Annotated in this window: 26 protein-coding genes and 1 pseudogene; 11 read left to right on the forward strand and 16 right to left on the reverse strand. The window is 74.5% G+C overall.

Features of this window, described 5'->3' with window-relative positions; genetic code table 11:
* On the reverse strand, nucleotides 1–5,614 hold a 5,614-nt coding region (locus tag QSK20_RS30635; RefSeq protein ID WP_502889080.1), incomplete at its 3' end, for a type I polyketide synthase.
* 17 nt (nucleotides 5,615–5,631) lie between these two features.
* Nucleotides 5,632–11,157 (reverse strand): type I polyketide synthase, encoded by a 5,526-nt coding sequence (locus tag QSK20_RS30640; protein WP_285792102.1) that lies wholly within the window; start codon nucleotides 11,155–11,157, stop codon nucleotides 5,632–5,634.
* A 280-nt stretch (nucleotides 11,158–11,437) separates the two neighbouring features.
* Between QSK20_RS30640 and QSK20_RS30645 the strand changes: the two genes are divergently transcribed.
* Nucleotides 11,438–12,196 carry a thioesterase II family protein gene (locus QSK20_RS30645; protein WP_285792103.1) on the forward strand — a complete coding sequence of 253 codons (759 nt, stop codon included), beginning with the start codon at nucleotides 11,438–11,440 and terminating at the stop codon, nucleotides 12,194–12,196.
* Nucleotides 12,197–12,266: 70 nt separating this feature from the next.
* On the opposite strand, the gene QSK20_RS30650 is transcribed toward QSK20_RS30645, so the two are convergent.
* Genes QSK20_RS30650 through QSK20_RS30660 form a run of 3 tightly spaced genes read right to left on the reverse strand, consistent with a single transcriptional unit; the run spans nucleotide 12,267 to nucleotide 29,610 of the window.
* The gene (locus QSK20_RS30650) at nucleotides 12,267–13,154 is read right to left on the reverse strand and encodes an SAM-dependent methyltransferase (protein WP_285792104.1); all 888 of its coding nucleotides are present in this window, start codon (nucleotides 13,152–13,154) and stop codon (nucleotides 12,267–12,269) included.
* A 27-nt stretch (nucleotides 13,155–13,181) separates the two neighbouring features.
* On the reverse strand, nucleotides 13,182–14,771 hold the full coding sequence (gene mhpA / locus QSK20_RS30655; RefSeq protein WP_285792105.1) for a bifunctional 3-(3-hydroxy-phenyl)propionate/3-hydroxycinnamic acid hydroxylase MhpA: 1,590 nt from the start codon (nucleotides 14,769–14,771) through the stop codon (nucleotides 13,182–13,184).
* Between the two features lie 34 nt (nucleotides 14,772–14,805).
* Nucleotides 14,806–29,610: a type I polyketide synthase gene (locus QSK20_RS30660; protein ID WP_285792106.1), complete on the reverse strand. Its 14,805-nt coding sequence runs from the start codon at nucleotides 29,608–29,610 to the stop codon at nucleotides 14,806–14,808.
* Between the two features lie 189 nt (nucleotides 29,611–29,799).
* Here QSK20_RS30660 and QSK20_RS30665 point away from each other — a divergent pair, with 189 nt between their 5' ends.
* Complete coding sequence (locus QSK20_RS30665) at nucleotides 29,800–30,621, forward strand: hypothetical protein (RefSeq protein ID WP_285792107.1); 822 nt, start codon at nucleotides 29,800–29,802, stop codon at nucleotides 30,619–30,621.
* On the forward strand, nucleotides 30,618–31,649 hold the full coding sequence (locus QSK20_RS30670) for a 3-dehydroquinate synthase family protein (RefSeq protein WP_285792108.1): 1,032 nt from the start codon (nucleotides 30,618–30,620) through the stop codon (nucleotides 31,647–31,649). Before QSK20_RS30665 ends, QSK20_RS30670 begins: the two co-directional genes overlap by 4 nt.
* A gap of 145 nt (nucleotides 31,650–31,794) precedes the next feature.
* Here QSK20_RS30670 and QSK20_RS30675 read toward each other — a convergent pair whose 3' ends face one another.
* From QSK20_RS30675 to QSK20_RS30685, 3 genes are read right to left on the reverse strand one after another with little or no spacing between them, the layout of a single operon-like run.
* On the reverse strand, nucleotides 31,795–32,490 hold the full coding sequence (locus tag QSK20_RS30675) for an HAD-IA family hydrolase (protein WP_285792109.1): 696 nt from the start codon (nucleotides 32,488–32,490) through the stop codon (nucleotides 31,795–31,797).
* 31 nt (nucleotides 32,491–32,521) lie between these two features.
* On the reverse strand, nucleotides 32,522–33,646 hold the full coding sequence (locus tag QSK20_RS30680; protein WP_285792110.1) for a Gfo/Idh/MocA family protein: 1,125 nt from the start codon (nucleotides 33,644–33,646) through the stop codon (nucleotides 32,522–32,524).
* Nucleotides 33,643–34,806, reverse strand: a complete 1,164-nt coding sequence (locus QSK20_RS30685; RefSeq protein ID WP_285792111.1) for a DegT/DnrJ/EryC1/StrS family aminotransferase — start codon at nucleotides 34,804–34,806, stop codon at nucleotides 33,643–33,645. Before QSK20_RS30685 ends, QSK20_RS30680 begins: the two co-directional genes overlap by 4 nt.
* Before the next feature lie 571 nt (nucleotides 34,807–35,377).
* Here QSK20_RS30685 and QSK20_RS30690 point away from each other — a divergent pair.
* The 4 genes from QSK20_RS30690 to QSK20_RS30705 all read left to right on the forward strand — a co-directional run bounded on the left by QSK20_RS30690 (nucleotide 35,378) and on the right by QSK20_RS30705 (nucleotide 38,008).
* Nucleotides 35,378–35,809: a type II 3-dehydroquinate dehydratase gene (locus QSK20_RS30690; protein WP_285792112.1), complete on the forward strand. Its 432-nt coding sequence runs from the start codon at nucleotides 35,378–35,380 to the stop codon at nucleotides 35,807–35,809.
* A gap of 69 nt (nucleotides 35,810–35,878) precedes the next feature.
* Nucleotides 35,879–36,232 (forward strand): DoxX family protein, encoded by a 354-nt coding sequence (locus tag QSK20_RS30695; protein WP_285792113.1) that lies wholly within the window; start codon nucleotides 35,879–35,881, stop codon nucleotides 36,230–36,232.
* An 8-nt stretch (nucleotides 36,233–36,240) separates the two neighbouring features.
* Nucleotides 36,241–37,161 (forward strand): ROK family protein, encoded by a 921-nt coding sequence (locus tag QSK20_RS30700; protein ID WP_285792114.1) that lies wholly within the window; start codon nucleotides 36,241–36,243, stop codon nucleotides 37,159–37,161.
* A 25-nt stretch (nucleotides 37,162–37,186) separates the two neighbouring features.
* Nucleotides 37,187–38,008, forward strand: a complete 822-nt coding sequence (locus QSK20_RS30705; protein WP_285792115.1) for a shikimate dehydrogenase family protein — start codon at nucleotides 37,187–37,189, stop codon at nucleotides 38,006–38,008.
* Here QSK20_RS30705 and QSK20_RS30710 read toward each other — a convergent pair.
* From QSK20_RS30710 to QSK20_RS30740, 7 genes are all read right to left on the reverse strand, one after another.
* The gene (locus tag QSK20_RS30710) at nucleotides 38,005–38,691 is read right to left on the reverse strand and encodes a hypothetical protein (RefSeq protein WP_285792116.1); all 687 of its coding nucleotides are present in this window, start codon (nucleotides 38,689–38,691) and stop codon (nucleotides 38,005–38,007) included. The two genes, QSK20_RS30705 and QSK20_RS30710, sit on opposite strands and share 4 nt — an antisense overlap.
* Nucleotides 38,692–39,180: 489 nt before the next feature.
* A complete protein-coding gene (locus tag QSK20_RS30715) occupies nucleotides 39,181–39,624 on the reverse strand; it encodes a hemerythrin domain-containing protein (RefSeq protein WP_285792117.1) in 444 nt (147 codons plus the stop codon).
* Between the two features lie 211 nt (nucleotides 39,625–39,835).
* The gene (locus tag QSK20_RS30720) at nucleotides 39,836–40,330 is read right to left on the reverse strand and encodes an SRPBCC family protein (RefSeq protein ID WP_285792118.1); all 495 of its coding nucleotides are present in this window, start codon (nucleotides 40,328–40,330) and stop codon (nucleotides 39,836–39,838) included.
* Nucleotides 40,327–40,689, reverse strand: a complete 363-nt coding sequence (locus QSK20_RS30725; protein ID WP_285792119.1) for an ArsR/SmtB family transcription factor — start codon at nucleotides 40,687–40,689, stop codon at nucleotides 40,327–40,329. The genes QSK20_RS30720 and QSK20_RS30725 overlap by 4 nt, the downstream gene beginning before the upstream one ends.
* A 90-nt stretch (nucleotides 40,690–40,779) precedes the next feature.
* Entirely contained in the window at nucleotides 40,780–41,025 is a 246-nt protein-coding gene (locus tag QSK20_RS30730) for a hypothetical protein (RefSeq protein WP_285792120.1), read from the reverse strand.
* Nucleotides 41,026–41,301: 276 nt separating this feature from the next.
* Nucleotides 41,302–42,693, reverse strand: a complete 1,392-nt coding sequence (locus QSK20_RS30735) for a condensation domain-containing protein (RefSeq protein WP_285792121.1) — start codon at nucleotides 42,691–42,693, stop codon at nucleotides 41,302–41,304.
* A gap of 20 nt (nucleotides 42,694–42,713) precedes the next feature.
* The gene (locus QSK20_RS30740; RefSeq protein ID WP_285792122.1) at nucleotides 42,714–44,126 is read right to left on the reverse strand and encodes a condensation domain-containing protein; all 1,413 of its coding nucleotides are present in this window, start codon (nucleotides 44,124–44,126) and stop codon (nucleotides 42,714–42,716) included.
* A 263-nt stretch (nucleotides 44,127–44,389) separates the two neighbouring features.
* On the opposite strand from QSK20_RS30740, the gene QSK20_RS30745 reads away from it, so the two are divergent.
* Genes QSK20_RS30745 through QSK20_RS30760 form a run of 4 tightly spaced genes read left to right on the forward strand, consistent with a single transcriptional unit; the run spans nucleotide 44,390 to nucleotide 54,885 of the window.
* Nucleotides 44,390–49,939, forward strand: coding sequence for a non-ribosomal peptide synthetase/MFS transporter (locus QSK20_RS30745; RefSeq protein WP_285792123.1), 5,550 nt, complete (start codon nucleotides 44,390–44,392; stop codon nucleotides 49,937–49,939).
* A gap of 1 nt (nucleotide 49,940) precedes the next feature.
* A complete protein-coding gene (locus QSK20_RS30750) occupies nucleotides 49,941–51,455 on the forward strand; it encodes a class I adenylate-forming enzyme family protein (RefSeq protein ID WP_285792124.1) in 1,515 nt (504 codons plus the stop codon).
* 26 nt (nucleotides 51,456–51,481) lie between these two features.
* A complete protein-coding gene (locus tag QSK20_RS30755) occupies nucleotides 51,482–54,613 on the forward strand; it encodes a non-ribosomal peptide synthetase (protein WP_285792125.1) in 3,132 nt (1,043 codons plus the stop codon).
* Nucleotides 54,613–54,885, forward strand: a complete 273-nt coding sequence (locus tag QSK20_RS30760) for an acyl carrier protein (RefSeq protein ID WP_285792126.1) — start codon at nucleotides 54,613–54,615, stop codon at nucleotides 54,883–54,885. The genes QSK20_RS30755 and QSK20_RS30760 overlap by 1 nt, the downstream gene beginning before the upstream one ends.
* Nucleotides 54,886–54,965: 80 nt before the next feature.
* Here QSK20_RS30760 and QSK20_RS30765 read toward each other — a convergent pair.
* Nucleotides 54,966–56,327, reverse strand: a pseudogene (locus QSK20_RS30765) (amidase); the annotation flags it as partial.
* Nucleotides 56,328–56,460 lie beyond the last annotated feature (133 nt).

Below are 56,460 nucleotides of genomic sequence, written 5' to 3' on the forward strand. Positions count from 1 at the left end.
CGACATCAGCGACACCCAGGCGGGCGTTGGCGAGAGCCTGCCGGATCACCCGCTGCTGCGACGGACCATTCGGCGCAGTCAAACCGTTCGACGCACCATCCTGGTTCACCGCCGTACCCCGCACCACGGCGAGCACACGGTGACCGTTGCGGCGGGCGTCGGAGAGCCGCTCCACGAGGAGCACACCCACGCCCTCGCCCCAGCCCGTGCCGTCCGCCGAGTCCGCGAACGACCGGCACCGCCCGTCGGCGGAGAGCCCCCGCTGCCGGGAGAACTCCACGAAGGCACCGGGGGTGGACATCACGGTCACGCCCCCGGCGAGGGCCAGGTCGCACTCACCCGACCGCAACGACTGCACGGCCAGGTGCAACGCCACCAACGACGACGAACACGCCGTGTCCACGGTGACCGCCGGCCCCTCGAACCCGAACGAGTACGCCACCCGCCCCGACAGCACGCTGGCGGACGCGCCCGTGGCGCCGTACCCGGCGAGGTCTTCGCCGCCGTACCGGATGAGGTTGTCGAAGTCCTGCCCGTTCGTGCCGGCGAAGACGCCGACCCGGCTGCCGCGCAGGGTGAGCGGGTCGATCCGGGCGTCCTCGATCGCCGCCCAGGAGACCTCCAGCAGCAGCCGCTGCTGCGGGTCCATGGCGACCGCCTCACGGGGCGAGATGCCGAAGAAGTCCGCGTCGAACGCGCCCGCGTCGTCCAGGAACGCGCCCTGCGACACGTACGACTCCCCGTACAGCGTGGCCAGATCCCAGTGCCGGTTCGTGGGGAAGTCCGACATCGTGTCGACCCCGTCGGCGAGCAGCCGCCAGAACTCCTCCGGGGATGCGGCTCCGGCGGGGAACCGGCAGCCCAGGCCGACGATGACGATCGGGTCGTCGTCGACGGGGCGTACCGCCGGGTGTGCCGTCTCGGGCCGGGCGTGCCCGCCGAGCAGTTCGGTACGGACGTGGGCCGCGAGGGCGGTGGGGTTGGGATGGTCGAAGGCGAGGGTGGCGGGCAGGGTGAGGCCGGTCGCGGCGTCGAGCCGGTTACGCAGCTCGACGGCGGTGAGGGAGGTGAAGCCGAGATCCCGGAACGCGCGTTCGGCCGGCACCTGGTCGGCACTGCCGTGACCGAGCACGGCCGCCACCTCGGCGCGCACCAGCTCACGCAGGGCGTCGAGTTGTTCGGTTTCGGAGAGCCCGGCGAGGCGGTGCCGCAGGGCGCCGCCACCGGCGGCCCGGTCGGCGGTGGCGGCATCGGTGACCTGTGGTGCGGTCAGCAGGTCCCGGACCAGCGGATCGGGTCGACCTCCGACGGCGGTCGACGCCACCCGGTTCCAGTCGACGTCCGCGATCACCAGGTGGGTCTCGTCGTGGTCGACGGCCCGGGTGAGCGCGCGGACAGCCAGTGTGGGGTCCATCGCCGCGATGCCGTTGCGGGCCATCCGGCGTTCGAAGTCACCGGCGCTGACCCCGCCGTCGGCCCAGAGGCCCCAGCCGACGGAGATGGCGGGCAGTCCCTCGGCGCGGCGGCGTCGGGCGAGGGCGTCGAGCCAGGCGTTGCCGGGGGCGTAGTTGGCCTGCCCGGGGCCACCCATCGTGCCGGCCAGCGAGGAGAACAGGACGAACGCCGACAGCTCGTGCTCGCGGGTCAGCTCGTCGAGGTTACGGGCGGCGTCGACCTTGGCGCGCAGGGCGGTCGCCATCTGCGTGACGGTGAGGGCGTCGACCAGGGTGTCGTCGAGCACCGCCGCGGTGTGTACGACGGTGGTGAGCGGCAGGTGGGCGGGAATGGTGGAGAGCAGGTCGCGCAGCGCGTCCCGGTCGGCCGCGTCGCAGGCCGCGACGGTGACCCTGGTGCCGAGCGCGGTCAGTTCCTCGGCCAGGGACGCGGCGCCGGGGGCTGCCGGGCCACGCCGGCTGACGAGCAGGAGGTGGTCGACGCCGGCCGCCGCGAGGGCACGGGCGACGTGTCCGCCCAGCGCGCCCGTACCGCCGGTGACGAGGGCCGTGCCACGCGGGGTCCAGGTGCGGCCGGGCGTGACCGGCTGACCGGCGTGGACCAGTCGTCGGGCGTACGCGCCGGTGGCGCGGAGGGCGAGCTGGTCCTCGACGCGCTCGCCGTCGAGCAGCCGGCGCAGCAGCCGTACGCCACGCGCGTCCGCCTTTCCGGGCAGGTCGACGAGGCCACCCCAGCGGTGGGGGTGCTCGGCGCGCAGTACGCCACCGAAGCCCCAGAGCGCCGCCTGGTCGGGGTCGACGAGGTGGTCACGGGAGTCGACGGCGACCGCGCCCCGGGTGGCGATCCAGAGTCGGGCGGCGACTCCGGCGTCCCCGAGGGCCTGGGCGAGGGTGACCGTGGTGGCGAGACCGGCCGGCACGGAGGCGGAGTCGGGATGCGTTCCGGACGCGAGGCCGAGCAGCGAGAGGACGGTACCGGGCTGCCCTTCGGCGTACACCTCGGTCAGCTCCCGGGCGAGGCGCTCCCGGTCGGTCCCGGCGGCCACCGGCAGCACCCGTACGCCGGGCGCGGTGAGCGCCGTCGCCCACTCCCCGGCGGTTCCGTCCGGCTCGGCGGGCACGAGAAGGAGAAGATCGCCGGTCTCCTGGCGGGTGCTTTCGGGGAGCGGTTGCCAGCTGACCCGGTACTGCCAGGAGTCGAGGATCGACTCGGTCTCCTGGCGGCGTCGCCACGCCGAGAGGGCAGGGAGTACGGCACCGAGCGGGGCCTCGGGGTCGACGGCGAGGGTGGCGGCGAGCGTCTCGACGTCCTGGTTCTCGATGACCTGCCAGAACGCCTCGTCGCTCGGGACGTCGACGCCACCGTCGGTGTCACGCGTCCGGGTACTGGCGTTCAGCCAGTAGCGCCGGTGGTGGAAGGCGTAGGTGGGCAGGTCGATCGTGCGGGGCTGCTGCCCGTCCTGGGTGAACCAACCCGTCCAGTCCACCGCAGTCCCGGTGACATGCAGCCGGGCCAGCGCCGTGACCAACGCGGTCGTCTCCGACTGGTCCCGCCGCAACACCGGAACCAGATGCACCGTCCGATCGGCCGGCGTGTCCGCCGCCATCGCCGTGAGAACCGCGTCCGGACCGACCTCCAGGATCGTGGCCACACCCAGACCGTGCAACGTGGCCACCCCGTCACCGAACCGCACCGCCTCCCGGACATGCCGCACCCAGTACTCCGGGCCGGCGATCTCCACCGGATCCGCCACCACGCCGGTCACGTTCGACACGACCGGCACCCGGGGCGCAGACCAGCCCAGCCCGACGATCGCGGCCCGGAACCCGTCGAGCATCGGCTCCATCAACCGCGAATGGAACGCATGACTCACCGACAAGCGACGCGTCCGCCAACCCCGGACGGCACACAGCTCCGCCACCCGATCCAGCTCGGCCACCGGCCCCGACAGCACCACCGACGCCGGACCGTTCACCGCCGCCACGTCAACGCTGTCACCGGCCACCTCGCGGACCTCGGCCTCCGGGGCACCGACCGCCAGCATGCCTCCACCCGAGGGCAGGGCCTGCATCAGCGAACCCCGGGCCGCCACCAGAGCACACGCGTCCTCCAGCGACAGCACCCCGGACACGTACGCCGCGGTCACCTCACCGATCGAATGACCCGCCACATAGTCCGCCGTCACACCCCACGACGACAGCAACTCGAACAGCGCCACCTCCACCGCGAACAGACCCGCCTGCGTGAACACCGTCCGATCCAACAGACCCGCCAGCTCGGAGCCCGGCTCGGCGAACACCACCTCCCGCAACGGGTGGTCCAACCGACCCTCGAACCGGGCACACACCCGGTCGAACGTCTCCGCGAACACCGGAAACGCCCCGTACAACTCCCGACCCATCCCCGGCCGCTGCGCACCCTGGCCCGTGAACACCAACGCCCGACGACCGGACACCACCTCACCGGACACCAGACCAGGAGCCGACCCACCCCCGGCCAGGGCGGTCAACCCGGCAACCAGGTCCTCGCCGGTCCCGCCCAGCACCACCGCGCGGTGTTCCAACGCCGCCCGCGTGGTCGCCAGCGACCAGCCCACATCCACCGGCGACCGGTCGGCCTGCTCCCGGACGAACCCGGCCAGTCGGCCCGCCTGCCCGGCCAGGGCCTCCGCCGACCGCGCCGACACCAACCACGGCACCACCGGGAGGTGCACGCCGGCCCGCTCCTGCGCCGGATCGGCCTCCGCCTCGGGCTGCTCGATGATCACGTGCGCGTTCGTGCCGGAGATACCGAACGACGACACCGCCGCCCGGCGCGGCCGATCCACCACCGGCCACGGCCGAACCTCGGTCACCAACTCCACCGCACCCGCCGACCAGTCCACCTTCGACGACGGTGAATCCACGTGCAGGGTGGGCGGAACGATGCCGTGCCGCATCGCCTCGGCCATCTTGATCACACCTGCCACGCCGGCGGCGGCCTGCGTGTGCCCGAGGTTCGACTTGACCGAGCCCAGCAGCAGCGGCTCGTGTCCCTCACGGCCCTGTCCGTACGTGGCCAGCAACGCCTGCGCCTCGATCGGATCACCCAGCGTCGTCCCGGTGCCGTGCGCCTCCACCACGTCGACGTCAGCGACACCCAGGCGGGCGTTGGCGAGAGCCTGCCGGATCACCCGCTGCTGCGACGGGCCGTTCGGCGCAGTCAACCCGTTCGACGCGCCGTCCTGGTTCACCGCGGTGCCCCGCACCACGGCGAGCACACGGTGACCGTTGCGGCGGGCGTCGGAGAGCCGCTCCACGAGGAGCATCCCGACCCCCTCGGACCAGCCGGTCCCGTCGGCGCCCTCGGCGAACGACTTGCACCGCCCGTCGGGGGCGAGTCCACGCTGCCGGCTGAAGTCGACGAACGTCTCCAGCGTGGTCATCACGGTGACACCGCCGGCCAGGGCGAGGGTGCACTCACCGGACCGCAGGGACTGCACCGCCAGGTGCAGCGCCACCAGCGAGGACGAGCAGGCGGTGTCGACGGTGAGCGCCGGCCCCTCGAACCCGAAGGTGTAGGCCACCCGGCCGGAGAGCACGCTGCTGGCGGTGCCGCCGCCGATGAAGCCGTCCAGCGTCTCCGGGACCTCGTCGAGCCCGGCCGCGTAGTTGTGGTACATCATGCCGGCGAAGACGCCGACCCGGCTGCCGCGCAGGGAGAGCGGGTCGATCCGGGCGTCCTCGATCGCCTCCCAGGAGGCCTCCAGCATGAGCCGCTGCTGCGGGTCCATGGCCAGCGCCTCGTACGGGGAAATCTTGAAAAGCTCCGGGTCGAAGTCCCCGGCGTCGTGCAGGAACCCGCCCTCCCGGGCGTACGTGCTGCCCCGCCGTTCCCCCGTCGGGTCGTACGCCCGCTCGGTGTCCCAACCCCGGTCGACGGGGAAGCCGGTGACGCCGTCGGTGGCGGTGGCGACCAGTTCCCACAGTTGCTCGGGCGAACGGACGCCGCCCGGGTAACGGCAGCTCATCCCGACGATCGCGATGGGCTCGTGGTTCCTGGCGTCGACGGCCTTCAGGCGTTCGCTGGTCTCGTGGAGATCGGCGGTGACGCGCTTGAGGTACTCACGGAGCTTGGCTTCGTTGGCCATCGGGGATTCACCTGTCGCGTTGGTCGGCAAGCGGGGCGGTTCGACGGTCAGGAACGACCGAACCTGCTGTCGATGAAGTCGAAGAGTTCGTCGTCGCTGGCGTCGTCGAGGGACGGGGCGACGGAGCCGGTGTCGCCGGCCTCTCCCTCCCAGCGGGTGAGCAGCGCCCGGAGGCGCGCGGCGACCGCCGTACGGGTCTCCTCGTCGGCGGTCAGTTCGGCCAGGCTCTCCGCCGGGGTCGCGGAGAACGCCGCCTCCAGCCGGTCCAGTTCGTCGAGGAGCGTCGGCGCGGACGGACCGGGGCCGAGCTGCGCCATCAGGTGCGCGGTCAGCGCCTCCGGGGTGGGGTGGTCGAAGACCAGGGTGGCCGGCAGCGACACACCGGTCAGGGTGGTGAGCCGGTTGCGCAGTTCCACGGCGGTCAGCGAGTCGAAACCGAGTTCGGTGAACGACTGTCCGGGGCCGACGGCGGCCGACGAGGCGTACCCGAGCACCTCTGCCACCTGGCCGGTGACCAGTTCCTCCACCAACCGGCGGCGGTCCTCGTCGGAGGCCACCGCGAGCCGGTCGCGGAACCCGCCGGCCGGCGCGGACCCGGCGGCGCTGCGCCGCACGCGGACGCCGGCCAGCCCGCGCAGCGGTGCCGGCAGGTGGTCGACGGCGGTGAGGGCACGCAGCCCGGCGAGGTCGAGGCGGACAGGCAGCAGCAGCGGCTGCCGGCTACGCCGGCTGGCGTCGAAGAGGGTGAGTGCCTGCTCGGTGCCGAGTGGGACGATGCCCTGGCGGGCCATCCGTTCCCGGCCACCGGTGCCCAGGTCACGGGTCATTCCGCTGTCTTCCTCCCACATGCCCCAGGCCAGGGAGGTGGCGGCGAGCCCGGCGGCGTGCCGGTGGTGGGCGAGCCCGTCGAGGAAGGCGTTGGCCGCCGCGTAGTTGCCCTGGCCGGGGCCGCCGAGCGGGCCGGCGATCGAGGAGAAGAGCACGAACATCGGCAGGTCCAGGTGCCGGGTGAGGTCGTGTAGGTGCCAGGCGGCGTCGGCCTTGGGGCCGAGCACGGCGGCGGTCCGCTCCGGGGTCAACGCGGTGACCACCGCGTCGTCGAGGACCCCGGCAGCGTGCACCACCCCGGTGAGCGGGTGTTCGGCGGGGACGGTGGCGAGCAGCGCGGCGACCGCGTCCCGGTCGGCCACGTCGGCGGCGACGAGGCGGGCCTGCGCGCCGAGGTGGGCGAGGTCGGCGAGGAGGTCGGTCGCGCCGGGGGCGTCCTGGCCGCGCCGGCCGACGAGGAGCAGGTGCCGGACCTTGTGTGCGGTGACCAGGTGACGGGCGATGATGCCGCCGAGGGTGCCGGTGGCGCCGGTGACGAGCACCGTGCCGTCGGGCAGCAGGTCGGTGGTGCCGGTCGGGTCGGCGTCGGCCGGGGCGAGCCGGGGTACGAGCAACTGACCGTCGCGGAGGGCGAGTTGGGGTTCGTCGCTGGCCAGGGCGCGGCCGAGCAGGTCGGCGTCCACTCCGTCGTCGAGGTCGGCCAGCACGAACCGGCCGGGGTGTTCCAGTTGCGCCGTGCGCACCAGTCCCCAGAGGGCGGCGCCGGCCAGGTCGGTCACCGCACCGGCGGGACCGGCCGGGACCGCGCCCCGGGTGAGCACAACGAGCCGCCGGTCGGCGAACCGCTCGTCGGCCAGCCACTCCCGGAGGGCGGTCAGGATGCCGGCAAGCCGGCGGTGGGTCGCGCCGAGCGGGTCGCCCGGGTGGGTGTCCCCGACGGGGAGCAGCACCAGCCGGGGGTCGTGCCGACCGGCGTCGATGGCGTCGGCGAGCGCGGCGAGTCCGCCGGGCAGGGACGCGGCGGCGGGTCCGGCACCGTCGAGCGCCACGATCCCCGTCGCCGGCCGGGACGGCAGCGGAAGCGCGGACCAGCGCAGGTCGAAGAGGGGCAGCTCGGGCGCTCCGGCGGTGTCGAGCTGGCCGGCGCCGACGGGCCGGGAGAGCAGTGACCCGATCCGGGCGACGGGCGCACCGGTGCCGTCGGCGAGGGTCAGCGACACCGCCGAACCGGCGCGGGTGACGCGTACCCGCAGGTGGGTCGCGCCGACGGCGCTGAGCGCGACGCCGGACCAGGCGAACGGGAGGCGGGCCCCGGACGCGTCGGCGTCGGCGTCGTCGGTGAGTCCGACGACGTGCAACGCCGCGTCGAGCAGCGCCGGGTGGAGGGCGAACCCACCGGTGGCGGCACCGTCGGGCAGGGCGACCTCCGCGAAGACCGCATCGTCGGTACGCCACGCGGCGCGCAGCCCGCGGAAGGTGGGACCGTGGTCCACGCCGAGGCGGTGCAACTGCTCGTAGATCGGCTCGACCGGCACGACGGCCGCGCCGACCGGTGGCCACTCGGTGAGCGGTTCCGGCGCGTCGGGGCCGCCGGGGGCGAGGACACCCTCGGCGTGCCGGGTCCAGTCGCCGCGCGGGTCGTCGGCCGGGCGGGAGTGGATGGTGACCCGACGGCGACCGTGCTCGTCGGGAGCGGCGAGGTGGAGCTGCACCGTCCGGGCACCCTGCTCGGGCAGGACGATCGGGGCGGCGAGGGTCAGTTCCTCCAGCGTGTCGCAGGCGGCCTGAGCTCCGGCGTGCAGCGCCATCTCCACCAGGGCCGAGCCCGGCACGACCACCGAGCCCCACACCACGTGGTCGGCGAGCCACGGCCGGGTCTGCACGGAGAGACGGCCACCGTGGATGCGGACGTCGTCGGCCGCGGTGACCAGTTCAGCGTCGAGCAGGCCGTGCTCCGTGCCGCGTACGCCGAGTCCGGAGGCGTCGGCGCTGGACATCCGGGCGTTGAGCCAGTACCGCTCCCTCTGGAAGGCGTAGGTGGGCAGGTCGATCGTGCGGGGCTGCTGCCCGCGCTGGGTGAACCAGCCCGTCCAGTTCACCGCAGTGCCCGTCACGTGCAGCCGGGCCAACGCCGAGACCAACGCGGTCGTCTCCGACTGGTCCCGCCGCAACACCGGAACCAGATGCACCGTCCGATCGGCCGGCGTGTCCGCCGCCATCGCCGTCAGAACCGCGTCCGGACCGACCTCCAGGATCGTGGCCACACCCAGACCGTGCAGCGTGGCCACCCCGTCGGCGAACCGCACCGCCTCCCGGACGTGCCGCACCCAGTACTCCGGGCTGGTGATCTCGGACGGATCCGCCACCGCCCCGGTCAGGTTCGACACCACCGGAATCCGGGGCGCAGACCAGCCCAGCCCGACGATCGCGGCCCGGAACCCGTCGAGCATCGGCTCCATCAACCGCGAATGGAACGCATGACTCACCGACAGGCGACGCGTCCGCCAACCCCGGACGGCACACAGCTCCGCCACCCGATCCAGCTCGGCCACCGGCCCCGACAGCACCACCGACGCCGGACCGTTCACCGCCGCCACATCGACATCCTTGCCGGCCACCTCGCGGACCTCGGCCTCCGGGGCACCGACCGCCAACATGCCTCCACCCGAGGGCAGGGCCTGCATCAGCGAACCCCGGGCCGCCACCAGAGCACACGCGTCCTCCAGCGACAGCACCCCGGACACGTACGCCGCGGTCACCTCACCGATCGAATGACCCGCCACATAGTCCGCCGCCACACCCCACGAGGCGAGCAACTCGAACAACGCCACCTCGACCGCGAACAGACCCGCCTGCGTGAACACCGTCTGATCCAACAGACCCGCCAGCTCGGAGCCCGGCTCGGCGAACACCACCTCCCGCAACGGGTGGTCCAACCGACCCTCGAACCGGGCACACACCCGGTCGAACGTCTCCGCGAACACCGGAAACGCCCCGTACAACTCCCGACCCATCCCCGGCCGCTGCGCACCCTGACCCGTGAACACCAACGCCCGACGGCCGGGGGTCACCTGCCCCACCAGCAGCGCGCCGGGCCGCTCGGTGGCACCGTCGACGAGTGATTCCAGCCCGGCGGAGAGGTCGTCACCGGACGCGCCCAGCACCACCGCGCGATGTTCCAACGCCGCCCGCGTCGTCGCCAGGGACCAACCCACCTCCACCGGCGACAGGTCGGCCCGCTCCCGCACGAACCCGGCCAGCCGACCCGCCTGCCCGACCAGGGCCTCCGCCGACCGCGCCGACACCAACCACGGCACCACCGGCAGACCGATCCCGGCCGGCGCCGGCGCCGGATCGGCCTCCGCCTCGGGCTGCTCGATGATCACGTGCGCGTTCGTGCCGGAGATACCGAACGACGACACCGCCGCCCGACGCGGCCGATCCACCACCGGCCACGGCCGAACCTCGGTCACCAACTCCACCGCACCCGCCGACCAGTCCACCTTCGACGACGGTGAATCCACGTGCAGGGTGGGCGGCACGATGCCGTGCCGCATCGCCAGCACCATCTTGATCACACCCGCCACACCGGCGGCGGACTGCGTGTGCCCGAGGTTCGACTTGACCGACCCGAGCAACAACGGCTCGGTCCGGTCCTGTCCGTAGGTGGCGAGCAGGGCCTGCGCCTCGATCGGGTCACCCAGCGTCGTACCCGTACCGTGCGCCTCCACCACGTCCACGTCGGCAGGGGTGAGACGGGCACCGGTCAACGCCTGCCGGATGACCCGCTGCTGCGACGGGCCGTTCGGCGCGGTCAACCCGTTCGACGCGCCGTCCTGGTTGACCGCGGTGCCCCGCACCACGGCGAGGACGCGGTGACCGAGCCGCTGGGCGTCAGCGAGTCGCTCCACGAGGAGAATGCCGATGCCCTCGGCGAGGGAGGTGCCGTCGGCGGCGTCGGCGAAGGCCCGGCACCGGGCGGACGGGGAGAGGTTGTTCTGCCGGGTGAAGTCGACGAAGATCGCCGGGGTCGGTATGACGGTGACGCCTCCGGCCAGCGCCAGGTCGGACTCGCCGGAGCGCAGCGACTGCACGGCCAGGTGCAGGGCCACCAGCGACGACGAGCAGGCGGTGTCGACGGTGACCGCCGGGCCCTCGAATCCGAAGGTGTAGGCGACCCGGCCGGAGCTGATGCTGCCGGCGTTGCCGAGGCCGAGGTAGTCGACGACGCCGTCGGGAACGTCGGTGGCACCGGCCGCGTAGTCGCCGTGGGTGAGGCCGGCGAAGACGCCGACCCGGTCCCCCCGGTGCGCGGTCGGGTCGATCCCAGCCGACTCGAAGGCCTCCCAGGAGACCTCCAGCAGCAGTCGCTGCTGCGGGTCCATGGCCAGGGCCTCACGCGGGCTGATGCCGAAGAACCGGCTGTCGAAGTGGCCCGCGTCGTGGACGAAGCCACCCTCCCGGACGGAGGACGATCCGGGCCGCTCCCCCGTCGGGTCGTGGAGGGCGTCGAGGTCCCAGCCCCGGTCGGTGGGGAAGCCGCCGACTGCGTCGCCGGACGCGGCGACGAGATCCCACAGCGCCTCGGGCGTGGTGACGCCGCCGGGGAACCGGCACGCCATCCCGACGATGGCGATCGGCTGCCGGGCCTCGTCCTCGACGTCACGGAGCCGTTGCCGGGTCCGCCTCAGGTCGGTGGTGACCCGCTTCAGATACTCCCGGAGCTTCTCTTCGGTGTCCATCAACCTGACCCATCGCAGTGGCCGGCGGGGACCTGACGCAGCCGGCGGTGCGAATGCGCGAATTCTCAGGCCAGTTCGGTTCCACGTCCTTGAGTACACGTCACCCGAGAGCCACGGGTCCCCTCTGCGGGGAAGTTATGGCGTCGTATGAGCTGCGACAACCCCTAACCGGTACGGCCCGTCCGCTAGGGGTGGCCCGCCTCCGGTGGCGCGGTTAGCGTCCGGTGCAATGGCCGGGTGCCCGGATGTCCGGGCCCCATCGCTGGGGAAGGACCACGCGAGAATGACCGACCACGACAACGGCCTGTGGGTACGCCGGTTCCACCCGGCCCCGGCCGGTGCGCCCCGGCTGGTGTGCCTGCCGCACGCCGGCGGGTCCGCGAGCTTCTACTTCCCGGTCTCCCGGGCGCTGTCGCCGGCCGTGGAGGTCCTCAGCGTCCAGTACCCGGGCCGGCAGGACCGCCGCCAGGAGCCGTGCGTGGACAACCTCCCGGAGTTGGCCCGCCAGGTGTTCCGGGTGCTGCGGCCCTGGCTGGACCAGCCGCTGGCGATCTTCGGGCACAGCATGGGCGCGACCCTCGGCTTCGAGGTGGCGCGGCTGATGGAGGCCGAGACCGGCACGCCGGCCGCGCACCTGTTCCCGTCCGGGCGGCGGGCGCCGTCGTGTCACCGGGACGAGACGGTGCACCTGCTCGACGACGAGGGGCTGCTCGCCGACGTGAAGAAGCTGAGCGGTACGAACTCGGCGGTGCTCGGCGACCCGGACATGCTGCGTGCCGCGTTGCCGGCCATCCGCAACGACTACCGGGCGGCGGAGACGTACGAGTACACGCCGGGGCCGAAGCTGAGCTGCCCGGTGACGGTGTTCACCGGTGACGACGACCCGAAGACCACGGTCGACGAGGCCCGGGCGTGGCAGGAGCACACCACCGGGCCGTTCGACATGCACGTCTTCCCCGGTGGGCACTTCTTCCTGGCCCAGCACCAGCCGGCGATCCTGCGTACCCTCTCGGCGGCGCTGACCCGGACGGCGGTCGGCTGACCGCGCCGGCCCGACACGCGTCGCGGCCCTCACCCGCCGGGTTCGTCCGGATGGTGAGGGCCGCGTCGTGTCACGGCTTGTGGGCGACGGCGATGACGTAGTCGAGCAGGGCGATCTCCTTCTTGATCAGGTTCTCGTCGCGCCAGTGGTTGGCCATCCCCTTGACCGCGCTGCGGTCGGCGGCGGCCTGGAACGCCGGGTCGCTGGGGCGGGCGGCCTGGAACCGTCGCCAGCCCTCCCAGGTGCGGTCCGCGATCGACTGCACCTCGGCGTTGACGAACCCGGCCGAGGTGAGCTGCCCGGCGTAGACGGTCCGGTCGTGCCAGTTCTCGTCCGGGATGCTGAACTTGACGAAGCTGAGCGGGCCGGAGCTGATGGACATCCGGGGGGTCTCGTTGCTCAGCGGGATGATGTCGGCGGTGGCGAGGGTGCCACCGGGCTTGAGCACCCGGAACGCCTCGGCGAAGAAGGCGCTGCGCGGGTGGAAGTGGAAGGCCGACTCCAACGCCACGACCCGGTCGAAGGTGTTGTCCGGGAAGGGCAGTTCGGTGGCGGTGCCGAGCTGGAACTCGGCCTGCCCGGTCAGGCCCTCGCGGGCGGCGCGCTCGCGGGCGTGCGCGACGTGCCGGGGGGTGACGTTGATGCCGTGCACCTTGGCCACCCGGCGGTCGCGCAGCCAGGCGAAGTCCTGGTCGCCGTAGCCGAAGCCGACGTCGAGGACGGTGTCGTCGGGCTTGAATCCGGCCGCGTCGGCGAGCTTCGTGGCCAGCGCCTCGCCGGCCACGTCCAGGCTGGTGACGCCCTCCTCCCAGTAGCCGACGTTCATGTACCGCCCGGTGCGGGCGGCGAACTCCACGTCCGGGGACTGGATCTCGTAGAAGCGGCGGACCCGGGTCACCGGGTCCTTGGTGGTGATGGTGCGGATCACCCGGCCGAGGGTGCGGAGATTCTCGAACATGTCTGTTCCTTCAGCAGCAGGGAGCGGTCAGGGGTGCAGGGCGCGGGCGGCGACCTGCCGGCGCAGGTCGTCCACGAGGGCGGCCGGGCCGTCCGGCCCGGCCGCCACGCCGAAGACGTAGAAGTCGGGTCGGACCAGCACGGCGTCGGCGTTCGCGTCGGCCAGCCAGGCCAGGTGGACGCCGTCGAGGTCGACGACCTCGGTCGGTGCGGCGGCGTCGCCCGGCGGCGGGCCGGCGGGGTCGGCGGGTCGTACGGTGACCCGATGGGCGCCGAGGGTGTCGAGGAACGCGGTGGCGTCCGCGTCGAGCGTGGCCGGGTCACGGGTGAGCAGGACGAAGCCGGTGCCGACCACCTCGTCGAAGCGGCCGGTCCGGTCGCCGACGGTCACCCGGCCCTGCACGGCGGGCGCCCCCGCGTACGGGGCGGGGTTGCCGTCCGGGTCGCGGCGCAGCACCCCGTCGACGATCGCCTCCCGCAGCGAGCGGGCATGCCGCTGCTGGGTACGTCGACGCAGCGCGGCCAGCATCACCGAGTCCCGGCCGGCGGCCTTCTTCTGGTCGGTCTCGCAGATCACCGCGCCGGAATCCATGGACATCCGGATGGCGTGCTGCACGTGGGCCCGCCGCTCCACCTCGTAGCTGTCGAGCAGGGTGTCGTCGGCCACGCCCCGGTGCACCAGGTCCAGCTTCCAGGCGAGGTTGACCACGTCCCGGAAACCGGAGCTCATGCCCTGGCCGAGGAAGGGGGGCATGACGTGGGCGGCGTCGCCGGCCAGGAACACCCGCCCCGAGCGCCAGGTGTCGGCGTAGCAGGCCTGGGTGGTGTAGACACCGTACCGGTCCAGCCGGGCGGTCTCCGGGGTGATGTCGAACAGGCCGAGCAGCCGCCAGGCGCTGGCCTCGCTGCGGAACTCCTCCAGGGTCTCCCCCGGCACCCGCATGAACTCCCAGCGGCGGTGGTCGGGGCCGGCGGAGACGGCGGTGCGCGGGCGGGCCGGGTCGCAGATCTGGAGGTTGTTCGGCTTGAACTCGTGCGGCTCGTGCAGCACCACGTCGCAGACCAGCCAGTCGTAGCTGAAGCCCAGGTCGGTGACGGTCGCGCCGAGCCAGCGGCGGACGAAGCTGTTGGCGCCGTCGCAGCCGAGCACCCAGGAGGCGGTGAAGGTGTGCTCGGCGCCGGCGCCGTCCACGGCGGTCGCGTCGACCCGGTGGCCGTGGTCGGTCAGCCCGGTGACCTCCAGCCCCCGGTGCACCTGCACGCCGGGCAGAGCGCGGCCCCGCTCGGCGAGGCGGTCCTCCAGGCCCGGCTGGTAGAAGGAGACCGAGTCGGGCCAGCCGGCGGGGCCGTCCTCGGCGGCTTTGACGTGCAGCAGGGTCCGGCCGAAGCCGTTCTTCCAGGTGTACTCACCGGACAGCTCGGTGACGTCGTCGAGGCGGTCACCGAGGCCGCACGCGGCGAGGACACGGCTGGCCTCCCCGTCGTAGGAGACCGCCCGGGGCATGCTGTACGGGGTCTGCCACTTCTCGACCACCCGCACGGTGAGTCCGCGCTGGGCGAGCAGGATCGCCGCCACCTGGCCCACCGGGCCGTAGCCCACGATCAGTACGTCGGTCATCACCGTTTCCTCGTGGTCCGCTTCGGGCCGGCCATCACAGCCCGAGTTCCGTGTCGATCAGGCTGAAGATCTCGTCGTCGCTGGCCTGGTCGAGGTCCAGGTCGTGGTCGGCGGTGGAGGCCCCGCGCATGGTCCGCCACTTGGCGACCAGCACCTCGAGTCGGGCCGTGACCTGGGTGTGCAGGTCCGCCTCGACGGTCGTCTCGGCGAGGACGCGTTCCAGGTTCTCCAGTTCGGCGAGGATCGCCGGGGTGGCCTCGCCGCCGTCGGGGACGAGCCGGGAGCGCAGGAACGCGGCGAGCGCGGCCGGGTCCGGGTAGTCGAAGATCGCCGTGGCGGGCAGTCGTTCGCCGGTCGCCTCGGTCAGCCGGTTGCGCAGCTCCACGGCGGTCAGCGAGTCGAAGCCGATCTCGTTGAACGCCTGTTCCGGCCGGATCGCGTCCGGGCTGGCGTGACCGAGCACGGTGGCCGCCTCGGCACGGACCAGGTCGAGCAGGTACGCGGACTGCTCGGCCGCGGTGAGCGCGCGGAGCCGTCCGGCGAGGTCCGGGCCGCCCGTGCTCACCGTGGCACGGGACCGGGGCCGTTCCTGCCGGACGAGGCCACGCATCAGCGCCGGCACCACGGCCCGCCCGGCGAGGGCGGACACGTCGACCCGGGTGGGCACGAGGTGTTCCTCGGCGACGGCCAGGCCGGCGTCGAAGAGGGCCATGCCGAGGTCGGTGGGGATGGCGAGCTGACCGTCCCGGGCGGTGATCCGGGGGTCGGTACGGTTCAGCGCGCCGGTCATCGCGCTGGCCTGCTCCCACAGCCCCCAGGCGTACGACTGGGCGGGCAGGCCGGCTCCGCGCCGCCGCCGGGCCAGCGCGTCGAGGTACGCGTTGGCGGCGGCGTAGTTGCCCTGGCCGGGGACGCCGAACACGCCCGCGCCGGAGGAGAAGAGCACGAACCCGGCGAGGTCGAGATGGCGGGTCGCCTCGTCGAGGTGCCGGGCGGCGTCCACCTTGGGGCGGAAGACGGTGTCGATCCGGTCGGGGGTGAGCGCGGTGACCACCCCGTCGTCGAGCACCCCGGCGGCGTGCACCACGGCGGTGAGCGGGTGCGCGTCGGGCACCCCGGCGACGAGGCGGGCCACGTCGGCCCGGTCGGCGACGTCGGCGGCGACCACGGTGACCGTGGCGCCGAGGGCGGTCAGGTCGGCGGTGAGGTCCGGCACGCCGGGGGCGTCCGGGCCGCTGCGGCTGGCCAGCATCAGGTGCCGTACGCCGTGTCCGGCGACCAGGCGACGGGCGACCAGCCCGCCGAGCAGGCCGGTGCCGCCGGTGAGCAGCACGGTGCCGTCGGGGTCCCAGTCGGCGGGCATGGTGAGCACCACCTTGCCGACGTGCCGGGCCTGGCTGACGTACCGGAAGGCGTCGGGTGCCTGGCGAACGTCCCAGGCGTGCACCGGCAGTGGCCGGAGGGTGCCGTCGGCGAAGAGGTCCATCAGGGTGACCAGCATCCGCTGGATCTCGTCGGGTGCCGCGGTGGTCAGGTCGTACGCCTGGTAGGCGACGCCGGGGTGGTCGACGGCGACCTGGGCCGGGTCGCGCAGGTCGGTCTTGCCCATCTCCAGGAACCGTCCGCCGCGCGGCAGCAGCCGCAGCGACGCGTCGACGAACTCGCGGGCCAGCGCGTCGAGCACCACGTCGACGCCGCGTCCGCCGGTGGCGGCGAGGAACCGCGTCTCGAAGTCGAGGGTGCGGGACGAGGCGAGGTGGTCCTCGGGGATGCCCATGGCCCGCAGCGCCGGCCACTTGCCGGGGCTGGCGGTGGCGTAGACGTCCGCCCCGAGATGGCGGGCGAGCTGGACGGCGGCCATGCCCACGCCACCGGCGGCGGCGTGCACGAGCACGGCCTCGCCGGCCCGCAGTCCGGCCAGGTCGACCAGGCCCCGGTAGGCGGTGAGGAAGACCACCGGCACGGACGCGGCCTGGGCGAAGGTCCAGCCGTCGGGCATCGGGGCCAGCAACCGCCGGTCGGTGACCGCGACCGGCCCGAAGCAGCCGAGGAAGACCCCGAGCACCCGGTCGCCGGGACGCAGGTCGGCCACGGCCGTGCCGACCTCGGTGACCACGCCGGCCGCCTCGCCGCCGGGCGGGCCGGGGTCGCCCGGGTAGAGGCCGAGGGTGTTGAGCACGTCCCGGAAGTTCAGTCCGGCGGCGCGGACCCGGACCCGGACCTCCCACGGGCCGAGCGGGGCGTCGGCGGCGTCGGTGGGGACCAGCGTCAGGTGTTCCAGGCTGCCCCGGGTCGGCACGTCGAGCCGCCACGCCGGGGTGGCCGGCGGGGTGAGGGTGACCGCGTCGGCGCGGCGGGCCAGACGCGGGACGTACGCGACGCCGTCCCGCCAGGCCACCTGCGGCTCACCGGTGGCGAGCACGGCGGCGACGGTGGCCGCGTCGGGCGCGCGGTCGGTGTCGAGCAGGACGAACCGGTCGGGGTGCTCGGACTGGGCGGAGCGGACCAGTCCCCAGGCGGTGGCCGCCTCCGGATCGTCGACCTCGGCGGAACTGTGCACGCCGACCGCACCCCGGGTGAGCAGGACCAGCGGGGTGCCCGCCCAGCGGGCGTCGGCGAGCCAGCCCTGCACCAGCGCGAGGGCCTCGGCGGCGACGAGGCGGGCCCGGTCGTCGTCCGGCACGCGGTCGGTCGGGCTCGGTCCGCCCCCGCCCGGGGCGGGGTCGGTCGGGCCGCCCACGGCGGCGAGGACGGCGTCGGGCGCGGGGGTGCCCGCGTCGACGGTCCGGGCGAGCGCGGCCGGGTCGGCGTGGTGCGGGAAACCGTCGGCGGGGCGGCCGAGCACCACCACCCGGGTCACCGGGACGGTCTCGGGGACGGCGAGGGGCTGCCAGTCGAGGCGGAACAGCGCGTCGTCGACGGCGGCGTCCCGGGTGCCCAGTTCGCCCCGGGAGATGGGCCGCATGGCCAGTGAGGCGACCTCGGCCACCGGAGCGCCGGCCGCGTCGGCGGCGGTCAGGGTGAACGCGTGCGGGGCCACCCGGCGCAGCCGGATCCGCAGCGCGCCCGCCCCGGCGGCGTGCAGCACGACGCCGTTCCAGGCGAACGGCAGCAGCATCCGGTCGGCTCCGGCGTCCGCGAGTCCGCCGAAGTGCGCGGCGTGCAGCGCGGCGTCGAGCAACGCGGGGTGCAGGTTATACCGGTCGGCGTCGGCGCGCGGCCCGGCGGGCAGCTCCACCTCGGCGTGCACCTCGTCGCCGGTGGTCCACACCGCGCGCAGGCCCTGGAACGCCGGCCCGTAGGCGTATCCCTCGTCGGCCAGGCGGGCGTAGAAGTCGGTCAGGTCGACGGGGCGGGCGTCACGCGGGAGCCCGGCGGTGGCCTCCGGCGGCGCGGTGCTCGTCGCGGCGAGGGTGGCGGTGGCGTGCCGCGTCCACGGTGCGCCGGGCGGACCGTCGGCGGGACGGGAGTGCAGGGTCACCGGGCGACGGCCGTCCTCGCCGGCCGGGCCGACGGCCACCTGCACCTGGGTCGCCGCGTCGGGCGCGAGGGCCAGCGGGGCCTCGATGACCAGTTCGTCGAGGACGGGGCAGGCGACCTCGTCGCCGGCGCGCAGGCACAGCTCGACCAGCCCGGTGCCGGGCACCAGGATCGTGCCGGCGACCGCGTGGTCGGCCAGCCACGGCTGGTCGGCGACGCAGAGCCGGCCGGTGAACAGGTGACCGCGCGCCTCGGCCAGCGGCACGGACGCGCCCAGCATCGGGTGGTCGGCGGCGGCCAGGCCGACCGCGCCGACGTCGCCCCGGCCGGTCACCGGCCGGGGCCAGTAGCGCCGGTGGGCGAAGGCGTACGTCGGCAGGTCCACCCGCCGCCCGCCGGTCAGGGCGGGACGCCAGTCGACCGGGACGCCGCGCACGTGCAGCTGGGCGAGGGAGAGCAGGAAGCGGTCCAGGCCGCCCTGGTCGCGCTGGACCGATCCGACCGTCACCGCCTCGGTGTCGTCGTCGGTGAGGGTCTGTTCGATCCCGACGGTGAGCACGGGGTGCGGGCTGCACTCGACGTACGTGTCGTGGCCCTCGGCGGCCAACGCGCGGACCGCCCGTTCCAGCTCCACCGGCTGACGCAGGTTGCGGTACCAGTAGTCGGAATCCATCTCGGGGCCGTCGAGCCAGCGCACGTCGGTGGTGGAGAAGATCGGGACGGCGGCCGGGCCGGGCGTGACACCGGCCACCGCGGCGGCCAGCTCGTCGCGGATCCGCTCCGTCTGCGCGGAGTGGGAGGCGTAGTCGACCGCGATCCGGCGGATCCAGACCTGCTCGGCGGCGAGTTCGGTGAGGAGTTCCTCGACCGCGGCCTCCTCCCCGGAGACCACCACGGCGGACGGTCCGTTGACGGCGGCCACGGCCAGCCGGTCGCCGAACCGGGCTGTCCGGTCCCGGACCACGTCGGCGGGGAGCGCCACGGAGGCCATCGCGCCCCGTCCGGCCAGGGCACGCATCGCCCGGCCGCGCAACGCCGCCACCCGGGCGGCGTCCGGCAGGGAGAGCACCCCGGCGACGCAGGCGGCGGCGATCTCGCCCTGCGAGTGGCCGACCACGGCGGCGGGCTGGACGCCGTAGGAGCGCCACAGTTCGGCCAGGGAGACCATCACCGCGAAGAGGACGGGCTGCACCACGTCGACCCGGTCCAGGCCGGGTGCGCCGGGCACCCGACGCAGCACGTCCAGCAGGGACCAATCCACGTGGGGCCGGAGCGCGGCGTCGCAGGCGGCCATCCGCTCGGCGAAGACGGGGGCCTGGTCGAGCAGGTCCAGGGCCATGCCGTCCCACTGCGAGCCCTGCCCGGGGAAGACGAACACGCAGCGCCGGGCCGGGCCGGCGTCACCGCGCACCAGCTCCGGTGCGGACCGGCCGTCGGCGAGCGCGTCGAGGGCGGCGGCGATCCGGTCCGCGTCGACGCCGACGAGCACCGCCCGGGTGTCGAAGGTGGCCCGGCTGGTGGCGAGCGACCAGGCCACGTCGAGGGGACGCAGGTCGGACCGCTCGGCGAGGTGGGCACGCAGCCGCCGGGCCTGACCGGCCAGGGCCTCGGGGGTACGCGCCGACAGCAGCCAGGGCAGCGCGCCAGCCGCCGGGGCGGCGTCGACCGGCGCGACGGTGGACCCCTCGGTGGCCGGCCCGGTGGCGGTGGCCGCCTCGACGACGACGTGCGCGTTGGTGCCGCTGATGCCGAACGAGGAGACGCCGGCCCGGACCGGACGGTCGGTGCGGGGCCAGGGGCGGGCCTCGGTGAGCAGGTCGACCGACCCGGCGGCCCAGTCGACGCGGGAGGTGCGGGCCTCGGCGTGCAGGGTGCGGGGCAGCCGGCCGTGCCGCATGGCGAGGACGACCTTCAGCACCCCGGCCACACCGGCGGCGGCCTGGGTGTGCCCGAGGTTGGACTTGACCGAGCCGAGCAGCAGCGGCGGGACGTCGGCCGGACGCTGCCCGTACGTGGCGAGGATCGCCTCCGCCTCGATCGGATCGCCGAGCGGGGTGCCGGTGCCGTGCGCCTCGACGACGTCCACGTCGGCCGGGGTGAGTCCGGCGGCGCCGAGCGCGGCCCGGATGACCCGTTCCTGGGAGGGCCCGTTCGGGGCGGTGAGCCCGTTGGACGCCCCGTCCTGGTTGACGGCCGTGCCGCGCACCAGGGCGAGGACGGGGTGGCCGCGCCGCCGGGCGTCGGAGAGCCGTTCCACGACGAGCATCCCGACCCCCTCGGACATGCCGAACCCGTCGGCCTCCTCGGCGAACGCCTTGCACCGCCCGTCGGCGGCGAGGCCACGCTGACGGCTGAAGCCGGTGAGACCGGCCGGGGTGGACATCACCGACACGCCACCGGCCAGCGCCAGGTCGCAGTCGCCCTGCCGGAGGGCCTGCACCGCCAGGTGCAGCGCGACGAGCGACGCCGAGCAGGCGGTGTCCACGGTCACCGCCGGCCCCTCCAGCCCGAGCGTGTACGCCACCCGTCCGGAGAGGACGCTGCCGGCGGTGCCGGTGAGCAGGTGGCCCTCGTCGGCCGTGGTCTCCCCGTCGTCGGAGGAGGCGCCGGGGGCGATGTGGTCGGCGTAGTCCTGGCCGTGGGTGCCGGCGAAGACGCCGGTACGGCTGCCGCGCAGCGTGCCCGGATCGATGCCGGCGCGTTCCAGCGCCTCCCAGGAGGTCTCCAGCAGCAGCCGGTGCTGCGGGTCCATGGCGAGGGCCTCGCGAGGGCTGATGCCGAAGAACGCGGCGTCGAAGTCGGCGATGCCGGTGAGGAAGCCCCCGGCGCGCACGTACGTCCGCCCGGGTGTGCCGGGGGCCGGGTCGTACAGGTCCGCAAGCGGCCAGCCCCGGTCGGTGGGCAGGTCGCCGATGACGTCGCCACCGGCGTCGAGCAGCCCCCACAGCTCCTCCGGGGAGCCGATGCCACCGGGGAACCGGCAGGCCATCGCGACGATCGCCACCGGTTCGTCGAGGGCGACGGTGGTGGCGTCGGCGACCTCGGTGGCGGTGGTGCCGAGCAGCCGGGCGTGCAGGTGCGCGGCGAGCAGCTCCGGGGTGGGGTGGTTGAACACCGCGTGCGGGGCGACCCGGACCCCGGTGGCGGCGGAGAGCCGGTTGCTCAGCTCCACCGCCGTCAGCGAGTCGAAGCCGAGCTCCTTGAACGGGCGGTCCGGCTCGACGGCGGCGGGGTCGGTGTGCCCGACGACGGTGGCGCAGCGGGCCCGGACCAGGTCCAGCAGGAGGGCGGCCCGCTCCGGCTCGGCGAGACCGGCGAGGCGGTCGGCGAACCCGGCGGCGGTGCGCGGCGCGGCCTCGGCGTTGACCGCCCGGCGGGGTGGCGGCGGCAGCAGCGCCCACAGCAGGGCCGGCACCTCCCCGGAGGCACGCACGGCGGCCAGGTCCAGTCCGATCGGCACCAGGTTCGCCGGGTCGGCGGCCAGGGCGGCGTCGAACAGGGCCAGCCCGGCGGCGGTGTCGAGGGGGCGGGTGCCGCCCCGGGCGAGGCGGGCCAGGTCGGCGGCGCCGAGGCGGCCGGCCATGCCGTCCGGCTCGGCCCAGAGGCCCCAGGCCAGCGCGGTGGCCGGCAGGCCGTGGGCACGACGGTGCGCGGCGAGCGCGTCCAGGAAGGCGTTACCGGCGGCGTAGTTGCCCTGGCCGGGGCTGCCGAACACCGCCGACGCGGAGGAGAAGAGCACGAACGCGGCGAGGTCGAGGCCGGCGGTCAGCTCGTGCAGGTGCCACGCGCCGTGCACCTTGGCCCGCAGGGTGTTCGCCCAGCGCGTCGGGTCGAGGTCGGTCAGCAGCGCGTCGTCGGTGACCCCGGCGGCGTGCACCACGGCGACGAGCCGGTCGGCGAGGGGGGCGACGACCGCTTCGAGGGCCGCGCGGTCGGCCACGTCGACGGCGACCACCCGGACGGTGACGCCGGTCCCGGCGAGCGTGTCCGTCCAGGGGACCGGCCGGCCGGTCCGGCTGAGCAGGACCAGTTCGCTGACGCCGTGCGTGGTGGCGAGATGGGTGGCGACGTGCCGGCCGACGCCGCCGGTGCCGCCGGTGACCAGCACCGTCCCGCCGGCCAGCGCCGGTGCCGGGGTGCCGGGGTCGGCGGGGCGCAGCCGGGGCACCAGGGCCCGACCGTCGCGGACGGCCACCTCCGGCTCGTCGGTGGCGGCGGCCAGGGCCGCCCGGACCGTGGCGTCGTCGGTGGCGTCGAGGCTGAGCAGCAGGAACCGGCCGGGGTGTTCGGCGCGGGCGACCCGGAGCAGGCCGACGACCGGCGCGTGCACCGGGTCGCCGTCCCGGACGGCCACGGCGAGCCGGGTGTCCTCGGCGCGCGGGTCGGCGAGCCAGCGCCGGAGCACGCCGAGCAGGTCGAGCCCGACCGCGTCGGCCCGGTCGGGCACGGCGGCGTCCGGGTCGCCGTCGCCGACGCGGAGCACGAGCAGCGGGGGCAGCGGCCCGGCCGGCGGCACCTCGTCGGCGACGGTCCAGGTGGGCACCGGTGTCGCCGGCGTCGCCGCCGGCAGCCAGTCGACCGTGTAGAGGCCGGCGGGGCCGGTGTCGGCGGTCGGGGCCGCGTCGGCGGTCGGCACCGGCACGTCGCGCAGGACGACACGGTCGACGTCGAGCACCGGGGCCCCGGCGTCGTCCACGGCGCTCAGGGTCACCGCGTCGGCCCCGGCACGGGCCAGGACGACCCGCAGCGCGTGCGCGCCGACGGCGTGCCGGCGGACCCCGGTCCACTCGGTGGGCACGGTCCGCCGGCCGTCGCCCGGGTACCGGGCGAGGCCGGCGAGCGGCAGCAGGCGCAGGGCGGCGTCGAGCACCTGCGGGTGCACCCCGTAGCGCTCCGCGTCGGCGTCGGTGGTGTCCTCGGGCAGGCGTACGTCGACGAGGAGCCGGTCCCCGGCGACCCAGGCGGCCCGGGCCAGGTCACCGGCGAGCGACCGGTGCGCGTCGACGGTCAGGTCCACCGGCCGCGCCCCGGCGGGTGGCCACGGCGACCCGACGGCGCTCGGGGCGGCCGGTTCGGCCGGGGCGAGCAGCGCCTCGGCCACCTCCCGCCAGGGCTGCCCGGCGGTGCGCACGTGGCAGCGGGCGGCCCGGTGGCCGTCGGGATCCGGACCGGCGAGGTCGACCTGCACGTCGACGGTCAGCTCGGCGGGGAACGGAACCGGCTCGGGGACCCGCAGGCGCGCCACGGTGGGCACACCGAACTGCTCACCGAGGTGGGTGAGCACGTCCAGCAACGCGGTGGCGGGCAGCAGCGGCGCGCCGTCGTCGACGGTGGTCGGACCGGGCTGGCCGGCGGTGATCCGGCCGGTGGCGACGACCTGGCCGGTGCCGGCGACCGGCAGCACCCCGTCGAGGAGCGGGTGCCCGGTGTCGGCGAGCCGGCCGGAGCCCGGTCCGTCCGCTGGCAGCCAGTAGTGCCGGCGCTGGAAGGCGTAGGTGGGCAGGTCCACCCGGCGGCGCGGGCCGGGGCCGGCGACGGCGGCCCGGTCCACCCCGACACCACGTACGTGCAGTCGGGCGACGGCGGTGAGCAGCGCGTCCGGTTCCGGTTCGCCGGTGCGCAGGGTGGGGACGAACGCCAGCTGGTCACCGGCGTCGGCGAGGCACTCCTGGGCCGTGGCGGTGAGCACCCCGCCCGGCCCGGCCTCCAGGAACGTGGTGACGCCGTGCCGGTGCAGGGCACGTACCCCGTCGAGGAAACGGACGGTGCCCCGGACGTGGTCGACCCAGTAGTCGGCGGAGCAGAGCCGCGCCGGGTCGACCAGCTCACCGGTCAGGTTGGACACCACCGGCAGCCGGGGGGCACGGTAGGTCAGGCCGGCGGCGACCTCGCCGAACGCGTCGAGCATCGGCTCCATGCGGGCCGAGTGGAAGGCGTGCGACACCCGCAGCCGACTGGTGCGGCGGCCGGCGGCGCGCAGGGTCGCCGCGACGGCCAGCACCGCGTCGGTGTCCCCGGAGAGGACCACGCTGGAGGGGCCGTTGACGGCGGCGAGCCCGACCCGGTCGGTGAGGTGGACGGCCACCTCGGCCTCGGCGGCCTCGACGGCGACCATCGCGCCCCCGGCCGGTAGCTCCTGCATGAGCCGGGCCCGCGCGGCGACCAGGGCGGCGGCGTCGGCGAGCGGGAACACCCCGGCCACGTGGGCGGCGGCCAGCTCACCGACGGAGTGGCCGATCAGCAGGTCCGGGCGGACGCCCCAGGACTCGACCAGCCGGTACAGCGCCACCTCGACGGCGAACAGCGCCGGTTGGGTGTAGAGGGTCTGGTCGAGCAGGGCGGCGCGTCCGTCGCCGTCGGGAGCGCGGACCACGTCGGCGACCGGGTGCGGGGCCACCCCGGCGAGGTGCCGGTCGAGTTCCGCGCAGGCGGCGTCGAACGCCTCGGCGAAGACCGGGTACGCGGCGTGCAGCCCGGCGCCCATGCCGGGACGTTGGCCGCCCTGGCCGCCGAAGAGCACGGCGAGCAGCCCGTCGCCGGTCCGGCCGGTGACGACGGTGGGCAGGTCGGCGTCGCCCCGGGTGAGCGCGGTCAACCCGGTCCGGGCGCCGGACGGGTCGGTGACCAGCAGGACAGCCCGGTGGTCCAGCGCGGCCCGGGTGGTCGCCAGGGCGTGCGCGACGTCGCCCGGGTCGGCGTCCGCGCCGGGGCCGTCGAGCCAGCCGAGCAGGCGGGCGGCCTGGTCCCGCAGGCCCTCCCGGCTGGCGGCGGAGAGCAGCCACGGCACGGTCGTGCCGCCGCGGACACCGGCTCCGGCGGCCTGCGGCGCGGCGACCTCGCCGGACCCCGGCCCGCTGTCCACGGCGAGGTGCGGCGCGGCGTCCCCGGTGGTGGCGTACGTGGCGTCGGGGTCGGGCGCCTCGACGATGACGTGGGCGTTGGTGCCGCTGATCCCGAACGACGAGACGCCGGCCCGGCGGGGCCGGTCCACCACCGGCCAGGGGCGGGCCTCGGTGAGCAGCTCCACCGCCCCGGCGGTCCAGTCCACCTCGGAGGTCGGAGCGTCCACGTGCAGGGTGCGGGGCAGCGCGCCGTGCCGCATCGCGAGGACCATCTTCATCACCCCGGCCGCGCCGGCGGCAGCCTGGGTGTGCCCGAGGTTGGACTTCAGGGAGCCGAGCAGCAGCGGCCGGTCCACCGGCCGGTCCTGCCCGTACGTGGCGAGCAGGGCCTGTGCCTCGATCGGGTCGCCGAGGCGGGTGCCGGTGCCGTGCGCCTCGACGGCGTCCACGTCGGCCGGACCCAGGCCGGCGGCGGCCAGCGCGCGCCGGATCACCCGCTCCTGGGCGGGCCCGTTGGGGGCGGTCAGCCCGTTGGACGCCCCGTCCTGGTTGACGGCGGTGGCCCGCAGCACGGCGAGGACCGGGTGCCCGTTGCGGCGGGCGTCGGAGAGCCGTTCCAGCAGCAGGACGGCGACGCCCTCGGACCAGCCGGTGCCGTCGGCGGCCTCGGCGAACGCCTTGCACCGCCCGTCCGGCGCGAGACCGCGCTGGCGGCTGAACTCGACGAACGCCTGCGGGGTGCCCATCACCGCGACGCCGCCGGCCACCGCGAGGGAGCAGTCCCCGGCGCGCAGCGCCTGCGCGGCGAGGTGCAGCGCCACCAGCGACGACGAGCAGGCGGTGTCGACCGTGACCGCCGGCCCCTCCAGCCCGAGGGCGTACGCGACGCGACCGGAGACGACGCTGCCGGCGGTGCCGACCCCGAGGTAGCCCTCCACACCGGGCGGCGCCTGGCGCAGGTTCGCGGCGTAGTCGTGGTGCATGACGCCGGTGAAGACCCCGGTGGCGCTGCCCCGCAACGCGGTCGGGTCGATGCCCGCACGCTCGAACAGCTCCCAGGAGCTCTCCAGCAGCAGCCGCTGCTGCGGGTCCATGGCGAGCGCCTCGCGGGGGCTGATCGCGAACAGGGTGGCGTCGAAGTCGGCCGCGTCGGCGAGGAACCCGCCGACCCGCGCGTACGACGTGCCCGGCTGGTCGGGGTCGTCGGAGAACAGGTGGGCGAGGTCCCAGCCCCGGTCGGTGGGGAACCCGGTCAGTCCCTCCCGGCCCTGGTCGAGCAGTTCCCACAGCTCCTCGGGCGCGGTGACGCCGCCGGGGAGCCGGCAGGCCATCGCGACGATCGCCACCGGCTCGTCGGTGGACGACGGCCCGGTCGCCTCGGTCGCCGCCACCGGACCGGCGCCGCGCAGCCGGGCGCCGAGATGCCGGGCGAGCGCCTCCGGCGTCGGATGGTCGAAGGCGGCCGTGGCGGAGAGCCGGGCCCCGGTCTCCCGGGCCAGCCGGTCGCGCAGGGCGACCGCGCCGACCGAGGTGAACCCGAGTTCCTTGAAGGCCCGCCCGGGGCGGACCGCGACCGGACCGGGCAGGCCGGCGACCTCGGCGGTGGCGGCCCGGACCAGGTCCAACAGGATCCGGTCGCCCTCGGCGACGGTCAGCACGGCCAGCCGCCGACGCAACGTCCCGGCCACCTCGGCGGTGTCACCGGCCGGCCGTACCGGCTCCCGCCAGGCCGGGTGGCCGGCGGTGGGTCGGGCGAGCAGGACCAGGTCGGCGCCGTCGTGGGCGACGTCGAAGGCGTCGAGGTCGCGCCGGAGCGCGGCGGCCGTCGGCGCGGGGCCGTGGGCCGTGGCGCCGGCCAGCCGGGCGGGCAGCCCGGCCGCCCGCCGACGGGCGAGCAGGGCGTGCAGGGAACCGACGACGGCGGCGGCCCGGTGACCGTCGGCCGCCCCCAGCAGCGGGTCGGTCGGGACGAGCACGGTGAAGGTGGTGACGTCGGCGTGCCGGGTCCGTCGGTGCAGCCCGTCGGCGAGGGCGAGCAGCCATCCGCCGTGGTCGGCGTCGTCGGCGGCGCGGTGCCGGCCCGGACGGTCGTCGAGGTCGTGGGCGGCGGTGAGGGCGTCGGCGGTGAGGCAGAGCACCGCCGCGCCGATCTCCTCGTCGCCGACCGACGCGGCCGGGTCCGGGGCGGGCCCGGAGGCCAGCGGGGTGGCCTCGGCACCGGCGGCGGTCAGTTCGGCGGCCAGGGCGGCCAGGGCGGGGGCGTCCACCGGTCCGGTGGCGAGCAGCCGCAGCCGTCGCACGCCGTACGCGGTGACCAGGTGCCGGGCCAGCGCGGCCCCGAGCGGGGTGTCCGCGCCGGCCAGCACGACCGGGTCGGCGACCGTGGCGGCACGCGCCACGGTCGGGACGGGCACCGGGACGAGGTGCGCGTGGCGGGCTCCGCCGGCCCGCAGGGCGACCTGGGCGGCACCGGTGGCCACCACGGCCGGCAGCAGCGCGTACGGGTCCGCGTCGGCGTCCCGGTCGACCAGCACGATCCGGTCCGGGTGGGCGGCCTGGAGGCTCCGGGCCACCGCCCAGGCTGCCACGGCCGCCGGGTCGAGGTCGGGGTCGTCGGCGGCGTCCGGGGTCGAGGCGTCCACCGCACCGCTGGTCAACAGGACCAGCCGGGTGGCGGCGAACCGGTCGTCGGCGAGCCAACCGCCGAGCGACACCGGATCCGCGTCCGGCGACCCGACCGGCAGGACCACCACGTCCGGCGCCGGCCCGCCCTGGCGCAGGTCGGCCAGGTCGGGGTGGAACCGGAGACGGTCCGGATCGGCCGCGTCCCGCTGCGGCGCGGCCCTCACGGCGGCGTGCGGCGCGTGGTCGGCGCCGACGACCGCCCAGCGCCGCTCCGGCACCGGTACGCCGGCCAGGTCCAGGGGCGCCCAGCCGAACCGGACCAGTTCGTCGTGGTGGCTGCCGTTGACCGCGCGCAGCCGGGCCGGCTGGTCGGGCAGCAGCCGACGGGTGACCTTCCCGGACGCGGTGCGCGGCACGGCGGCGATCTCGTACAGCTCCTGCGGGACCTTGTGGTAGGCCAGCCGTTCCCGGCAGGCGGCCAGCGCGGCCCGGGGCGCGAAACCGTCCGGCCCGGCGACGACGTACGCCACCGGCACCTCGCCGAGCACCTCGTGCGGACGGCCGGTGACCGCCACGTCGGCGACGCCGGGGACGGTCCGCAGCACCTCCTCCACCTCGACCGGGTGGATCTTCTCGCCGCCCCGGATGATCAGCTCCCGGTGCCGTCCGGTGACGAAGAGGTTGCCGGCGTCGTCGCGGCGGGCCAGGTCACCGGTGCGGTACCAGCCGTCGCGCAGCACCGCGTCGGTGTCGGCGGGTCGGCCGTGGTAGCCGAGCATGACGCTCGGTCCACGCACCCACACCTCGCCCTCCACCCCGACGGGCACGTCCCGGCCGGTCTCCGGATCGACCAGGCGGACGTCGACGCCGGGCACCGGACGGCCGCAGGATCCCTCGACCCGGGGATCGTCGGGACGGGTGACGGCGATCGAGCCGCAGGTCTCCGTGCTGCCGTACGCGTCGAGCAGTGGCGCGTCGAAGACCTCCTCGAAGGCCCGGCGCAGCGGCGCGGTGGTGATCGCGCCACCGACCAGGCACACCCGCAGGGCCGGGGCGCGGAAGCCGGTGTCCCGGGCGGCGGCGACCAGGTGGTGGTACATGGCCGGCACACCGGCGAGCACGGTGGCCTCGTCCTGCTCGACGGCGCGCAGGACGTCCTCGGCGGAGAACCCGTCGACGAGGCGGGCGGTCGCGCCGACCGCGGTCACGCTGAGCACGCAGCCGATGTGGGAGAGGCTGTGGAACAGCGGCAGCGGCCAGACCACCCGGTCGTCGGAGGTGAGGCCGGGGATCGGCACGTAGCAGGAGGCGACGGACCACAGGCAGGTGCGCTGGGTGGAGAGCACACCCTTGGGGCGGCCGGTGGTGCCCGAGGTGTAGAGCATCCAGGCGACCTCGTCGAGGCCGAGGTCGTCGCGGGCGTCCACCGACGGCTCGGCGTCGACCAGCTCCGACCAGGCGGCGACGCCGGCCGGGAACGGGCCGCTGCCGGTGACCCAGATCCGCAGGTCGGGACGGTCCCCGCGCAGCCGGAGCAGCTGGTCGAGGTGTTGCGGGTCGGTGACCACCAGCACCGCGCCGGAGTCGTCCAGCAGGTGGGCCAGCTCGGCGTCCGTGCTGCGCGGGTTCACCGGCACGCCGACCGCCGCCGCCCGGGTGACGGCCAGCCACGTCTCCACGGTCTCCACCCGGTTGCCCAGGCAGAAGGCGACCCGGTCGCCACGGGCCACCCCGGTCACGACGAGGTGCCCGGCCAGTCGGCGGGTCCGCTCGGCGAGCGCGGCGTAGCTGACCGACCGGTGGTCGTCGCGGAACGCGACCCGGTCCCCCAGCCGGGCGGCGTGGGCCCTCAGCAGATCGGGCAACGGCTGGACCAGGTCGCTCCGAAGCATGTCGTCACCACATCCGTCCCTCGCCGTAACGGCCCAAGTCTTCCCAGCGACCTCCCGGTGACCTACCCCTGTCACCCCCTAAGTGCTCCCCAGATCCACCCGTGGAGGCGGTGACCAGGCGCGTCGCCGGCCGATGATGGGGTGGCCCGAGGACCGTCGCACCCGTGCCCGCCCCGCCGACCAGTCGAGGTGCCGTCGTTGGAACGCTCCTGGATGTTCGCCCACCTCGCCGTACCCGGCGGGGGTTGTCCGGACGCCCGCGCGGCCGAGCTCGTCGGCACCGTCGTGGCGGGACTGGTCGCCGCCGTGCGTGCCGCCGACCCCCCGTCACGCTGGTTCTACGACCGACTCGGTCCCCCCACCGACCCACGCCTCCGCGTCGGCCTGCACGCGAACGACGTCGGCCTCGACGCGGCCCGTCGACGGCTGGGCGGCGACCCGACGGCGTCGCTGGCCCCGGACCCGTACGCCGTCCGCGACGCCGCGCGCGGCGGGCCGCTGGCGCAGGCCGGCAGTGAGCTGGCCCTGACCCTGCTGGGCGGGGACGCCCCCTGGCTGGCCGGCATGGAACTGCCCCTGGCCGTGGCGCACCTGCGGCACCTGTGCGACCTCATGCCGGTCGCCGACCGGCCCGCCTTCCTCTTCCTGCACTGGCAGGACCGCAGCCGCGCATTGAGCGCCGCGAGCCGCCGTGACCTCGCCGCCCAGGCGGACAGCGGGGCCGAGAAGATCGTCCTGGCCGCCGGGGACCTGCCGTCGACCGGTCCGGTCGCGGCGGCCTGGCAGCGCTACCTGGACCGGGTCACCGAGGTGATGGGTGCGGACCACGCGGCCACCCCACGCGGTTTCCTGCTCGCCGAGCACGCCCAGCTCACCCACGGCCGGTGGGGCATCGACCCGGCCGTCGACTCGCTGGCCGCCATGGCGCTGCGGCTGGCCCGGCGGGACGGTCCCCCGCCCGCCGTACCGACCGCCCCGCCCGCTTCGACGAGGAGACCCGCAGCCGCATGAACACCCGCACCGACGGTCCCGAGGCGACCGGCCGTGTCGACGTCCGCCTCGGCGACCGGAGCTACCCCGTGTTCGTCGGCCCCGGGGTCCGGCACCGGCTGCCCGAGGAGGTGGCCCGGATCGGTGCCCGCCGGGTCGTGGTGGTCTCGGCCCGGCCACCCGAGTGGACCCCGGACCCGGGGGTGCCGCACCGCGTCGTGCCGGCCCGCGACGGCGAGCACGACAAGACCCTGGCCACGGTGGAGCACCTGTGCCGGACGTTCGCCGACTTCGGACTGACCCGCGCCGACGCGGTGGTCTCCTGCGGCGGCGGGACCACCACCGACGTGGTCGGTCTGGCCGCCGGCCTCTACCACCGGGGGATCGCGGTGATCCACCTGCCGACGTCGCTGCTGGCGCAGGTGGACGCCAGCGTGGGCGGCAAGACCGCGGTCAACCTGCCCGAGGGCAAGAACCTGGTCGGCGTGTACTGGCAGCCCCGCGCGGTGCTCTGCGACACCGAACAGTTGGACACGCTGCCCGCCGTCGAGTGGCGCAACGGCTACGGGGAGATCGCCCGCGCCCACTTCATCGGCGCCGGAGAGCTGCGCGACCGGCCGGTGACCGAACAGATCACCGCCTGCGTGGCGCTCAAGGCGCGGGTGGTGGCCGCCGACGAGCGTGACGCCGGCCTGCGGCACATCCTGAACTACGGCCACACCCTGGGGCACGCGCTGGAACGGGCCACCGACTTCCGGCTGCGTCACGGCGAGGCGGTCGGAGTGGGCACGGTGTTCGCCGGTCGGCTGGCCGGTCTGCTGGGCCGGATCCCGACCGACCGGGTCGACGAGCACCGGGCGGTGGTGGCCGGCTACGGTCTCGACACGCGGCTGCCCGACGGGGTGGACCACGACGACCTGCTGGCGTTCATGCGGCGGGACAAGAAGTCCACCTCGGGACTGTCCTTCGTGCTCGACGGCCCGTCCGGCCCGGAACTCGTCGCGGACGTCGACGAGACCGCCGTCCGAGCCGCCCTCACCGACATGTGAGGCTGGGGTTGGCTGGTAGCAGGGGCCCCCTGTTACCGCTTTTTGATGAGCAGGGGTCCCCTGCTACCAACCGAGCATCCCGCCCTGGGCGAGCGCAGCGTGCCGGGGGCGGGGCGGAGCCGGCGGGCGGGAGCGGGGCGGGTGGTCAGGCGGCGGGCACAGCCGGGCAGTGGGCGAGCAGTTCCTCCGGCTTGTGCGCGACCAGGTCCGGGGCGGCGGCGAGCAGGCCCTCGACGTCCCCGCCGTGCCAGGTGGTGGCGACGGTCGTCACCCCGGCGTCGCGTCCACTGGTCAGGTCGGTGATCGCGTCACCGACCATCATCGCCTGGTGCGGGGGCATCCCGAGCAGCTCCAGCGCCCGGAGCACGATGTCCGGCGCGGGCTTCGGCCGGGGCACCTCGTCGGAGCCGATCACGTGGTCGAACAGGTGCAGCACGCCGAGCAGGTCCAGCAGCGACCGGGCCCGGGGGCCGCTCTTGCCGGTGGCGACCGCCATCCGGATGCCCCGCTCGGACAGCTCCTCCAGCGTCTCCCGGACGCCGGGGAACAGTGGCACCTGGTGGGCGAGCCGGTAGCTCTCCCGGACGAAGGGCTCCTCCATCTCCAGCGGCAGCCCCATCAGGCGCATGATGTCCGGGAAGTACCGCCCCATGTGCTTGTTGTACTCCTCGAACGGCGCCGGCCCCGGCCCCACCACCTCGGCGTAGGCGACGCTGAACGCCGCGCGCATCACCGCCGAGCTGTCGACCACGACACCGTCGAGGTCGAAGACGACCGCCCGGATCGGCCCCGGTCGCGCGGGGGCTGTGCTGACCTCGAGGGTGGACGGCGGATGGCTCATGGCTGCTCCCGAGTGGGTTCGCCGGTGGTTCTCACCGGTCGAGGGTTCCCGCCAGCGCGTACGTCGGCGCGGTGGGCCGGGCGCAGCGGTAGATCCGTTCGATGACGTCGATGGTCCGGCGGGCGTCGGCCGCTGCCGCGCCCCGGCTGGCCGGCGCGGCGAGCAGGTCGGGCAGTACGTCGAGCTGACGGTCGTACTCGGCGCCGATCGGCTCCACCGGCAGCGGCAGGCGGACGGTCTCGCCGTCGCGGGTCCGGGTGAGCACCGGCGTCGGCTCCCGGTTGGGGCTGAACCCGAACGTGCAGTGCAGGGTCGCCGAGCCGCCGGTGCCGTGCACGGCGATGGTGGTCCGGTCCCGCGCCTCGTGCGAGGCCCAGCAGGCGTGCAGGCCGGCGGAGGCGCCGTCGGCGGTGAGCAGGAACGCGCGCGCGGTGTCCTCCACGTCACCCCGGGCCCGGCCGGTGTCGCTGGCCGTGCCCCGCCACGCCGCCCCGGCGGCGTCGTCGTTGACGAAGTCGTCGGAGACGCTGCCCACGGCGTGCACCACCGGGGCCGGCCCGAGCAGCGGCAGCACCGTGTCGAGCAGGTGCCAGCCGAGGTCGACCAGGGCACCGCCGCCGGCCAGTTCCCGCCGGGTGAACCAGCCACCGGCGTCGGGCACGCCGCGCGCCCGTACCCAGGCCACGTCGACGTGGCGGACGGCGCCCAGGTCGGCGGTCGCCTCGACCAGCGCACGGACGTCCGCCCGGTAGCGGGCGGCGCTACCGGCGAGCAGCACCGCGCCGCCGGCCTGCTCCGCCCCGGCCAGTTCCGCCGCCTCGGCGGAGGTGAGACAGACCGGCTTCTCCAGGAAGACCGGTACGCCCCGGCGCAGCAGCCGGGCCGCCACGCCCGCGTGCAGGTGGTTGGGAACGGCGACGACGACCAGATCCACCGTGTCGGCGGGGACGTCGTCGACGTCGGCGTACGCGGACGGGACCTGGTGGTTCGCGCGCGCCCGGTCACGGGCCGCCGGGTCGGGGTCGACCACGGCGGTCACCGTGAAGCGCGGATGCGCGGCGAGCCGGGGCAGCCAGATCTCCCGGCCGGCCCAGCCGAGGCCGGCCACGGCGACCCGGACGCGCCCCGGTGTGGCGGCCGACGACGGGGCGGTCATTCGCCGAGGACGTCGGCGAGCACGGCGGCGATCTGGTGCATCTGCTCCTCGGTGCCGAGCAGCGTACGGTGGTGCAGCCAGATGCAGTCGGCGTGGATCTGCTCGACGTTCGGGCACCGGGCGGCGATCTGGTCGACCGTCTCGTCCGGGGCGCCGGCGAGCCAGAAGCCCTCGCAGCGGTAGATCGCGCGGAACGCCACGAAGGCGGGAATGCCCCGGGCGATCAGCTCGTCCACCACGACCCGGCGGCGCTGCTCACCGATGCCGGGGACCCGGAACATGGCCATGTAGTGCGGGTTGCGGTCGCCCCGGTCGTCGCGGCCCTGCGGCACCACGCCGGGGATCTGGGCGAGCAGGCTCGCCAGCAGCGGCCAGCGCTGCTCGCGCAGCTCGATCTGGCTGTCCAGGCGGGACAGCTGGGCCCGCAGCACGGCGGCGCTGAACTCGTTCATCCGGTAGTTCGAGCCGGTGGTGCGGTGCAGGTAGTCGCGGTCGGTGCGCGGCCGGCCGCAGCTGTGCACGAGGAACGCCCGCTCGTACAGCTCCTGGTCGGGGAAGAGCACCGCGCCGCCCTCACCGGCGGTCATCAGCTTGCCGTTCTGGAAGCTGAACGCGGCCACCGAGCCCAGCTCGCCGACGCGCTTGCCCTGCCACTGCGCGCCGTGGGCGTGCGCGGCGTCCTGGAGGATCGCGACCCCGGCGTCGGCGGCGATCTTGTCGAGGGCGTCCATGTCGGCCATCTGCCCGGCCATGTGCACCGGCATGATCACCCGGGTCCGGTCGGTGATCGCGGCGGCGACGGCCTCCGGCTGGATGCAGTAGGTGTCGAGGTCGACGTCGACCGGTACGGCCACCGCGCCGAGCCGCTGCGCGGCCAGCGACGACGAGATGAACGTGAACGCCGGGACGATCACCTCGGTGCCGGGTCCGACCCCGAGCACCTCCAGGGCCACCTCCAGGGCGTGGGTGCCGTTGGTGACGGCGAGCGCGTGCGGGGTGCCGTGGTACGCCCCGAACTCCGCCTCGAAGGTGTCGACCTCGCTGCCGCCGACGCGCCACCACTGGCCCTGCTCCAGGGCCCGGATCAGGCCGGCCCGTTCCTCGTCACCGAACTGCGGCCACTCGGGGAACTCCGGCACGCTCGCCGACAGACCACTCATGATGTCCCACTTCCCAATCCAGCTGGAACGGCGGTTCACTGGCCGTTCGTCGACAGCGGCGCGCCGCCCCGCGATCCCGGGCGTCGGATGCGACCCACGACCCGCACCGCCCGGCTGGTTCTCGGGGCGGACGCCACCGTCGATCGCGGCGACGTACCTGGCTCGCGGTGGACGCTAACCGACCTGACCGGCGGCTCGACTCCCCTAACGGCCCCTAACCGCCCCTTAGTCGGCCAACTGGACGGCGTGTGACGGCCGTCCGCGTAGTAGACCTGCGACGGCGACCCCGGCCCGCCCTGCGGCGCCCCGGGAACGACGCCCACGACGCGCGCCGACGGTGGCGGCGCGGGCGGCCGTCGAGGTTGGTTGCAGGGGCACCCTGCAGTGCAGAATTCACCTGCAGGGGGCCCTTCCTACCACCGCAGCCGGACCCACGGCAGCTCCCCTAGCTGCCCCTATCCGCCCCTTGTTTCGGGTGGGCGGGCGCGGGCGACGCCGGCCGCCGGCGCGATACTGCCGGGGACCCGTCGTCGAACCCACGCCGACGGGACCGTTCCGCGCGAGGTGAACCGTGTCCAACGTGCTCCTGCTCAACGGCCCGAACCTGGGCATCCTCGGTCAGCGGGAGCCGGAGATCTACGGCACCGACACCCTGGCCGACATCGAGCGGGCGGTCGCCGAGGAGGTCACGCCGCGCGGCTGGCGGGTGACGGCCGAGCAGCACGACTGCGAGGGCGCCCTGATCCGCGCCATCCAGGGCAACTACGACACGGTCGGCGCGATCGTCAATCCCGGCGCGCTGATGATCGCCGGCTGGAGCCTGCGGGACGCGCTCGCCAACTACCCGCGCCCCTGGATGGAGGTCCACCTCTCCAACGTGTGGGCGCGGGAGAGCTTCCGGCACGACTCGGTGCTCGCGCCGCTCGCCAGCGGGGTGATCGTCGGACTCGGGGCGCTGGGCTACCGGCTGGCCGCCCGCGCGCTCGTCGCCACCGTCGCGTGACCGATCCCCTTCCACGGCCGGAGCCAGCACGGTCGTCCGTCCGTTTTCCCCCGACCTGAGGACAGCTTCGTGCGTATCCCGATCATCACCCTGACCGTCATCCTCGCCTCCGTCCTCATCGCCGTGGCGCTGCCGAAGCTCCTCGGCCAACTGGAGATGCGCAACCGGATGGCCCGCATCGGCGTCTCGGCCGGTCTCACCCGGACGATCGGCATCCTGGAGATCGCCGGGATCGCCGGTTTGCTGCTCGGCCTGCTCTGGTGGCCGATCGGCGTCGCGGCGGCCGTCGGGCTGACCCTGCTGCTGATCGGCGCGGCCGTCTACCACATCCGGGCCAAGGACCCCGTGCCGATGGCGGTGGTGCCGGTGGCGTTCGCCGTGGCGGCGGCGGCGATCGCCGTCATGCACGTCCTCGCCAACTGACCACCGTCGTGACCGACCGGCCGCACGTCGGCGTCCTGGGGGTCGACGTCGGGGGCACGAAGGTCGCGCTGCGCGCCGAGGCGGCCGGGCGGCCCGCGTACGAGCGGACCTTCGCCTGGCCGTCCGGCGGCGATCCGGCCGGCGACCTGGCGGCGCTCGACGCGGAGGTCGCCGCGCTGCGGGCCACCTGGGGGCCGGTCGGCGCGGTCGGCATGGCGATGCCGGCCATCACCGACTCCGACGGCACGGTCCTGACCTGGCCGGGCCGGCCGAGCTGGACCGGACTCGACCTCACCGGCGCGCTGCGGCGGCTCTTCCCCGACGTCCCGACCGGGTACGCCGACGACGGTGACCTCGCCGCGCTGGCCGAGGCCCGCAATGCCGGCCACGACGACCTGGTGTACCTCGGCGTGGGCACCGGGGTCGGCGGCGGGATCGTGCTGCACGGCCGGCCCGTCCCGGCCGGCGCCTCCGCCGAGGTCGGACACATGGTCGTCGACCTGGACGGCGTGCCCTGCGACTGCGGTCGCGCCGGCTGCCTCCAGTCGGTCGCCTCCGGCCCGGCCACGCTGCGGCGGGCGGCCCGGGAGCACGGCGGCGAGGTCACCTTCGACCAGTTGCGGGCCGGATTGCGGGACCGCCGTCCGTGGGCGGTCGGGGCGGTACGCGAGAGCTGCGCGGCGCTGGCCGCGGCGGTGGTGAGCCTCGGCGAGTTGCTGGCCGTTCCGGTGGCGGTGGTGGGCGGCGGCTTCGCCGACGGCCTGCCCGGCTTCGTCCCGCTCGTCGCCGACCTGGCCCGGCAGGCGGGACGCCCCGGACGACCGGCTCCGACGGTGCGGGCCGCCGCCCTCGGCGGGCTTTCCTCGCTGCACGGCGCGCTCTGGCTGGCCCGTGACCTGACGACGACCGGCGGCACCGGCTCCCGGTGAACCACACCCGGAAGGAACCTCTCCGATGACCGCTGTCGACGCCCCCGTCACGGCCGTGCCGGCGATCAGCGGCACGACCCGGCTGTACGCGCTGCTCGGCGACCCGATCACGCAGGTCCGCGCGCCCGGCCTGCTCAACCCGGTGCTCGCCCGCCGGGGTACGGACGCCGTGCTGGTCCCGGTGCACGTCACGGCGGCCGACCTCGAACCGGTGGTGCGTGGCCTGCGGCAGATGGCGAACCTGGACGGGCTTCTCGTGACCGTGCCGCACAAGGCGGCCGTCCTCGCCCTGGCCGACCGGGTCACCGACCGTGCCCGCCTGGCCGGCAGCGCCAACGCGCTGCGCCGCGAGCCGGACGGCACCTGGACGGCCGACACGTTCGACGGCGACGGGTTCGTCCGTGGCCTGGTCGAGGCCGGGCACGACCCACGGGGTCGCCGGGTGTGCGTGGTGGGCGCGGGTGGCGCGGGCAGCGCCATCGCGGTCGCGCTGCTCGACGCCGGGACGGCCGCGCTGCGCCTGGTCGACACCGACCCCGGACGGCTCGACACGCTGCACAGGCGGTTGTCGCCGGTCTACCCGGGACGGGTCAGCACCTCGGCCCACCCGCTCCTGGACGACGTCGACCTCGCCGTCAACGCCACTCCCCTGGGCCTGCGTCCCGGCGACCCGCTGCCGTTCCCGGTGACCGGGCTGCCGACGCACGCCGTGGTCGCCGACATCATCATGACCCCGGCGGAGACGGCGCTGCTGCGCGCGGCGTACCTCCGTGGCCTGCCCACGCAACCCGGACTGCCGATGCTCGGCCACCAGATCGACGCCTACCTGGAGTTCTTCGATCTCTAGGCGTCCGGGCAGTCGTGGACGCGCGGGGCGACCGGTTGCCAGGCGCCGTGGTCCTCGCGCGCGCTGAGCCGGTCCGCCTCACGGGCGGCGCGCACCAACTGCTCTGTCGTGCGGGGGACGGCGGCCAGGAACACCGCGCCGAGGTGGCGACAGAACCAGGGACCGTGTTCGAGGGGCAGCAGCGGCTCGCCCGCGAGGGTGGCCAGGTCCTCCTTGCTCCAGCCCAACGGCCCGGCCACCGCCTGCAACTGCGACAGCCGGTGGGACCTCCCGCCCAGCATGCCCCTGATGGTGCTCATCGAGAGCCCGACGAACGGGAACTCTCGCAGCCCCAAGCCTCGGTTACGCATGAGGCCCGCCAGGACCGCGGGGAACGGGTCCGGGGCCGTCGGATCGCGGGCCGGCCCAGGCTCGGGTGCCGCGCCCTCGTCCGGCATCGCGAGCAGGAATTCGCGCAGGGCTGCCAGTTGCGGGTGGTCGCAGAACGTCACGCGGTAGGTGAACGCACCCATGACGTCCTTGTCCCGGTCCGGCGGCAGCAGATGCCCCGGCACTGGATGGCCCCCCACCACGAGCACATCGGCCACGGGTAGGCCAAGGTCGACAGCGATCTTCTCCAGCCGCGAGGTGTCGTGGTCCCGGCCGTTGTCCAGCAGATCATGCAGCACCTCGGACCGCGTCATGGCGACCAACGTACGGCATCGACAAGTCACCGTGGCCGATGGAGTTATCGCTGGAACAACGAGTCGACCCGCGCCGATGCGACTCACGACATGAAGCCCTCCTCGGAGACGCTTGAGCCGAACCGCACTCAGTCATGACAGCTCAGATACACGACACGCCGAGCGGATCGCACCTCAGGCAGCCACGAAGCCTCAAGGCTGCGTGACGAGACACGACAACCAGGTACGTGACCAGGCGCAATCCGTACGCGATCGCGCGACATGCGGGAGCGTCCCGGCAGCACGTCGGCGTGCGCCAGGGACCGCAGAGACGTGGACCGGCGACCCGGCTGGCACCGCGCGGCAGCAGCGATGCCCGCCCCGTCGATCATGGAGTTTCGGCGCCCGGCTGACGGCCTTTGTGGAGGTTTGGCTGGTGCCCGAACTCCATGATCGACGGGGCGACGGACGATGCGGGGCGATGCGACGGCGTCGGGGTGGGTGAGGCGGCTACAGAGGTCCCAGGACTGTGCCGGGGTCCGCGTCGAGGTCGAGGGTCCTCAGCACGGCGAGGAGTTGACGCTCCTCGTAGCGGAAGTGCGACTCCATGATCGCCTCCAGTCCCTCCAGATGGCGCTCTAGTTCGGCGGGCGGAGCAGCCCGCGTCACGGCGTCCTGCAACCCGGCCAGCAGATGAGCCATCATCGAGTGGTCCTGTCGCAGGTAACGCAACGCCTCGCGCAGTTCGGGATACTGCTCGGCGATCGCCGGGAACAGCTCGCGGTCCTCACCCTCGTGGTGAGCGGTCAGGGCGGCGCAGAACCCGTGGCAGAACAGCAGCAGGTCTCTGGTCGCCGGTTCCGCCGACTCACCAGCGGCCAGGGCCTGTCGGGTCACGGTCAGTGCGTCGCGCAACCTGTCGTGAACGTCGCGCAACTCTCGATGCCAGGCCACCAGCCTGCTCGTCTCGCCCTCACGCATACGTGGAGGGCGAAGGGACAACGATCATCATCGTCGTCGTGTTCCCTTCGGTCCGGCGCCTCCATGCCTGACACGGTCTGCCACCGGCACGCGACGCTGGGGCTGACGCTACCACGCACACTGCGGCGTCCCGCACGCTGAGCCTCGATCCACTGACGCGGTCGACGGCGACTGCCGCGGGCCCTCAGGAGCGCAGCCCGTCGTAGTACGGCTTCATCGCCGGGTAGTAGGCGTCGAAACCGGGCCGGGCCGCGCCGTCGCGGGCGGCGACCAGCAGGTCGAGATAGTACTCCCAGCCGGGGCCGACCTCGCCGATCGCTTCCTCGGTGGCGAGGTGGTGCACCAGGCGCAGCTCGGTGACCCCGTCGACCTCGGACAGCAGCATCTCCAGCCGCCACGAGCCCTGCTCGTCGAGCGTCGCGACGGCCAACCGGCGGGGCGGTTCACACGCCTCGATGAGCATGTCGCACCAGGGCTCTCCCTCCTCGTACGCCATCTGCACCCGGATGGTGCGGCCGGTCCCGGGGTCCCCCTCCCACGGGCCGAACCAGCGCGCGGTGCGCTCCGGCTCGGTGACGCTCGCCCAGACGTCCGCCACCGGGGCGCGGAAGGTACGGGTCAGCACCAGGTCACTGCCGGTGTCCGTACGGAACAACCGGCCGACGGGTAGGCGGTTCATGCGGTCCTCGTTTCTCCGGCGGCGTGGCCGGGGCGGCCACGCCGTTCCCGGCGGGTGCGGTACACCTCGGTCTCCAACGCGTCGAGGCGGTGCTCCCAGCCGCCCGGCCGGTCGAACCGGGCGAGCCACTCGACCAGCGCGGCGAGCGGCCCGGTCTCCAGCCGGTAGAACCGCTGCCGGCCGACCACCTCGTCGCGGACCAGGCCGGCCCGCCGGAGCACCCGCAGGTGCCGGCTCACCGCAGGCCTGCTGACCGGGAAGCGGGCGGCGATGTCGCCGGCGGCCAGCCGCCCGTCCCGCAACATCTCCAGGATGTCGCGGCGGATCGGATCCGCGATCGCCTCGACCACCTCGTCCACGCCCGAAAGCGTAACCTATGGGTTACGGATCAGGGCACCGGAGGTGGACCCCGGGACGCGCGTCGCCGGCCGCGCCCCTCGACGGCAGGTTCAGATCAGCACCTGCAGCGCCAGCAGCACACTGGGGATGAGCCCGGACAGAGCGAGCACGGCGAGCACCACGCAGCCCGAATTCGGGTTGGAGACGGCTCCGGTGTCCACGTTTCGCCTCAGGTTGGTGTTGGGGATTCGCACATCCCTTTTTCCGGCGTGATAGTCCGCCCCCGCCTCCAGGCCCCAGCAGTACATGCATTCGCCTGAGTCCTTGCGCCTGCCGCACTTCGGGCATTCACTCATGGACGCCTCCTTGGAGTGTCGAGTCGACGGCTGATCCTGGCCGTTGAGGCGGTCGGTGGCTGGCCGGAGGTCCTTGAAGGCAGCCTCGGAGGCATTCAGGGGCGCTGTCCAACGTGTGGCCCACCGCCTGCGTCCGGCACCTGTGGAATCCAGGCTCATCAACGCACAAAAGGGTACGTGAGCGCTGTCGTCAAGGTGACCCAGCGCCGGCAGGTCTCGTCGAACGTAGCGTCGACCCCGCCCCCCGAAGGGCCGTCCGGCACGCGGTCAGGGCGTCTACCGCACCGCCTGGACCAACCGGTCCTCGATGTCCCGCAGCAGCCGTTCCGCGCGGTCCGTTGGCAGGTGGACGGTGTCGGCGGTGACCGCCAGTTCCACCGCGCCGGGCGCGTCCATCACCTGGATCCGGCAGCGCCAGGCGAACCGGTCCAACTCCTCCAGCCAGCGGAAGGAGCCAGCGGTGCCCAGCGTCGACTCATCCGGTCCGGCCACGTCGGACGGCACGTCGTGGGGCAGGCGGATGTCGTTGAGGTAGCAGAACGGCGCGAGCGCCGTGCCGTAGTCGTAGCCGTGGTCGGCGAAGGCCTGTGCGAGCGCGAGCGGGTCGTAGTAGGCGTGCCGGTACCCGTCCAACGACGCCTGCCGGGCCCGCCGCAACAACTCGGCGAAGTCCGGTCGGCCGGTGAGGTCGACCCGGCAGAGTCCGATCTGGTTGAGCTTGCTGATCGCGGTGTCGTACTCGGGTTGGAAGCGGTTGTTGGCCATCGTGAAGATGCCGACGGCCCCGGGCCCGCCGTCGGCCTCCGGGCCGCCGCCGGCCCGGAGCGCGGCGGCGGTGGCGGCGAGCAGGACGGTGGAGCTGCTCGTCCGGTGCCGGGCGGCGAGCAGCCGGGCCGCGTGGTGGATCGCCGGCGAGGTGAGCGCGCCGCGCCGGTAGCGCGGGGTGAGCCCGGCAGCCACCGGTTCGGCGAAGCTGCCCGCCCCGAGCGTGGGGAACTGCCGGAGCCAGTACGCCACCGCCCGGTCTGACCGTCGCCGATCGACCCGCTCGCGGTCGGCCACGTCCAGCGACTGGAGACCCGGCGGGCTGGGCGCCGCCCCGCGCAACAGCAGCATCCGCAGGTCCCGGAGCACCGTCTCGGTGGCGTGGAAGTCGACGGTGGAGTGGCTGAAGACCACGACGACCTGTCGGACCAGCCCGTCGACGACCACCACGGCGGCCCGCAGCGGCCACTCGGCGGCGTGGTCGAAGCGCGGGTCACCGAACCGCGCCGCGAGCGTGCCGGCTGCCACCTGCCCGTCCGGATCGGGCCCGGCGTCCGGCACGGTGTGCACCAGCACCGGCAGTCGTCCCTCGGCGGCGGCCACCTGGCGCAGTTCGCCGTCGCTCGGGCGGACCCGGGTACGCAGCGACTCGTGCCGGCCGACCAGCGCGGCGAGCGCGCGTACCGCCCGCGCCGGGTCCACCCCGGCCCGCCGCGAGACGGCGAGGGTGCGGCGCAGGTTCAGGAAGCTGTGCCGGTTGGACTCGAATTCCACCACCGCCCGCCACATCGCGCGCTGCCCCCAGGTCAGCGGCCCGGTGGCGGCCCGGCCGCCGTGGAAGTCCGCGTACGCCACCTCCTCGGTGCACGCCGCAGGCTGGTCCGTGGGTTGGGATGTGAGCACCACTCAGGTTACCCCGGCCCTCAACGGGGCAGGACGCGCGACGAGGGCGTCCAGGGCCAGGACACCTCCCGGAAGACCGCTGTGACCAGCAGGTCCTCCAGGTCGCGCAGGAACGGCTCGACCGACTCGGCAGGTACGAACCGGGTGTCGACGCTGACCGTGACGCCCACCGCCCCTGGCTCGTCGACGACGTGGACCAGCCGGTGCCAGGCCGCCCGGGCCATGCCGTCGACCCACCGGAAGGTGCTTTCCGCCATCGTGGCGCGCAGGTCGCTTTCGGTCACCGTCGGGGCCATTCCGGCGCTTCCGCCGGCCAGCCGCACGTCGTTGAAATAGTAGTACGGCAGAAATGCGGTGCTCGGGTCGTGACCGTCCGCCAGTAAACGATGCCTCAGGGCTACCGGGTCGTAATAGGCGTGCCGGTACGCCGCCAGCGCACCGCGCCAGACGCGGGGCAGCAACTCGGTGAAACCCGGCCGGTCGCCCAGGTCGACCACGCACATTCCGATCTGCCCGAGATTCGCCACCGCGTCGTTGTACTCGGCGCGGAAACGGTTGTGCGCCATCGTGAACAGACCACACACCGACGACCCGTCGCGGCCGGCGGCCAACGCGGTGGTGGCGGCCAGCAGCACCGTGGAGGCGCTGACCCGGTGGCGGGCGGCGAGCAGCCGGGCCGCCCGGTCGACGGCCGGGGAGACCAGCGTCCCCCGGCGCAGTCGCGGGGTCAGTTCGGGGTGGGTGGGCGTCATCGGCGGCTGCGGCAGTTGGGCGAGCCCTCGCGCCCAGTGTTCCACCGCACGGGCGGAACCGTCCTGGTCCGGCCCGTGCTGGTCCCGGGCCACCTGCGCCGACTGCGGACCGGGCGGGGTGGTGATCTCCCCCCGCAACAGGAGCAGCCGCAGGTCCCGGAGCACCACCTCGACCCCGTGAGCGTCCACCGTCGAGTGACTGAAGACGATCACGATCTGGCGTACCCGGTCGTCGACGGTGACCAGGGCGACCCGCAGCGGCCACTCGGCCGCGTGGTCGAACGCGACGTCGGCCAGCCGCTCGGCCACCACGCCGGCCGCCGCCACGCCGTCCCCCGCACCGGGCACCACCAGCAGGGGCAACTGGCCGGCCGCCGCGGTCTCCTGCCGGAACCCACCGTCGACCGACCGGACCCGGGTCCGCAACGAACCGTGCCGGCCGACCAGGGCTCCGATCGCACGGGTCACGCCGGCGAGGTCCGCGCGGACCCGTCCGGACACCGGCACGGTGCGGCGCAGGTTCAGGAACCGGTGGTTCCAGCCGGACCGTGCGGCGGCCCGGAACATGACGCCCTGTGCCCACGTCGTCGGGGCCGTTTCGGTACGCCCACCGCCGAACTCCGCCAGGACCAGCGTCTCGGTGGCCCACTCGGCCGGCACCACGGCATCCGCGAATCGCATTCCTGACGGTAAAACGACGGACTGCCACCCGGATCGCTCGTTCGGGCTTTCCACAGTGCACGTCAGGGGCTCTTTCCCACGCCGGACAGGCGTCCGTCGGTGCGCCGTTCAGTTGATTACATGCGTCGTTTGCATTCGGCACACTGCTTGCCTCGCCCGCCATCGACGTAAGGCCTCGCCGCGTGACCAATGTAGACCTTCCGGCCCGGGTTGTCCGTTCCTCCTCGAATGGGATTCCCGACACCGTCGGGGCGAGCCCGTCGTTGTCGTTCGGTCAGGAGCGGATCTGGTTCACCGAACAACTGACCCCCGGTACGGCGGGCTACCTCGTCTACGCGACGCTGCGGTTGACCGGTCCCCTCGATCCGGACCTGCTCACCGCCGCCATCGACGCCACCGCCGGACGGCACGACAGCCTGCGGATGCGGTTCACCGAGAACGAACTCGGCGAGCCGGTGGTCGAGGTGGTGCCCGCGGTGCAGGTGCCGGTCACCGTCACCGGCGTGGTCGACGAGACGACCGCCCGTGCCCTGGTGGCCGAGTCCGCACGCACCCCGTTCGACCTGGCCGCCGCTCCCCTGCTCCGGGCGCTGGTGATCCGGCTCGGCGACGACGACCACGTGCTGCACCTGGCCATGCACCACATCGTCAGCGACGGCTGGTCGCTGGACCTGCTGCTCACCGAGATCGCCACGCTCTACGGCGCGTTGCGGAACGGTGGTCCGGTGCCCCCGCCGCCGACCGTCTCGTACGTCGACTACGCGGCCTGGCAGCGCGCCCGCGTCGACGGGCCGGACGCCGGGTCCGAGCTGGCCTGGTGGACCGGGACGCTGGCCGGGGTGCCGGCGTTGGAGCTGCCCACCGACCGGCCCCGCCCGGCCGTGCAGACGTACGCCGGGGCCACCCACCGCTTCCGGATCGACGCCGACCTCACCGCCGGGCTGCGCGGGCTGGCCCGGGGCCAGCGGGCCACCCTCTACATGACGCTGCTCACGGGTCTCCAGGCGCTGCTGTTCCGGCACAGCGGCCAACGGGACTTCGCCATCGGCTCACCGGTGGCCGGCCGCGTGGTCCCCGAGTTGGAGAGCCTGATCGGGCTCTTCGTCAACACCCTGGCCATGCGCGCCGACCTCTCGCCGAGCGCCGCCTCCGCCGACTTCCCGGGTGAGGAGCCGAGCTTCGCGACGCTGCTGCGCCGGACCCGCACCACGGTGGTCAAGGCGCTGGCGCGCCAGGAGGTGCCGTTCGAGCGCCTGGTCAAGGAACTGAACGTGACCCGGGACGTGAGCCGGTCACCGGTCTTCCAGGTGCTGTTCACCCTCCAGAACTACGAGCGGGGCAGCGGGAGCCGGTGGCCGGACGGGCTGGTCGCCGAGGGCTTCGGCGCCGACGGCAACGCCGCCCGGTTCGACCTGTCGCTGTACCTCGGCGAGGTCGACGACGGCCTGCGCGGGATGTTCGTCTACAACACCGACCTGTTCGACGCGGCCACCGTCGACCGGCTGGCCGAGCGGTTCACCACCCTGCTCCGCGCGGCGGTGGCCCGCCCGGACCTGCCCGTCGTCGACCTGGACCTGCTGGAGGCCGGCGAGTGGGACCGGGTGCTGGCGTTCAGCGCGCCGGACGCGCCGACGACGCCCGCCGTCGCGGTGACCGGCACCGCCACCACGCTGGCCGACCTGGTGGCCCCGCACGTGGCGGCCACCCCGGACGCGCCGGCCGTGGTCTGCGGCCCGGACACGGTGACCTACCGGGACCTGGACCGCCGGGCCAACCGGCTGGCCCACTGGCTGCGCTCCCGGGGAGTCGGCCCGGACGCGCTGGTCGGCGTGCTGCTGGAGCAGTCGGCGGAGTTGGCCGTGGCGCTGCTCGGCGTGCTGCGGGCCGGCGGGGCGTACCTGCCGCTTGATCCGGAGCAGCCGCCGAACCGCCTGGCCGCCATGCTCGCCGACGCCCGGCCGACGGTGGTGCTGACCAGCGCCGACCTGCGCGACCGCCTCACCCCGACCGACCCGGCGATCCCGGTCCCGGCGGCCCCGGCCTGCCTCGACGAGATCGCCGGGGAGGTGGCCGGCTGCCCGGAGACCGCGCCGGACGTGGACGTCCACGGCGGGAACCTGGCCTACGTCATCTACACCTCCGGGTCCACCGGCACGCCGAAGGGGGTGGCGGTGGCGCACCGGCAGGTGCTGCGCTACCTCGACGGGGTGGCCGACCGGTTCGGCGTCGTCCCGGCCGGCCGCTACGCGCTGCTCCAGTCGATGTCGTTCGACTTCAGCGTCACCATCTTCTACCTGGCCCTGGCCACCGGTGGCGTGGTGCACCTGCTTCCCCGGCGCGGCACCGGCGCGGAACTCGCCGAGCAGTTGCGGGAACACCGGATCGACTACCTGAAGATCACCCCGTCGCACCTGGCGGCGTTGACCGCCGACGCCGAGCCGGTCGAGCTGCTGCCGGCCCGGGCGCTGATCCTCGGCGGTGAGGCCTCCGACCTGGCGCGGGTACGGCCACTGGCCGCCGCCGGCACGGCGCGGGTGTTCAACCACTACGGACCGACCGAGGCGACGGTCGGCATCGCCACCCACGAGGTGACCGCCGACGGGGACGACAGCGGACCGGTGCCGACCGGTCGGCCGCTGCCGTACGCCCGGGTGCACGTGCTCGACGACCGGATGCGTCCGGTGCCGATCGGGGTGCCCGGCGAGATCCACCTCGGCGGGGACCGGCTCGCCCGGGGCTACCTCAACCGTCCCGGGCTGACCGCCGAGCGGTTCGTGCCCGACCCGTTCGGACCGCCCGGCGCCCGCCTCTACCGCACCGGTGACCTCGGCCGGTGGCGGGCCGACGGGCAGTTGGTGTTCCTCGGGCGCACCGACCACCAGGTCAAGATCCGCGGTTACCGGGTGGAGCTGGGCGAGGTGGAGGCCGCGCTGCGCGACTGCCCGCCGGTACGCCAGGCGGTGGTGGTGCTGCGCGACGACCGGCTGGTGGCCTACCTGGAGCCGGTGCCCGGCGCGGACACCCCGGAGGCAGCCGAGCTGCGCCGCACGCTCGCCGACCGGCTGCCGGACCACATGGTGCCGCAGCGGTTCGTCTGGCTGGCGGAGCTGCCGTTGCAGGAACACGGCAAGGTGGACCGCCGGGCGCTGCCCGAGCCGACCGTCGAGACGCCGGCCGGCGAGCGGGTCGCCCCGGTCGGCCCGGTGGAGAACCTGGTCGCCGGGATCTGGCGGGAGGTGCTCGGGCTGGCGGAGGTCGGGGCCACCGACGACTTCTTCGACCTCGGCGGGCACTCGCTGCTCGCCACCCAGGTGGTGGCCCGGCTGCGCCGGGAGCTGCCGCCCGCCGACGGCGCCGCGCCCCGGGTCAGCGTGATGGACCTGTTCCGCCACCGGACGGTCCGCGAACTCGCCGCCCGGGTGTCGGCGACCGACGCCGAGCCGGTCGGCCTGCTGCACGAGCTGACCCCGCCGGTGCCGGTCGCCGAACGGGTCGCCACCCTGGTCTGCGTCCCGTACGGCGGCGGCAGCGCGGTGGTGTACCAGCCGCTCGCGGACGCCCTGCCGCCCGGTTACCGGCTGCTGTCGGTCTCCATGCCCGGCCACGACATCGGCCTGGCCGACGACCCGGCCCCGATCGACGAGGTCGCCGGGGACGTGGTCGCGGAGATCCTCGCCCGCGTCGAGGGTCCGCTGGTGCTCTACGGGCACTGCGGTCCCGGCGGGGCCCTCGCGGTCGAGGTGGCCCGGCGGTTGGAGGCGGCCGGCCGGGAGCTGACCGCGGTCTACCTCGGTGCGGTGTTCCCCTTCGCCCGGCCGGTGGGCGGGGTGCTCGGGCCGCTGCTGCGCCTGCGCCTGTCCGAGCGGATCCGCAGCGACCGGATCTACCGCACCTGGTTGCAGGCCCAGGGCACGTCGATCGGCGCGTTGGATCCGGACGAGGTGGCGTTCCTGATCCGGGCGATGCGGCACGACGCCCAGGTCTCCGAGGAGTACTTCACCGAGCTGATGGAACGGCGGGTGACCCCGCTGCGGGCACCGGTGATCTCGGTGGTCGGCGACCGGGACCGGGGCACCGAGTTCCACGAGGAGCGGTTCCGGGAGTGGCACTTCCTGAGCGACCGGACCGCGCTCGCGGTGATCGACGAGGGCGGGCACTACTTCCTCAAGTACCGGGCCGGGGAGCTGGCCGAGATCGTCACCGGTGTGCACCACCGGCTCGCCGACCCCGCCGGCGTCGAGGGCCCGTCCCCGGCCGACGTGGCCGGAGGGTCCGGGGCGTCCGTGCCGGACGGTTCGGACCCACCCTGGACGCTGGCCGCCGTGTCCGATCGCGGGCGCGGACCGGCCCCGTCGCCCGCCCCGGCCGCGCCGCCGGACCGGCCGGGGCGGTCCGGTGGTCGCCGCCGGACCGCCGACCGGGACCCGCAGCCGAGCATGGCCCGGTTCGGCCTGGTCGCGGCCGGTCAGATCGTGTCCAGTACGGGGACCGCGCTGACCAACTTCGCCATCCCGCTCTGGATCTACCTGGAGACCGGGTCCCTGGCCCGGTTCGCGCTCTTCGCCGTGCTCGGTCTGGTGCCCGGCCTGCTGGTCGCCCCGATCGCCGGCGCGCTGATCGACCGCACCAGCCGACGGAAGGTGCTGCTGCTGGCCGGCACCGCCGCCGGGGCGGCGAACGCCGCGCTGGCCGCGCTGGTGCTCACCGACCGCATCGAGGTCTGGCACTTCTACGTGCTGGTGGGCTGGCTCTCGGTGGCCCTGTCGTTCCAACGGCTGGCGTTCGTCTCGGCCGTACCGCAGCTGGTGCCGAAACGCTTCCTCGGCCACGCCAACGGACTGGCCCAGACCGCCACCGGCATCACCCAGTTCCTGGTGCCGCTGATCGCGGTGGCCCTGCTGGAGGCGGTCGGCCTCGCCGGCATCCTGGTGATCGACGTCGTGTCGTACGTGTTCGCGATCGGGGTGCTGCTGCTCCTCCGGTTCCCCCGGACGCTGGCGTTGCAACGCCGAGAGGGCATCGGCGACGAGATCCTCGGCGGTCTGCGCTACTCGGTACGCCGCCGCGAGTTCCGCTCCATGCTGGTCTTCTTCGCCGCGCTGAACCTGTTCCTGTTCCCGGTGCTCTACCTGCTCTCCCCGCTGGTGCTCGGCTTCGCCGAGTTGGCCGAGGTGGCCCAGGTGGCGTTGACCGGCGGGGTCGGCGCCGCCGTCGGCGGCCTGGTGATGCTCGTCTGGGGCGGCCCCCGCCGCCGGCGGATGCGGGCGGTGCTGCTGGGCACCCTCGGCATCGCGGTGGCCTGCCTGGTCACCGGGCTGCGGCCCAGCCTGGTCACGGTCGCTGCCGGCGCGTTCGGTATCTACCTCGCGCTCGGCATCGTCAACGGCGTCTACAACACGATCATCCAGACCAAGGTGCCGCCCCGGTTCCACGGCCGGGTGTTCGCGCTCAACCAGATGGTGGCCTGGTCCACCATGCCGCTGGGCTGGGGCGTGATCGCCCCGTTCGCCTCGCAGGCCCTGGAGCCGCTGCTGATGCCCGGTGGCGCGTTGGCCGGCAGCGTCGGCGCGGTGATCGGAGTCGGGCCGGGCCGGGGCATCGCCCTGCTCTACCTGGTCTTCGGCGGGTGCATCGCGCTCACCGCGCTGGTGTCGCTGCGCACGCCGGTGCTGGCCCGGTTCGACGACGAGGTGCCGGACGCCCCACCGGACGACCTGATCGGCATCGAGGCCCGGCAGGCGCGGGCCGCCGGGGTCCACCCCTCGCCCGTCGGCGCCGCGACCGGCGACGTGACGGCCCGGAGGGCGGCCTGACATGACCGCCACGACGCCCGTCCGCCGGCCGACCCCACCGGCCGCCCGGACCGTGCCCGAGCTGCTGACCTGGCGCTACGGCCTGCACCCGGACCGGGTGGCGGTCGAGGTGCATGGGGTGGCCGCGTTGACCTTCGCCGAGTGGGAGTCCGGCGCGACCGCGGTGGCCCGGTCGCTGCTGCGCCGGGGGATCCGCCCCGGCGACCGGGTGGGGCTGCTCTTCGGCCCCGGCGGCTGGACGGAGTACGCGGTGGCGTACTGCGGGGTGCTGCGGGCCGGGGCGGTGGCGGTGCCGCTGTCGGACCGGCTCGCCGCCGGGCAGCTCGACCACGCGTTGACCCACTGCGCGGCGGGCGCGCTGCTGCACGGGGATGAGGCCCCCGCGCCGGCGCCTGCCGGCGTGCCGGTGTGGACCGTGGCCGAGCTGCGCGCCGAGCGGGGCGACGAGGTGGAACTGCCGACCGTCCACCCGACCGACCTGGCCCAGATCCTCTACACCTCGGGGACGACCGGCCGGCCCAAGGGGGTGGGCGCGAGTCACGCCAACCTGACCGTGGGCGCGCCGGGCCACGTCCGGCGGTTGGCGTTGGCCCACTCCGAACGGTTCCTGCACGCCTTCGCGATCGGCACGAACGCCGGGCAGACGATGCTGTTCAACGCGCTCACCGCCAAGCCGACCGCGCTCACCCTGCCCCGGTTCACCCCGCTGCGGTTCGCCCGGCTGATCGAGACGGCCGGTGTCGGGACGGTGTTCGTGGTGCCGTCGATCGCGATCGAACTGCTCGACTCCGGGGCGCTGCGGGACCGGGACCTGTCCGGCGTACACCTGGTCGGGTCGACCGCGGCGGCGCTGCCACCGGCGGTGGCGGCCCGGCTGGCGACGGCCCTCCCGGAGGCCACGATCGTCAACTACTACACGTCCACCGAGGCGGCCCCGGCCCAGACCACGATGATCTACGACCCGGCACGGCGGGACGCGGTGGGCCGTCCGGTCGGCGGGCAGCTGATGATCGCCGACCCCGACGGGGCTCCGCTGCCGGCCGGGGCGACCGGGGACGTGTGGCTGCGGGCCCCGCATCCCCGGGCCTACTACCGGGACGAGGCGGCCAACCGGGCCACCTTCCGGGACGGGTGGGTGCGGATGGGCGACGTCGGCCGGCTGGACGCCGACGGCTATCTGTACCTCACCGACCGGCACCAGGACGTCATCAAGTCCGGCGCGTTCAAGATCTCCTCCCTGGAGGTCGAGGCGGCCCTGCACGAGCACCCCGGGATCACCGGGGCGGCCGTGGTGGGGGTGCCGCACCCGGTGCTCGGTTCGGCGGTCGCCGCCGTGCTGGTGCCCCGGGCCGGCACGGCCCCGGACGAGCTGTCCCTGGCCGCGCTGCGCGGCTTCCTCGCCGACCGGCTCGCCGACTACCAGCTGCCGTCGCGGGTGCTGCTGGTCGACGAGCTGCCCCGCAACGCGGGCGGCAAGGTTCTCAAGCGCCACCTGACCAGCCAGTTCGACAACTGACCACCCGAAGATCGTTGGGAGAGCACGTGGGCACCGCCGAGGCGACATACGCGCAGCACGCCGTCTGGTTCACCGAGCAGGCCGGGGTGGCCGGCACGGCGTACCACATGGCGCTCGGCGTCCGGTTCGGCGTCGGGCTGGACCGGACGGCGCTGGTCGAGGCGGTTGCGGCGGTGACCGCGCGGCATCCGGTCCTGACCACCCGGGTCGTCGCCGACCACGACGGCACGCCGCGACTCGTCCCGGCCGACGGGCGGCCGGCGGTGACCTTCGGCGAGCTGACCGACGACCGGATCGCCGAGGAGATCGCCCGCCGTCACGACCCGGCCACCGGGCCGCTGTCCCGGTTCACGCTGCTGACCGGGGCGGACGGGACGCACCTGCTGCTGGTCGCCGCGCACCACCTGGTCTTCGACGGGATGAGCAAGGACGTGCTGGTCCGGGACCTGGCCGCCGCGTACGCCGCCGCGCTCACCGGCACGCCGGCCGAGCTGGCGCCGACCGACGACGGGTACCCGGCACACGCGACCGCCGAGCGGGAACGGGTGGAGGCCCGGCTGCCGGCCGCCCGGGCGTACTGGGAGCGGCACTGGTCCGGCCCCGGTGACGTGGTCCTGCCCGGCCTGCGGCGGGTGCCGACCGCCGCCGAGCCGGGCGCGACGGTCGAGGTGGACCTCTCCGGTGAACTGGTCGCGGACGTCGACCGGACCGCCCGGTCGCTCGGGGTGACCCGGTTCGAGTTGCTGCTCGCCGTGGTGCACGCGCTGCTCGCCCGGTACGGCAACCGGAACGTGCCGGTCGGGGTGGGACTCTCCACCCGGACCGCCGCCCAGGCCGACCAGGTCGGGCTCTTCGTCAACGAGTTGCCGGTCGGAGTCGCCCCGGCCACCGGCGACGTCGCCGGGTACGTCCGCGCGGTCCGGGCCCGGCTCCGCGAGCTGTACCGGTTCCGGGACGTGCCGCTGGCCCACGCGGTCTCCGGGCTGCGGCCGGCACCGGCGCTGACCCCGGTCTCGGTCGGCTACCGGCGGCGCGGCGCGGAGCCGACCTTCACCGGCGTGTCGAGCAGCGTCGAGTGGACGCTGTTCGGCGGCGCGGCCCGCAACGCGCTGCACGTGCAGATCGTGGACGCCCCGACCGGGCTGACCGTCGGCCTGCAGTACAGCCCGGCGGCGATCGACGCCGACTCGGTGGCCCGCATCGGCGGGCACCTGCGGACCATGCTCGCCGCCGTCGTCGCCGACACCGGGCAGCCGGTGGCCGGGCTGCCGCTGCTGCCCGCCGGGGAACGCGACCGGGTGCTGCGGTCCTGGAACGACACCGGGCGGGCGTACCCGCTCGACGCCACCGTGCCGGCGCTGGTCGCCGAGCGGGTCCGCACCGACCCGGACGCGGTGGCCGTGGTCGACGGCGACCGGACGCTGACGTACGCCCAGCTCGACGCGGCCAGCGCCCGGCTGGCCGGGCTGCTGGGCGACCGGGGGGTCGGCCCGGGCACCCTGGTCGCGGTGGCCCTGGACCGGTCCTGGTCGGCGGTGGTGACGCTGCTGGCGGTGCTCCGCCGCCGCGCGGCGTACCTGCCGGTCGACCCCGGTCACCCGGTGGCCCGCCAGGAGCTGGTCCTCGCCGACGCCGCCCCCGCCCTGGTGGTGACCACCGCCGCCACCGCCGCTCGGCTCGACCCGACCCGGCCGGTGCTGGTGCTCGACGGGGTCGACCTGGACGCCCCCGTCGGCGGCGACGTGCCGCCGGCCGACCCGCCGACCGCCGACGACCTGGCCTACGTGCTCTACACCTCCGGTTCGACCGGCCGTCCGAAGGGGGTCGCGGTCCGGCACGGCGCGCTGGCGAACCTGCTGCTGGCGGTCCGGGACACGCTGGACAGCCGGCCGGAGCACCGCTGGCTGCACCTGACCTCGCTGTCGTTCGACATCTCCGGGGTGGAGATCCTCCTGCCCCTGGTCACCGGCGGCCGGGTGGTGGTCGCCTCGGCGGTGAGCGCGCTCGACGGGTCCGGGGTGCTGCGGCTGGTCCGGGACGCCGGGGTGACCCATGTGCAGGCCACCCCGTCCGGGTGGCGGGTGCTGCTGGAGGCGGGACTCGGTGGGGCCCCGGACGCGGTGACGCCCGAGCCGCTGGTGGCGGTCACCGGTGGCGAGGCGCTGCCGGTGACACTGGCCCGGGACCTGCGGGCCCGGGTGGACCGGCTGGTCAACGGGTACGGCCCGACCGAGGCGACGATCTACGCCACCATGGCCGACATCCCGGCCGATCCGGACGAGGTGACCATCGGCCGGCCGCTGCCCAACACCCGCGCCTACCTGCTCGACGACGACCTGCGACCGGTGCCGGTGGGACTCCCCGGTGAGCTGTGCCTAGCCGGTGCCGGGTTGGCCACCGGTTACCTGGGCCGCGACGACCTGACCGGCGAGCGGTTCGTCACCGTGGCTCTCGGCCCGGACGACGCGGCTGCCGGGGCAGACGGTCCGGTCGGGGTGACCGGGGGCGTCGAGCGGATCTACCGCACCGGGGACCGGTGCCGCTGGTTGCCGGACGGCCGGATCGCCTACCTGGGCCGGGCCGACGACCAGGTCAAGATCCGGGGACACCGGGTCGAGCTGGGCGAGATCACTGCCCGGCTGCTGGAACACCCGACGGTCGCCGAGGCGGTGGTGCTGCTGCACGACCCGGTCGACGGCGACCCGCGCCTGGTGGCGTACCTGGTGGCCCGGCCCGGAGCGGACGCGCCGGAGCCGGCCGACCTGCGCGGGCACCTGGCGCTCACCCTGCCCCCGGTGATGCTGCCGACGGACTGGGTGGTCCTGGACCGGTTGCCGGTCGGGCCGAACGGCAAGGTCGACCGGGCGGCGCTGCCCGCGCCGTCCGCCCGCGACACGGCGGTCGCCATCGAGCCGGCGACCGATGCCGACCCGCTGGTCGAAGCGCTCCGGGAGATCTGGCAGGACGTGCTGAAGATCCCGGACATCGGCCCGCACGAGGACCTGTTCGACCTGGGCGGGCACTCGTTGACGATCACCCGGATCAGTGGCCGCATCGTGCAACGACTCGGTGTCGAGGTGCCGCTGGACGCGTTCTTCGACACCCCTACCATCGCGGAGATCGCCGAAATCATCCGGCAGTCCGGAAAGGAGTTCTGATGGGTGCCACCCCCGAGCTGCGGCAACGCGTCGCCGAGCTGGTCAGCACGGCGACCGGCGGCGAGGTGTCCGTCGCCGACCTGATGGCCGGCGGCTCGATGGTCGCGTTGGGCCTGGACTCGCTGGGTCTGCTGCGTCTCGTCGACGCGATCGAGCTGGAGTACGGCGTCGAGGTCGACTTCCAGGCCCCGGGGCGGGGTCTGGACACGCTGGACGACCTGGCCGCCCTGGTGGCCGAGGCCCGCCCGGAGCAGAGCGCGGCCGTCCGGTAGGCGGGAGCAGCCGGCACGGAAAGGGGTGCCGCCTCGCGGCCGCGAGGCGGCACCCCTTCGGATGGACGAGCCGTTCCCGACTATCGCGGGTAACGGTGGTACCAGGGGTTGTGCCTCTCGTAGGCAGCAGCGGCGGTGATGACCTCGTCGTCCCGTTTCATCCGACCGATGACCTGCAAGCCGACCGGCAGATCCGGGCCCCCGAGGGGGTTCGGCGCGAAGCCGGCCGGCAGACTCACCGCCGGATGGCCGCTGAAGTTGACCGGATAGGTCAGGCACCAGCCGATCTGCGGATCGACGGCGACACCGTTGATCGCCGACGGGCCGAGGGTGTTGCCGTCGTCCGCGTTCGGGACGCCCACGACGGCAACCGTCGGTGTGACGACGTAGTCGTACGTCCCCAGGACGATGTTGAGCTTGTGCAGCACGTCGGCGCGCAGGAAGTCCAGGTGCCGGTACTCTTCGGCCAGAAGCCGCTCCGACCGGTCGAGCATGGCGGCGAACTCCGGGGTCAGCTGCTCCTTGTGCTCGCGCAGGTCCATCGGAATGCCGAACTCCAGGAACAGGTCCCGGGCGTGGCCGTACAGGCCGGCCTGAATGAGGACCCAGGTGTCGGCGAAGTGCTGGCTGGTCAGTGGCCGTCGGTTCCGGCCGCCCAGATCGGTGACCTGGATCTCGTCGAGCCCCAGCTTCACCTGGTCGACCCTTGCCCCGGCCTGCTCGAAGGCCTGGAGGGCCTGGCGGACGACACGCTCGACCGACGCCTCCACCGGGAACAGGTCCATGTCCGGTGAGTAGGCGATGCGCCTGCCGGCGAGCGGACGCTTCCCGTCCACGCCCGCCCGGAACGCGCCGACGTAGTCCAGCAAACCGTCCATGCTCAACGGGTCGCCCTCGGAGGGACCGCTGATCGCCTGCATCAGCATGGCCACGTCCGCCACCGTCCGTGCCATGGGCCCGGGGGTGAAGAACGGTGCCGCGGCGATCGGCGGGGCATCCTGCGGCCAGCGGCCGACACTTGGCTTCAGTGCCGCGATGTTGCACATGGCCGCCGGGATACGAACGCTGCCGCCCGCGTCGGAGCCCTGGGTGAGGGCCGTCATGAAGGAGGCCACCGCCGCAGCCGCCCCGCCGCTGGAGCCACCGGCGTTGAACCGGGGGTCGAACGGGGTGCCTGTCGGGCCGTGGACCTTGTTGTCGGTGGTGCCCTTGTGGCCGAACTCGGGAGTGTTGGTCTTGCCCGGCACCACCACGCCCGCGTCGAGTGCGCGCTGGACGTACACCGCGGTGAAGGGCGGCACGAACCCCAGGTCGGCCATCGGCTTGGAGCCGAAGTCGTTGGGGACGCCCGCCAGGAAGTCGAACAGCGCCTTGACGCCGAAGGTCAGCCCCTCCAGCATCCGTGGCCGGCCCTGCCGGTACCGATCGTCGGACCGCACCGCGGCCTCAGAGAGTGTTGGGTAACTGGAGGGCTACTTCTGGTTGAGTTCGTTGTTGAGGCGTCGGGCTGCTTCGGTCTCGATGGGGCCTTGCGGTTCGATGTCCTCACCGGCGAGGCGGGCAGCCATCAGGCGG

Origin of the sequence: Micromonospora sp. NBRC 101691 (assembly GCF_030269285.1) — a bacterium.
GTDB classification, from domain to species: domain Bacteria; phylum Actinomycetota; class Actinomycetes; order Mycobacteriales; family Micromonosporaceae; genus Micromonospora; species Micromonospora echinospora.

What these genes read in the sequence shown, in the direction of transcription:
- QSK20_RS30750 (WP_285792124.1), top strand. Translation starts at nt 49,941, where the DNA reads ATGACCGCCACGACGCCCGTCCGCCGGCCGACCCCACCGGCCGCCCGG.
- QSK20_RS30675 (WP_285792109.1), bottom strand. Translation starts at nt 32,490, where the DNA reads ATGAGCCATCCGCCGTCCACCCTCGAGGTCAGCACAGCCCCCGCGCGA.
- QSK20_RS30760 (WP_285792126.1), top strand. Translation starts at nt 54,613, where the DNA reads ATGGGTGCCACCCCCGAGCTGCGGCAACGCGTCGCCGAGCTGGTCAGC.
- QSK20_RS30660 (WP_285792106.1), bottom strand. Translation starts at nt 29,610, where the DNA reads ATGCTTCGGAGCGACCTGGTCCAGCCGTTGCCCGATCTGCTGAGGGCC.
- QSK20_RS30645 (WP_285792103.1), top strand. Translation starts at nt 11,438, where the DNA reads ATGACCGACCACGACAACGGCCTGTGGGTACGCCGGTTCCACCCGGCC.
- QSK20_RS30670 (WP_285792108.1), top strand. Translation starts at nt 30,618, where the DNA reads ATGAACACCCGCACCGACGGTCCCGAGGCGACCGGCCGTGTCGACGTC.
- mhpA (WP_285792105.1), bottom strand. Translation starts at nt 14,771, where the DNA reads ATGACCGACGTACTGATCGTGGGCTACGGCCCGGTGGGCCAGGTGGCG.
- QSK20_RS30740 (WP_285792122.1), bottom strand. Translation starts at nt 44,126, where the DNA reads ATGCGATTCGCGGATGCCGTGGTGCCGGCCGAGTGGGCCACCGAGACG.
- QSK20_RS30720 (WP_285792118.1), bottom strand. Translation starts at nt 40,330, where the DNA reads ATGAACCGCCTACCCGTCGGCCGGTTGTTCCGTACGGACACCGGCAGT.
- QSK20_RS30730 (WP_285792120.1), bottom strand. Translation starts at nt 41,025, where the DNA reads ATGAGTGAATGCCCGAAGTGCGGCAGGCGCAAGGACTCAGGCGAATGC.
- QSK20_RS30705 (WP_285792115.1), top strand. Translation starts at nt 37,187, where the DNA reads ATGACCGCTGTCGACGCCCCCGTCACGGCCGTGCCGGCGATCAGCGGC.
- QSK20_RS30680 (WP_285792110.1), bottom strand. Translation starts at nt 33,646, where the DNA reads ATGACCGCCCCGTCGTCGGCCGCCACACCGGGGCGCGTCCGGGTCGCC.
- QSK20_RS30650 (WP_285792104.1), bottom strand. Translation starts at nt 13,154, where the DNA reads ATGTTCGAGAATCTCCGCACCCTCGGCCGGGTGATCCGCACCATCACC.
- QSK20_RS30685 (WP_285792111.1), bottom strand. Translation starts at nt 34,806, where the DNA reads ATGAGTGGTCTGTCGGCGAGCGTGCCGGAGTTCCCCGAGTGGCCGCAG.
- QSK20_RS30710 (WP_285792116.1), bottom strand. Translation starts at nt 38,691, where the DNA reads ATGACGCGGTCCGAGGTGCTGCATGATCTGCTGGACAACGGCCGGGAC.